Source organism: Pollutimonas thiosulfatoxidans (assembly GCF_004022565.1).
In the GTDB taxonomy this organism is placed as follows: domain Bacteria; phylum Pseudomonadota; class Gammaproteobacteria; order Burkholderiales; family Burkholderiaceae_B; genus Pusillimonas_D; species Pusillimonas_D thiosulfatoxidans.
This window is the reverse complement of the sequence record NZ_CP022987.1, coordinates 1198222-1254307: the sequence shown is the minus strand read 5'-3', so window position 1 is coordinate 1254307 and position 56086 is coordinate 1198222. Positions and strand designations below refer to the sequence as shown.

Annotated in this window: 56 protein-coding genes (2 of these 56 running past the window's edge); 40 read left to right on the top strand and 16 right to left on the bottom strand. The window is 59.2% G+C overall.

All coding sequences use genetic code 11. The annotated features are described in order from the left end of the window. The 9 genes from rseP to CKA81_RS06025 form a co-directional block, all read left to right on the top strand. A protein-coding gene (gene rseP / locus CKA81_RS06065; protein WP_128354493.1) for an RIP metalloprotease RseP crosses the window boundary here: on the top strand, window positions 1–600 show its 3' end. The gene continues 735 nt to the left of window position 1, outside the view; 600 of the gene's 1335 nt are visible here — the last part of the coding sequence; its start codon lies beyond the left edge, outside the window; its stop codon occupies window positions 598–600. Window positions 601–653: 53 nt separating this feature from the next. Beyond that, complete coding sequence (bamA, locus tag CKA81_RS06060; protein ID WP_128354492.1) at window positions 654–2996, top strand: outer membrane protein assembly factor BamA; 2343 nt, start codon at window positions 654–656, stop codon at window positions 2994–2996. A 61-nt stretch (window positions 2997–3057) separates the two neighbouring features. Next, the gene (locus CKA81_RS06055; protein ID WP_128354491.1) at window positions 3058–3615 is read left to right on the top strand and encodes an OmpH family outer membrane protein; all 558 of its coding nucleotides are present in this window, start codon (window positions 3058–3060) and stop codon (window positions 3613–3615) included. Window positions 3616–3621: 6 nt separating this feature from the next. Next, complete coding sequence (gene lpxD, locus CKA81_RS06050) at window positions 3622–4707, top strand: UDP-3-O-(3-hydroxymyristoyl)glucosamine N-acyltransferase (RefSeq protein WP_128354490.1); 1086 nt, start codon at window positions 3622–3624, stop codon at window positions 4705–4707. A 54-nt stretch (window positions 4708–4761) separates the two neighbouring features. Then, window positions 4762–5214: a 3-hydroxyacyl-ACP dehydratase FabZ gene (fabZ, locus tag CKA81_RS06045; RefSeq protein ID WP_128354489.1), complete on the top strand. Its 453-nt coding sequence runs from the start codon at window positions 4762–4764 to the stop codon at window positions 5212–5214. A 3-nt stretch (window positions 5215–5217) separates the two neighbouring features. Beyond that, window positions 5218–6012: an acyl-ACP--UDP-N-acetylglucosamine O-acyltransferase gene (gene lpxA / locus CKA81_RS06040; protein ID WP_128354488.1), complete on the top strand. Its 795-nt coding sequence runs from the start codon at window positions 5218–5220 to the stop codon at window positions 6010–6012. Continuing rightward, on the top strand, window positions 6009–7223 hold the full coding sequence (gene lpxB / locus CKA81_RS06035) for a lipid-A-disaccharide synthase (RefSeq protein ID WP_128354487.1): 1215 nt from the start codon (window positions 6009–6011) through the stop codon (window positions 7221–7223). The genes lpxA and lpxB overlap by 4 nt, the downstream gene beginning before the upstream one ends. Beyond that, window positions 7213–7818, top strand: a complete 606-nt coding sequence (gene rnhB, locus CKA81_RS06030) for a ribonuclease HII (RefSeq protein ID WP_128354486.1) — start codon at window positions 7213–7215, stop codon at window positions 7816–7818. The genes lpxB and rnhB overlap by 11 nt, the downstream gene beginning before the upstream one ends. Before the next feature lie 43 nt (window positions 7819–7861). After that, complete coding sequence (locus tag CKA81_RS06025) at window positions 7862–8668, top strand: TrmH family RNA methyltransferase (RefSeq protein WP_128354485.1); 807 nt, start codon at window positions 7862–7864, stop codon at window positions 8666–8668. 25 nt (window positions 8669–8693) lie between these two features. On the opposite strand, the gene ppsR is transcribed toward CKA81_RS06025, so the two are convergent. Continuing rightward, window positions 8694–9527, bottom strand: a complete 834-nt coding sequence (gene ppsR, locus CKA81_RS06020) for a posphoenolpyruvate synthetase regulatory kinase/phosphorylase PpsR (RefSeq protein WP_128354484.1) — start codon at window positions 9525–9527, stop codon at window positions 8694–8696. Window positions 9528–9714: 187 nt separating this feature from the next. Here ppsR and ppsA point away from each other — a divergent pair, with 187 nt between their 5' ends. Continuing rightward, the gene (ppsA, locus tag CKA81_RS06015; RefSeq protein WP_128354483.1) at window positions 9715–12081 is read left to right on the top strand and encodes a phosphoenolpyruvate synthase; all 2367 of its coding nucleotides are present in this window, start codon (window positions 9715–9717) and stop codon (window positions 12079–12081) included. 356 nt (window positions 12082–12437) lie between these two features. Here ppsA and CKA81_RS06010 read toward each other — a convergent pair whose 3' ends face one another. Then, a complete protein-coding gene (locus tag CKA81_RS06010) occupies window positions 12438–13148 on the bottom strand; it encodes a haloacid dehalogenase type II (RefSeq protein ID WP_128354482.1) in 711 nt (236 codons plus the stop codon). 287 nt (window positions 13149–13435) lie between these two features. Between CKA81_RS06010 and CKA81_RS17160 the strand changes: the two genes are divergently transcribed. The 6 genes from CKA81_RS17160 (at window position 13436) to CKA81_RS05985 (ending at window position 20038) form a co-directional block, all read left to right on the top strand. Then, entirely contained in the window at window positions 13436–14275 is an 840-nt protein-coding gene (locus CKA81_RS17160) for an ATP-dependent nuclease (protein ID WP_199287567.1), read from the top strand. Next, window positions 14182–15417, top strand: coding sequence for an ATP-dependent nuclease (locus tag CKA81_RS17155; protein ID WP_228255836.1), 1236 nt, complete (start codon window positions 14182–14184; stop codon window positions 15415–15417). Before CKA81_RS17160 ends, CKA81_RS17155 begins: the two co-directional genes overlap by 94 nt. 2 nt (window positions 15418–15419) lie before the next feature. Further along, window positions 15420–17324, top strand: coding sequence for a UvrD-helicase domain-containing protein (locus tag CKA81_RS06000; RefSeq protein ID WP_128354481.1), 1905 nt, complete (start codon window positions 15420–15422; stop codon window positions 17322–17324). A 116-nt stretch (window positions 17325–17440) separates the two neighbouring features. Next, the gene (locus tag CKA81_RS05995) at window positions 17441–18169 is read left to right on the top strand and encodes a hypothetical protein (protein ID WP_128354480.1); all 729 of its coding nucleotides are present in this window, start codon (window positions 17441–17443) and stop codon (window positions 18167–18169) included. A 250-nt stretch (window positions 18170–18419) separates the two neighbouring features. After that, window positions 18420–18626 (top strand): hypothetical protein, encoded by a 207-nt coding sequence (locus tag CKA81_RS05990; RefSeq protein ID WP_128354479.1) that lies wholly within the window; start codon window positions 18420–18422, stop codon window positions 18624–18626. A gap of 347 nt (window positions 18627–18973) precedes the next feature. Then, window positions 18974–20038: a YiiX/YebB-like N1pC/P60 family cysteine hydrolase gene (locus CKA81_RS05985; protein ID WP_128354478.1), complete on the top strand. Its 1065-nt coding sequence runs from the start codon at window positions 18974–18976 to the stop codon at window positions 20036–20038. Window positions 20039–20626: 588 nt separating this feature from the next. Here the strand turns inward: CKA81_RS05985 and CKA81_RS17045 are convergent. The 3 genes from CKA81_RS17045 to CKA81_RS05975 form a co-directional block, all read right to left on the bottom strand. Further along, complete coding sequence (locus CKA81_RS17045) at window positions 20627–20794, bottom strand: hypothetical protein (protein ID WP_164878353.1); 168 nt, start codon at window positions 20792–20794, stop codon at window positions 20627–20629. 193 nt (window positions 20795–20987) lie between these two features. Beyond that, window positions 20988–21290: an addiction module antidote protein gene (locus CKA81_RS05980; protein WP_128354477.1), complete on the bottom strand. Its 303-nt coding sequence runs from the start codon at window positions 21288–21290 to the stop codon at window positions 20988–20990. A 227-nt stretch (window positions 21291–21517) separates the two neighbouring features. Beyond that, window positions 21518–22129, bottom strand: a complete 612-nt coding sequence (locus CKA81_RS05975; protein ID WP_128354476.1) for a TetR/AcrR family transcriptional regulator — start codon at window positions 22127–22129, stop codon at window positions 21518–21520. Window positions 22130–22228: 99 nt separating this feature from the next. On the opposite strand from CKA81_RS05975, the gene CKA81_RS05970 reads away from it, so the two are divergent. From CKA81_RS05970 to CKA81_RS17280, 5 genes are all read left to right on the top strand, one after another. Further along, on the top strand, window positions 22229–23380 hold the full coding sequence (locus CKA81_RS05970; RefSeq protein ID WP_128354475.1) for an efflux RND transporter periplasmic adaptor subunit: 1152 nt from the start codon (window positions 22229–22231) through the stop codon (window positions 23378–23380). Between the two features lie 77 nt (window positions 23381–23457). Beyond that, a complete protein-coding gene (locus CKA81_RS05965; RefSeq protein ID WP_128354474.1) occupies window positions 23458–26610 on the top strand; it encodes an efflux RND transporter permease subunit in 3153 nt (1050 codons plus the stop codon). 1 nt (window position 26611) lies between these two features. Further along, window positions 26612–28057 carry an AdeC/AdeK/OprM family multidrug efflux complex outer membrane factor gene (gene adeC, locus CKA81_RS05960; protein WP_128354473.1) on the top strand — a complete coding sequence of 482 codons (1446 nt, stop codon included), beginning with the start codon at window positions 26612–26614 and terminating at the stop codon, window positions 28055–28057. A gap of 102 nt (window positions 28058–28159) precedes the next feature. Further along, the gene (locus tag CKA81_RS05955) at window positions 28160–29470 is read left to right on the top strand and encodes an NAD(P)/FAD-dependent oxidoreductase (RefSeq protein ID WP_128354472.1); all 1311 of its coding nucleotides are present in this window, start codon (window positions 28160–28162) and stop codon (window positions 29468–29470) included. Window positions 29471–29517: 47 nt separating this feature from the next. Next, window positions 29518–30201 carry a methylated-DNA--[protein]-cysteine S-methyltransferase gene (locus CKA81_RS17280; protein WP_228255807.1) on the top strand — a complete coding sequence of 228 codons (684 nt, stop codon included), beginning with the start codon at window positions 29518–29520 and terminating at the stop codon, window positions 30199–30201. A 6-nt stretch (window positions 30202–30207) separates the two neighbouring features. Here CKA81_RS17280 and smpB read toward each other — a convergent pair whose 3' ends face one another. Next, on the bottom strand, window positions 30208–30672 hold the full coding sequence (smpB, locus tag CKA81_RS05945) for an SsrA-binding protein SmpB (protein WP_128354471.1): 465 nt from the start codon (window positions 30670–30672) through the stop codon (window positions 30208–30210). 55 nt (window positions 30673–30727) lie between these two features. On the opposite strand from smpB, the gene CKA81_RS05940 reads away from it, so the two are divergent. The 5 genes from CKA81_RS05940 (at window position 30728) to mmsB (ending at window position 34853) form a co-directional block, all read left to right on the top strand. Further along, window positions 30728–31162, top strand: coding sequence for a type II toxin-antitoxin system RatA family toxin (locus CKA81_RS05940; RefSeq protein ID WP_128354470.1), 435 nt, complete (start codon window positions 30728–30730; stop codon window positions 31160–31162). Beyond that, entirely contained in the window at window positions 31152–31505 is a 354-nt protein-coding gene (locus CKA81_RS05935) for an RnfH family protein (RefSeq protein WP_128354469.1), read from the top strand. The genes CKA81_RS05940 and CKA81_RS05935 overlap by 11 nt, the downstream gene beginning before the upstream one ends. A gap of 128 nt (window positions 31506–31633) precedes the next feature. Then, a complete protein-coding gene (locus tag CKA81_RS05930; RefSeq protein ID WP_128354468.1) occupies window positions 31634–32788 on the top strand; it encodes an acyl-CoA dehydrogenase family protein in 1155 nt (384 codons plus the stop codon). After that, on the top strand, window positions 32785–33924 hold the full coding sequence (locus tag CKA81_RS05925; RefSeq protein ID WP_128354467.1) for an enoyl-CoA hydratase/isomerase family protein: 1140 nt from the start codon (window positions 32785–32787) through the stop codon (window positions 33922–33924). The genes CKA81_RS05930 and CKA81_RS05925 overlap by 4 nt, the downstream gene beginning before the upstream one ends. Window positions 33925–33959: 35 nt before the next feature. Continuing rightward, complete coding sequence (mmsB, locus tag CKA81_RS05920) at window positions 33960–34853, top strand: 3-hydroxyisobutyrate dehydrogenase (RefSeq protein WP_128354466.1); 894 nt, start codon at window positions 33960–33962, stop codon at window positions 34851–34853. Here mmsB and ygfZ read toward each other — a convergent pair. After that, on the bottom strand, window positions 34850–35824 hold the full coding sequence (gene ygfZ, locus CKA81_RS05915; RefSeq protein ID WP_128354465.1) for a CAF17-like 4Fe-4S cluster assembly/insertion protein YgfZ: 975 nt from the start codon (window positions 35822–35824) through the stop codon (window positions 34850–34852). The two genes, mmsB and ygfZ, sit on opposite strands and share 4 nt — an antisense overlap. A gap of 144 nt (window positions 35825–35968) precedes the next feature. Between ygfZ and mltG the strand changes: the two genes are divergently transcribed. From mltG to CKA81_RS05890, 5 genes are all read left to right on the top strand, one after another. Then, entirely contained in the window at window positions 35969–36979 is a 1011-nt protein-coding gene (gene mltG, locus CKA81_RS05910; RefSeq protein WP_128354464.1) for an endolytic transglycosylase MltG, read from the top strand. Then, window positions 36979–37635, top strand: a complete 657-nt coding sequence (gene tmk / locus CKA81_RS05905; protein WP_128354463.1) for a dTMP kinase — start codon at window positions 36979–36981, stop codon at window positions 37633–37635. Before mltG ends, tmk begins: the two co-directional genes overlap by 1 nt. After that, window positions 37632–38690 carry a DNA polymerase III subunit delta' gene (gene holB, locus CKA81_RS05900; protein ID WP_128354462.1) on the top strand — a complete coding sequence of 353 codons (1059 nt, stop codon included), beginning with the start codon at window positions 37632–37634 and terminating at the stop codon, window positions 38688–38690. The genes tmk and holB overlap by 4 nt, the downstream gene beginning before the upstream one ends. A 22-nt stretch (window positions 38691–38712) precedes the next feature. After that, entirely contained in the window at window positions 38713–39483 is a 771-nt protein-coding gene (locus CKA81_RS05895; RefSeq protein ID WP_128354461.1) for a TatD family hydrolase, read from the top strand. Window positions 39484–39576: 93 nt separating this feature from the next. Then, window positions 39577–40368: an ankyrin repeat domain-containing protein gene (locus tag CKA81_RS05890; protein ID WP_228255835.1), complete on the top strand. Its 792-nt coding sequence runs from the start codon at window positions 39577–39579 to the stop codon at window positions 40366–40368. Here the strand turns inward: CKA81_RS05890 and CKA81_RS05885 are convergent. Together CKA81_RS05885 and CKA81_RS05880 are read right to left on the bottom strand one after the other, a co-directional pair. Then, window positions 40365–41174, bottom strand: coding sequence for an RsiV family protein (locus CKA81_RS05885; RefSeq protein WP_128354459.1), 810 nt, complete (start codon window positions 41172–41174; stop codon window positions 40365–40367). The genes CKA81_RS05890 and CKA81_RS05885 overlap by 4 nt on opposite strands. Beyond that, entirely contained in the window at window positions 41171–41869 is a 699-nt protein-coding gene (locus CKA81_RS05880) for a glutathione S-transferase N-terminal domain-containing protein (protein WP_128354458.1), read from the bottom strand. Before CKA81_RS05880 ends, CKA81_RS05885 begins: the two co-directional genes overlap by 4 nt. 93 nt (window positions 41870–41962) lie before the next feature. On the opposite strand from CKA81_RS05880, the gene CKA81_RS05875 reads away from it, so the two are divergent. Next, window positions 41963–42754: a bestrophin-like domain gene (locus tag CKA81_RS05875; protein WP_164878352.1), complete on the top strand. Its 792-nt coding sequence runs from the start codon at window positions 41963–41965 to the stop codon at window positions 42752–42754. 13 nt (window positions 42755–42767) lie between these two features. Here CKA81_RS05875 and CKA81_RS05870 read toward each other — a convergent pair whose 3' ends face one another. From CKA81_RS05870 to CKA81_RS05855, 4 genes are read right to left on the bottom strand one after another with little or no spacing between them, the layout of a single operon-like run. Then, window positions 42768–43835 carry a sulfate/molybdate ABC transporter ATP-binding protein gene (locus CKA81_RS05870; RefSeq protein ID WP_128354456.1) on the bottom strand — a complete coding sequence of 356 codons (1068 nt, stop codon included), beginning with the start codon at window positions 43833–43835 and terminating at the stop codon, window positions 42768–42770. Between the two features lie 35 nt (window positions 43836–43870). Continuing rightward, complete coding sequence (cysW, locus tag CKA81_RS05865; RefSeq protein ID WP_228255834.1) at window positions 43871–44719, bottom strand: sulfate ABC transporter permease subunit CysW; 849 nt, start codon at window positions 44717–44719, stop codon at window positions 43871–43873. 22 nt (window positions 44720–44741) lie between these two features. After that, on the bottom strand, window positions 44742–45584 hold the full coding sequence (cysT, locus tag CKA81_RS05860) for a sulfate ABC transporter permease subunit CysT (RefSeq protein WP_128354454.1): 843 nt from the start codon (window positions 45582–45584) through the stop codon (window positions 44742–44744). Between the two features lie 3 nt (window positions 45585–45587). Continuing rightward, window positions 45588–46553, bottom strand: coding sequence for a sulfate ABC transporter substrate-binding protein (locus CKA81_RS05855; protein WP_237183418.1), 966 nt, complete (start codon window positions 46551–46553; stop codon window positions 45588–45590). 252 nt (window positions 46554–46805) lie between these two features. On the opposite strand from CKA81_RS05855, the gene CKA81_RS05850 reads away from it, so the two are divergent. Genes CKA81_RS05850 through CKA81_RS05840 form a run of 3 tightly spaced genes read left to right on the top strand, consistent with a single transcriptional unit; the run spans window position 46806 to window position 49316 of the window. Further along, the gene (locus CKA81_RS05850; protein WP_128354452.1) at window positions 46806–47243 is read left to right on the top strand and encodes an MbcA/ParS/Xre antitoxin family protein; all 438 of its coding nucleotides are present in this window, start codon (window positions 46806–46808) and stop codon (window positions 47241–47243) included. A 3-nt stretch (window positions 47244–47246) separates the two neighbouring features. Next, entirely contained in the window at window positions 47247–47975 is a 729-nt protein-coding gene (locus CKA81_RS05845; protein ID WP_128354451.1) for an RES family NAD+ phosphorylase, read from the top strand. Window positions 47976–47978: 3 nt separating this feature from the next. Then, window positions 47979–49316 (top strand): NAD(P)H-dependent oxidoreductase, encoded by a 1338-nt coding sequence (locus CKA81_RS05840; RefSeq protein WP_128354450.1) that lies wholly within the window; start codon window positions 47979–47981, stop codon window positions 49314–49316. On the opposite strand, the gene CKA81_RS05835 is transcribed toward CKA81_RS05840, so the two are convergent. Next, window positions 49313–50095 carry a PRC-barrel domain-containing protein gene (locus CKA81_RS05835; RefSeq protein WP_128354449.1) on the bottom strand — a complete coding sequence of 261 codons (783 nt, stop codon included), beginning with the start codon at window positions 50093–50095 and terminating at the stop codon, window positions 49313–49315. The two genes, CKA81_RS05840 and CKA81_RS05835, sit on opposite strands and share 4 nt — an antisense overlap. A gap of 161 nt (window positions 50096–50256) precedes the next feature. Here CKA81_RS05835 and CKA81_RS05830 point away from each other — a divergent pair, with 161 nt between their 5' ends. The 3 genes from CKA81_RS05830 to CKA81_RS05820 are packed head-to-tail and all read left to right on the top strand — an operon-like array spanning window position 50257 to window position 52843. Then, entirely contained in the window at window positions 50257–51684 is a 1428-nt protein-coding gene (locus CKA81_RS05830) for a cytochrome ubiquinol oxidase subunit I (protein WP_128354448.1), read from the top strand. A 5-nt stretch (window positions 51685–51689) separates the two neighbouring features. Beyond that, window positions 51690–52697, top strand: a complete 1008-nt coding sequence (gene cydB / locus CKA81_RS05825) for a cytochrome d ubiquinol oxidase subunit II (protein WP_128354447.1) — start codon at window positions 51690–51692, stop codon at window positions 52695–52697. Beyond that, window positions 52697–52843, top strand: a complete 147-nt coding sequence (locus CKA81_RS05820) for a DUF2474 domain-containing protein (protein WP_128354446.1) — start codon at window positions 52697–52699, stop codon at window positions 52841–52843. Before cydB ends, CKA81_RS05820 begins: the two co-directional genes overlap by 1 nt. A gap of 4 nt (window positions 52844–52847) precedes the next feature. Here the strand turns inward: CKA81_RS05820 and CKA81_RS05815 are convergent, their stop codons facing one another. Further along, on the bottom strand, window positions 52848–53126 hold the full coding sequence (locus CKA81_RS05815) for a hypothetical protein (RefSeq protein WP_128354445.1): 279 nt from the start codon (window positions 53124–53126) through the stop codon (window positions 52848–52850). Window positions 53127–53249: 123 nt separating this feature from the next. Further along, entirely contained in the window at window positions 53250–54245 is a 996-nt protein-coding gene (locus CKA81_RS05810) for an MBL fold metallo-hydrolase (RefSeq protein ID WP_128354444.1), read from the bottom strand. A gap of 138 nt (window positions 54246–54383) precedes the next feature. Between CKA81_RS05810 and CKA81_RS05805 the strand changes: the two genes are divergently transcribed. Together CKA81_RS05805 and glf are read left to right on the top strand one after the other, a co-directional pair. After that, complete coding sequence (locus tag CKA81_RS05805; protein ID WP_128354443.1) at window positions 54384–55385, top strand: SDR family oxidoreductase; 1002 nt, start codon at window positions 54384–54386, stop codon at window positions 55383–55385. Window positions 55386–55768: 383 nt separating this feature from the next. Further along, on the top strand, window positions 55769–56086 hold the start of the coding sequence (gene glf / locus CKA81_RS17465; RefSeq protein ID WP_128354442.1) for a UDP-galactopyranose mutase. 1926 nt of this gene lie beyond the right edge of the window; 318 of the gene's 2244 nt are visible here — the first part of the coding sequence; it begins with the start codon at window positions 55769–55771; its stop codon lies beyond the right edge, outside the window.

Sequence of the window (56086 nt, the reverse complement as noted above, 5' to 3'; positions counted from 1 at the left end):
CAATTGCAAGATCCGGACGCGGCCGAGGTTGTCCAGGCGGTGCAACAGCACGCCGAACAAACGCTGTCCTTGACCATATTGCGAGACGGTACACCGCTAACGCTGAACATCACGCCGCAAAGCCACACCATGGAAGACGGCTCGCAAGCAGGACGCATAGGCGTGATGCTGGGCGCGGACTTTCCCATGGTAACGGTGCGCTATGGGCCGCTGGACAGCATGGGCCGCGGCATCAGCCGCACCGTCGATACAGTCTGGCTATCCCTGAAGATGATGGGGCGCATGATCACAGGCGATGTTTCGCTGCGCAATGTCAGTGGGCCTGTGACCATTGCGGATTACGCCGGACAGACCGCGCGCATCGGCATGGCTGCCTACATAGGGTTTCTGGCACTAATCAGTGTTAGTATCGGCGTGTTAAATTTGTTGCCGATTCCTATGCTCGACGGTGGCCATCTCATGTACTACGCACTGGAAGCCGTTCGCGGCAAGCCGGTACCCGACAAATGGTTGGAAACCGGCCATCGCGTAGGCTTGGGCTTGCTAGCCGCGCTAATGAGCCTGGCCTTTTTCAATGATTTTTCGCGTCTTTTCAGTTAGAAGCGTTGTGCCTTACAATCTTCCACCATTAAATCGCCCAAGGATCCTCCAGGATGTCGTCTAGCCGGAAATTCCCTTTTGCCAAACGAGTGCTGCCCGTATTGGTTGCCTTGTTGCTGGCGCCCAGTTTCGCGAACGCTTTCACCCCCTTCGTGGTACGTGACATCCAGGTCAATGGCATAGAGCGTGTCGATGCCGGCACGATCTTTACGTATCTGCCCGTCAAGGTAGGCGAACAGTTCACCGATGCTCAGGCCGCCGAGGCGATTCAGCGCTTGTACGCCACGGGCTTCTTCAGCGACGTCAAGATCGACAGCGTCAACGACGTGCTGGTGGTTACCGTACAAGAGCGACCCACGATTGCGTCGGTCAGCTTCAACGGCATGCGCGAGTTCGACTCGAAAGAAATCATCAAATCGCTGGGGCAGGTCGGTTTCGGGCAAGGCCGGGTTTTCGACCGTTCCATGCTGGAACGCGCCGAGTTCGAACTGAAGCAGCAGTATCTGTCCAAAGGCAAGTACGGGGTCGAGATCAACCCCATCATCACGCCACTGCCGCGCAATCGGGTTGGTGTCAGCTTCGATATCTTCGAAGGCGACCTGGCCAAGATCAGCGACATTCGTATCGTCGGCAACGAAGATTTCTCCCAAGGCACCTTGCTGGATGAAATGGAGCTCACCACCTCCGGCATCATGACCTGGTACACCGGCACGGATAAATATTCGCGCGAGAAGCTCGAGGGCGATGTCGAGCGAATACGCTCCTTCTATCTCGATCGCGGCTATCTGGAATATTCGGCCGAGCCGCCGCAGGTTTCGATCTCGCCCGACCGTCAAGATATCTTCGTCACGCTTACCTTGCACGAAGGCGAGCCCTACAACGTGCGCAGCGTCAAGCTGGCCGGCGACCTGCTCGGTCTGGACGACAAAATCCAGCCCCTGGTCGAAGTCAAAGAAGGCGAAACCTTCTCGGCTTCCAAGACCAACGCCACGGTCAAGGCCATTACCGATTACCTGGGTACCTTGGGCTACGCGTTTGCCAACGTCAATCCCAATCCCGTGCTCGATCGCGACGCGCACGAAACCGACCTTACCTTTTATGTCGATCCGGGCCGCCGAGTCTATGTGCGCCGGATCCAGATCGGCGGCAACACCCGCACCCGCGACGAAGTCATCCGGCGCGAAATGCGCCAGCAGGAAGCCGCCTGGTACGACGCCGGCAACATCAAGTCGTCGCGCGACCGCGTCGATCGCCTGGGCTACTTCAACGACGTCAATGTGCACACCACGCCGGTTGCCGGCTCGCCCGACCAGGTCGACGTCAATGTCGACGTGAAGGAAAAACCCACCGGCCTGATCAACCTGGGCGTGGGCTACGGTTCCACCGACAAGCTCATCTTGTCGGCCGGCATCAGCCAGGACAACATTTTTGGTAGCGGCAACACGTTGTCGCTACAGGTCAACACCAGCAAGACCAACCGTGCGGCCATTATTTCGCACACCGACCCATACTGGACCAAGGACGGCATCAGCAAGACCACGTCCATCTACTATCGTCGCACCACGCCCTACGACAGTCGCGATTCGTTTGGTGATTACCGCGTAACGGCTTTTGGCGGCGGCTTGAACTTCGGCGTGCCGATTTCCGAGTTCGATCGTGTCTTCACCGGCGTCAGCTTCGAGCACAACAAGCTTAGCGAACTCAGTCCTCAGTACACGCCACAGGCCTACCAGGATTTCGTTACCGAGTATGGCGAAGCGACCAATTCGGTCATCTTCAACCTGGGTTGGTCCAAAGACACGCGCGACAGCGCCATCGCGCCTACCGAAGGCAGCTACACAAGGTTGTCGGGCGATCTGTCCACCATGGATCTGCGCTATTACATGCTAAGCGCGCAGCAGCAGTATTATTTGCCGCTGGGCCGCGCCTATACGGTCGCCTTCAATGGTATGGTCGACTGGGGCAAGACCTACGGTAGCAAGAGCTTCCCCGTCATCAAGAACGTGTACGGCGGTGGTATCGGTTCGGTGCGTGGCTACGAGGGCGCATCGCTCGGACCGCGCGATACGCTTACTAACGACTACCTGGGCGGATCACGCCGTATTGTTGGTAATATTCAGCTGTACCTGCCCTTCCCGGGCGCCTCGCGCGATCGTACGCTGCGCTGGTTCCTGTTCACCGACGCGGGCCAGATTGCCAACACCAGTGGGGGTGCTTGCACGGGTGGTATAAATAACCACTCTGTAGACCCTTGCGGCTGGAAGTTCTCGGCCGGTGTGGGCCTGTCGTGGCAATCGCCCATGGGACCGCTGCAATTGTCCTTTGGCCGTGCTCTTAATGCCAAGGAAGGCGACGACAAACAAGCCTTCCAATTCCAGATCGGCACCGGTTTCTGATGTATGCCGTTTAGTGGCACAATAACTGTTTTATCTGTGCAATTTGCAAGGTAGATTTTCCATGAAGTCTAAATTCGTTTTATCCCTTAATGCCTTGTCCCAGCGCCTTGTACGGGGCAATCGCGCCCTGGTGCTGGCTGCTGCGTTGGGCGCCACTGCCATGGTGGCAGCACCTGCGACCTATGCTCAAGGCACCAAAATAGGCTTCGTCAGCACGGAACGCATATTGCGCGATTCCAAGCCCGCCAAGGCGGCCCAAACCAAGATTGAGGCCGAGTTCAAGAAACGCGACGACGAGCTTCAAAACCTGGCCAATCGCCTGCGTAGCGAAGCGCAAAAGTTCGACAAAGACGCACCGGTGCTCTCCGAATCCGAGCGCATCAAGCGTCAACGCCAGTTGGCCGACCTGGATTCCGACCTGCAACGCAAGCGCCGCGAATTCCAGGAAGACTTCAATCGCCGTCGCAATGAAGAGTTCTCGGGCATCGTCGAGAAAGCCGACGCTGCCATCAAGACAATTGCCGAACAGCAAGGCTACGACTTGATCATTCAGGACGCCGTCACTGTCAGCCCCAAAGTCGACATTACCGATCAGGTCATGAAAGCGCTCGGCGGCTAAAGGAAAATGCCGGTATTGCTTGCGCCCGAACAGGCGCCTACCTTGCAAGAGCTACTAGACAGCGCCAACACCATCGGCCTGGACTGCAAACCGGCACACATCAAGCACGAACCCGAGCCGCGGATACAAGGCTTGGGTTCCTTGCTTTCGGCGGGGCCGTCCGAGATCAGTTTTCTGTCCAATCCCAAGTTGCAAGATCAGTTGCCGGCTTGCCAGGCGGCTGCGGTCATCATGACGCCGCAAGTATTCGAAAGCCTGCCGGCGGACAGCTATTCGTACCGGGTGGTGCTGTGTAGTCAGCCCTACCTGATGTATGCCTTGCTGGCGCAGTGGTTCGACCGCCATCGGATCGCGCAACTGGAAGGCGGTGTGCATTCCACTGCAGTCATCGCGCCCACGGCTCGCATCGCCGAGGGGGTCAGCATAGGTCCCCATTGCGTCGTCGAGGACGGGGTGACCATAGGTCGCGGTAGCCGCCTGGGCCCGGGCTGCGTGGTCGGCGCCAATTCGGTGTTGGGCGCGGATTGCCTGTTGCATGCCCGGGTGACGCTGTATCACCATGTCAGGGTGGGGGACCGCGCCATCCTGCACTCGGGCTGCGTGCTGGGCGCCGATGGTTTTGGCTTTGCGCCCGACCCCCACAGCCAACCTGGCGCCTGGGCCAAGATTGCCCAGTTGGGCGGCGTGCAGATCGGCAACGATGTCGAGATCGGCGCCAACACCACTGTGGATCGTGGGGCGCTCGAAGACACCGTGCTGGCCGATGGCGTCAAATTGGACAACCAGATCATGATCGCGCACAACGTGCGCATAGGCGAACACACCGCGATGGCCGCGTGCGTGGGCGTGGCCGGATCAACCGTAATAGGACGGCGATGCACCATAGGTGGCGCCGCCATGCTGTCCGGACACCTGACGCTGGCCGACGACGTGCACGTTTCAGGCGGCACGGCGATCACCTCCAGCATCGCCAAGCCGGGCCGCTACACTGGCGTGTACCCTTACGCCGAACACGTTCAATGGCAACGTAATGCAGCCGTGGTATCGCAGTTGGCGCAGTTGCGACGCCGACTGCGTGCGCTCGAAAAATAACGTTTAACAACACTAACCTTTGTGCCGCTGGGCACCTGTATGCAGGATATCAAGATGGAACTCGACATTAAACAAATCATGGACCGACTGCCGCATCGCCCGCCGATGCTGCTGGTCGATCGCGTGCTTGAGATGGTTCCGGGCAAAAGCATCGTGGCCATCAAGAATGTGTCGATGAACGAGCCCTTTTTTCAGGGGCACTTTCCCCATCACCCTGTCATGCCCGGCGTATTGATCATCGAAGCGCTGGCGCAAGCGGCTGCCTTGTTTTCGTTCGAGGACGATAGCGGCGTCAACCCCGCCGACAAGAAGATCGCCTACTACCTCGTGGGCGTAGACGGCGCGCGCTTTCGGCGGCCGGTCTTGCCGGGCGATCAGCTGCGCCTGGAAGTTACCGCCGATCGCATCAGCCGCTCTATTTGCAAGTACACCGCCCAGGCGTCAGTGGACGGACAGGTGGCGGCCGAAGCCAAGCTGATGTGCGCGATCCGTGTACTGGAAGACTAGAACATGGCTGGATTGATACACCCGACGGCAATCGTTGCGCCCGGCGCGCAGCTTGCCGACGATGTCTCCGTGGGACCCTACAGCATCATAGGCGAGCATGTCAGCATCGCTGCGGGTTCGGTCGTGGGACCGCATTGCGTCATAGATGGGCACACCACTATCGGCCGCAAGAATACGTTTTACCGTCACTGCTCCATAGGCGGCATCCCGCAAGACAAGAAATACAATGGTGAGCCCACCCGCCTGGAGATCGGCGATGGCAACATGGTGCGCGAGTTCGTCACGCTTAATACCGGCACCGCGCAAGACGTTGGCGTAACGCGGTTGGGCGACGACAACTGGATCATGGCCTATGTGCATGTGGCGCACGATTGCCAAATCGGCAGCCACACCGTGATCGCCAATGGCGTCCAGCTGGCCGGCCATATCCACATTGGCGATTGGGCAATTCTGGGTGGCCTTTCAGCGGTCCACCAGTTTGTACGTATCGGCGCCCACGCCATGATAGGCGGCACCAGTTCCATACGTCAGGACATCCCTCCCTACCTTATCGGGGCAGGCGACCCCTTCAGGCCGGTGGGCGTCAATTCGGAAGGATTGGGGCGGCGCGGCTATACGCCCGAGGCCATAGCGGCCCTGAAGGAAGCCTACAAGTTGCTGTATAGACGCAACCTGAAGGTGGAAGAGGCCTGCGAACAAATGCGCAATCTGCAGGACGAGCGTCCCGAAGCGCGCGAGGCAGTCCAGGTGATGATTGATTTCTTGACTGGCTCCAGCCGGGGCATTGCACGGCTATGACGCTGCACGTCGGCATGGTCGCGGGCGAACCTTCGGGCGACTTGCTGGCGGCGCGTGTACTGGGCGGCATTGCACGCCATGATCCGCAGCAGCGCAGCGAAGGCATAGGCGGGCCCGCCATGCAGGCGCAGGGCTTCGACATGTGGCATCCCATGAACGCCTTGTCGGTCTTTGGCTACGTCGATGCCTTCAAGCGACTGCCCAGCCTGTTGAACACCTATTTCGATGTCAAGAAACGCTGGCTGGCCAACAAGCCGGATGTGTTCGTGGGCATCGACGCCCCTGACTTCAATCTACGCCTTGAACATCAGCTTAAGCAGGCTGGCGTGCCAACGGTACATTTTGTGGGACCCTCGATCTGGGCCTGGCGCTATGAGCGCATCCACAAGATACGCGAATCCGTATCCCACATGCTGGTGCTGTTTCCGTTTGAAGAAGAACTCTATAAGAAAGAGGGCGTTCCGGTTACTTATGTGGGACACCCGCTGGCGGAGGTCATCCCGATGGCGCCCGACAGAGCGGCGGCGCGGCGCTACCTGGGCATAGCCCCGGATGCGCGCGTGCTGGCCCTGATGCCGGGCAGCCGGGCCTCCGAGATCAAGTGGCTCGCACCGCGCTTCCTGCAGGCTGTGCAAATCCTGCAGCGGCAAGACCCCGCCTTGCAGGTCGTGGTGCCCATGGTCAACACTGAGCGTCGGAAAGAATTCGAATCCTTGCTGGCGCAGTTTCCGGTGCTGAACTGCCGTATCATAGAAAAGCCATCGGCGATCGCTGCCGACGTGCCGACCAATCAGGCAGCCTACGATAGCCGCCCGGCCGCATGGAACGCGATGGAAGCGGCTGACGCCGTGCTGGTGGCCAGTGGCACCGCCACGCTGGAAGCCGCCCTGTTCAAGCGGCCCATGGTGATCTCTTACGTGCTCTCGCCCATGATGAAACGCATGATGGAATGGAAATCTGGCCAGGCCCGGCCCTATGTGCCCTGGGTCGGTCTTCCCAACGTGCTGGCACGCGACTTCGTCGTGCCCGAGCTGCTTCAGGACGAGGCCAGCCCGCAAGCGTTAGCACAAGCCACCTGGAAGGCCCTGACGGACCAGGCTTATGTCGAGCAGTTGCTGGCCCGCTTTACCGACATACATCAAAGCCTGCATCGCGATACCCCCGCGCTGGCAACCCGCGCCATCATCGAGCAGCTTGGCCATGCAGCCTGATCTGTTCAGCCTTGGCGACTTCTCGGGCCTGCGTGTGGCCGGCATCGACGAGGCAGGCCGTGGCCCGCTGGCCGGCCCGGTCTTTGCCGCTGCCGTCATCCTGGACCCGTCCCGACCCATCGAAGGGCTGGACGATTCCAAAAAACTCACAGCCTCGCGCCGCGAGGAATTGAGCATGCAGATCCGCGAACAGGCATTGGCATGGAGCATAGCCAGTGCCACGGTTCAAGAGATCGACGAACTGAACATCCTGCAGGCCACCATGCTGGCGATGCGTCGCGCCTGTGAAGGTTTGAGCATGCAGCCGGACAGGGCCTTGATCGATGGCAATTGCATGCCGCGAGGCTTGTCCTGCCTGACTGAAGCAGTCATAGGCGGCGACGCCCTGGTGGAAGCGATATCGGCTGCCTCTATCCTGGCCAAGACGGCCCGCGATGCCGATTGCCTGATCCTGCACGATGCCTATCCCGCCTATGCCTTCGATCAACATAAGGGTTATGGGACCAGCCTGCACCTGACCATGCTGGACACCCACGGTCCGTGCCCGGCGCACCGACGCAGCTTCGCGCCCGTGCGGCGCATGCTGGGCCTGTAGGGCTGTGCCTGAGCCCTTCGGCGTCGGGTATGCTGGTCCAGCCATGAAACATATCAGCTCTCGAGACAATCCCCTGTACAAGCGCCTGATGCGTATTGCCGCCGGCAAGCGCGACATGCAAGATGCCGACCCCTCCACGGTTGGTCCATCTGTCCTTTTGGAAGGCATCCATCTCTGCCAGGCCTGGCTGCAATATGGCGGTCAGCCACTGGTCGCGCTGTTCGATGCCGAGCGACTGGAACGCGATCCCGAGCTTGAGCAACTGGCAACTGAACTTTACGCTGCCGTGTGCCACAGTTGCGAGCCGCGTTTGGCCAAGGGCTTGTCGCAGGTGGAGCACGGGCAGGGCGTCTATTTTCTGGTCAGGGCGCCTGCGCCCGCAGTGCCGGACCGTATTGATCACCTGTGCATCTGGCTGGATCGCGTCCAGGATCCGGGCAATGTCGGGACTCTGCTGCGCACCGCAGCTGCGGCAGGTGTCCGTCACGCCTATTTGTCGACGGCATGTGCTCACGCCTGGTCAGCCAAGGTGTTGCGCAGCGCACAAGGCGCCCACTTTGTCATGACGGTCTACGAGCATGTGGATTTACTGGCTGTGGTCGAGCGGCTGGCGGTCCCGCTGGTCGCAACCAGCCTGGTGGATGCCGAATCGCTTTATGGCAAACCTTTGCCTGCAGCGTGCGCGTGGGTGGTGGGCAACGAAGGGCAGGGGGTGGCCGCCAGCTTGCTCGCCAAGGCGGACAGGCGCGTATTTATTCCGCAGGCAGCCAATGTTGAGTCCTTGAATGTGGCGGCCGCGGCGGCGGTCTGTCTGTTTGAACAGCGCCGTCAGCACGCGGGCACCAGCTAGCCGATATGCCGGCCAGCGTGCCGGCTTAGTAAATACGCCGGTCCAGACCGACCTCGTCCAGCACCTTGGTGGAGATTTCTTCGATCGATTTTGTTGTCGTCGATAGCCAGGGAATGTTCTCCATCCGCATCAGGCGCTCGGCTTCGGCGACCTCGTGGCGGCATTGTTTCAGCGATGAATACTGGCTGTTGGGGCGGCGCTCGTTACGCACCTCGGCAAGCCGCGCCGGCTGGATGGACAGCCCGAACAATTTATTCCGGTAGGGCGCCAGCGTGGCGGGCAGCGAACCGCGATCGAAGTCTTCGGGAATCAGCGGAAAATTGGCCGCCTTCACGGCGTACTGCATGGCAAGGTAAAGGCTGGTTGGTGTCTTGCCACAGCGCGACACGCCCACCAGGATCACGTCGGCCTGCTCCAGCCCATGGATGAATTGTCCGTCGTCGTGTGCCAGGCTGAAGTTGATGGCTTCTATCCGATTGGCGTACTGCTTGGACAAACCGCCCATGTGCGATCGGCCGACTGAATGGCTGGATTTCATGCCCAGTGCCGTCTCGATATGCTGCACAAAGGTGCCGAAAAGATCCAGGAAGGTGCAGTTCGCGTCGCGTATGGTCTGCGCCACCTGAGGGTCCACCAGGGTGCTGAACACCAGGGGCGGCTCGTTTTGCTCTTCAGCGCAGCGATTGATGCGCCGTGCAGCGTTGGCAGCCTTTTCGGGGCTGTCGATAAAGGGTATTCGGATGGCTTCGAATTTAACTTGCTCGAATTGGGACAACACCGAATTGCTGAAGGTTTCAGCGGTAATGCCCGTGCTGTCGGACACGACAAACACGGTACGTTCGATAAGAGTGGTGGGCATGAAGTAAAACTCAGTAATTCCGCAGGACCGTAGAAACGGTACAATCCGCGAAAGGTTAACAGTCACCTAGCCAGCAAGCAAGGCTGGTTTGCTTAGTACACCCGGTAGCGCGGCCATACAGTGGGCCGCCTGCCACCCCGGTGCGCTAAGCAAACAAGCTTTCTTTTATATAGTTAAAGGTGACTTTATGTCTTATGTAGTGTCTTTCGAGCAGCTCCGCATGACGGACATCGACTCGGTAGGGGGTAAGAACGCATCATTAGGTGAAATGATCAGTCAGTTGGCAGGCGCAGGCGTCCGGGTTCCGGGCGGGTTTGCGACCACAGCCGACGCGTTTCGCAATTTCCTGAAAGCCACCCATCTTGATCAGCGCATCGCTGACCGCCTCGAGCGCCTCGATTCTGAAGACGTACGCGAACTGGCAAACGCCGGTACCGAAATACGCCAGTGGATCATCGAGACGCCGTTTCCGGATGACTTCGAACAAGCCGTACGCGGCGCTTTTGCCGAGCTTGACGCCGACGGCAAGGGCTGCTTTGCCGTGCGCTCGTCGGCCACAGCCGAAGACTTGCCTGATGCCTCTTTTGCAGGACAACAGGAAACCTTCCTGAACGTCGTCGGCATCGACGATGTGCTGGAGAAAATCCGCCATGTGTTCGCCTCCTTGTATAACGACCGGGCGATCTCTTACCGCGTGCACCGCGGCTATGCCCATGCCGACGTGGCCTTGTCCGCAGGCGTGCAACGCATGGTGCGCTCGGACCGCGGCAGCGCAGGCGTCATGTTCACCCTGGATACGGAGTCGGGCTTTAACGACGTTGTGTTCATTACCTCGTCTTACGGCCTGGGCGAAACGGTGGTGCAAGGCGCGGTCAACCCCGACGAGTTCTATGTATTCAAGCCCACCCTGGCATCGGGCCATTACCCCATCATCAGCCGACGCATAGGCTCCAAGCTTATCAAGATGGAGTTCGACGCCCAGAAGGCATCCGGCCATGCTGTGTGCACGGTCGATGTACCGGTGTCCGAGCGCAATCGCTATTCCTTGACGGATGAAGAGGTCATCGAGTTGGCGCGCTACGCCGTCATTATCGAAGAGCACTACAAGCGCCCCATGGACATTGAATGGGGCCGTGACGGGCTGGACGGCAAGATTTATATTTTGCAGGCACGCCCCGAAACCGTTAAATCGCAACAAGGCCATCAAGACGTCCAGGAGCGCTATCGCCTGAAAGCCACCGGTGAAATCCTGGTCACCGGCCGCGCTATCGGCCAGAAGATAGGCTCGGGCAAAGTGCGCATCGTTGCTGATGTTTCGCAGATGGACCAGGTGCGGGCAGGCGACATCCTGGTCACCGACATGACGGACCCCAACTGGGAGCCCGTCATGAAACTGGCATCCGCCATCGTTACCAACCGCGGCGGTCGCACCTGCCACGCTGCCATCATTGCGCGCGAACTGGGCATCCCGGCCGTTGTGGGCTGCGCCAATGCCACAGACGTGCTGGCCGATGGCCGCGAAGTGACAGTATCGTGCGCCGAAGGCGACGAGGGCCGCATTTACGACGGCTTGCTGGAAACCGAGATCGAGGAGGTGCGCTGGGGCGAAATGCCTGACATCGGCCTCAAGGTGATGATGAACGTCGGCAACCCGCAATTGGCCTTCGACTTCTCGCAGATCCCGAATGATGGTGTGGGCCTGGCACGCCTGGAGTTCATCATCAACAACAACATTAATGTGCACCCGAAGGCGGTTCTGGATTATCCGAATGTGGATACAGAACTGAAGCAGGCGGTAGAGTCTGCGGCCCGGGGCTATGCCAGCCCACGTGCCTTCTTTGTAGAGAAGCTGGCCGAAGGCATAGGCACCTTGGCTGCAGCTTTCTATCCCAAGCCGGTCATTGTGCGTCTGTCTGACTTTAAGTCCAACGAATACCGCAAGCTGGTGGGTGGGTCGCGCTACGAGCCCGAGGAAGAGAACCCGATGCTGGGCTTCCGGGGCGCGTCGCGCTATCTTTCGGCGGACTTCGAAGAGTGCTTCCGCATGGAATGCGAAGCACTGAAGAAGGTGCGCGACGACATGGGTTTGACGAATGTCGAGATCATGGTGCCATTTGTGCGGACCTTGCCGCAGGCGGCGAAGGTTGTGGATCTGTTGGCACGCAATGGCTTGGCGCGCGGCGAGAATGGCCTGCGCCTGATCATGATGTGCGAAGTGCCGTCCAATGCCATTCTGGCTGAAGAGTTCTTGCAGTATTTCGACGGGTTCTCGATTGGGTCCAACGATATGACGCAGCTGACTCTTGGGCTGGATCGGGATTCTGGCATGGAGTTGCTGGCGGCCGACTTTGATGAGCGCGACGAGGCTGTGAAGTTCATGCTTAGCCGTGCAATCAAGGCTTGCCTGGATGCCGGGAAGTATGTGGGCATTTGCGGTCAAGGCCCCAGCGATCATCCGGACCTGGCGGAATGGCTGCGGGATCAGGGGATATTGTCGATGTCGCTGAATCCGGATACGGTTGTGGATACTTGGCAGCGGCTGGCGGTTAAGTAGGTTTGGTCAGCACGTTTGCTTAGGGCGCGCGTCGCCGTGGGGTAGCCCCGCTTTGGGCTAGCCGGTCACGGCCGCGGCTGCGCCTCGGCAGACCTTGCGTCAGCGCCGTCGCGGGGCGCCTGCGGAACTCGCAACGTCCGGGCGTGCCCGGACACCCGCGTTGCTCGGGCAGCCGCAGGCTTGCCTCCCCGCGCCAGCGCTGACGCAAGGCGTGACCTAAAACGCCCAATGCGGGGCTACCCCACGGCGACGCGGGTTCGTAGTCATTGAACCGTGTGCTGGCCGGCGTATGTAGTGCTGGCCGTAACTTGGGCGAAAGTAGGGCACGAAGCGGCCATGAGTTGAGAGAGCTGTCGTCAGGTAAGTAGGGTGTCAGCAAGTGCAGTGATGCTGCTGGCGTGCAGGGTGTTGGCGGGATGAGGGCTCACGTCCTTGGGCATGTCGGCACCGAATTCGGTGGGTCGCTCTATATACGCGGTGAGCAAACCGCATTGTCGTGCCGCATCCAGATCATCTTGATGTGCCGCGACCAGCATGACTTGATCGGGTCTGACATCAAAAATACGTGCCACACCAAGGTAGGTTGCGGGATCAGGCTTGTACGCGTGGAATACCTCGGCCGATAAGACACAATCCCAGTTCAAGCCGGCTGCTTTTGCCATGTTGACCAGCAAATTGATGTTGCCGTTCGACAAGGTTGTGGTGATGTAGCGCGCTTTCAGACGCGCAATCCCTTGCGCCGAATCGGGCCAAGCCTGTAGCCGGTGCCAAGCCTGATTCAAGTGACGCTTCTGCGATTCGTCCAGTTCGGACATCCCAAACTCCATAAGAATGTCGTCGAGAATCATTCGGTGCAGATCGTCGATCAGTGTCCATGGCAATTCGCCAGCCCTGACTCGCTGCATGGCTGGCTGATAGCCCGCCCGCCATGCTCTTGCGAATGTGCGCCCGTCGATTTCTGGGTTTAGCTGTTCTATTTCTTGGGCGATCGAGCTACACCAGTCGACCACGGTGCCGAACACATCGAAAGCTAGTACACGGACATCTTCTAGGCGTTCGGCGGTCATTGTGGTGTCTCTGTTCAATGCGGTTTATCGATATTACCGAGGGGTAGTCAGCAACACGCCGATGGCCCTCAGCGCAGCTGCTCCGTAGTAGATTACCGTTTATACAGACTTTCTTGATAGCGAGCACGCCAACGGGCCGCTTTCAGACTTAGCTCGTAGACTGCAATCGGCCAAAAGCGGTCAGTGATCAAGTCGCCAGCAGATAGATTTTGATAGGAGCTGTTACGATACGAAAAGATTTTCTATATTAGAAACTGCCGTATTACTGCGCGTGGGAGATGGGTTAAGTGCGTATCGAATCTATAACGCTGTCGGGCTTCCGTTGTTTTGGTCCTAATCCAATTACCGTTCCTATTTCGCCGAACATAACGGCTGTTGTCGGCCCTAATGCAGCGGGCAAAACCGCACTTCTGCAGGCACTGTCAAAAATGTTCGGCGTCTCGCGGGCGCAGCGCACTGTACAGCGTTCGGATTTTCACTTAGGCGTAAAGGACGACCCCGACGACCGCGAAGCCAAGGATCTATTTATCGACGTGTTGATCGGATTGCCCGAACTGGCCGATGGCACCGCAACGCCGGAGACGATCGCGCCGTCATTTCGGCACATGCAGATTGAACGTGCGGACGAATCGCCGGTCTGTCGCCTGCGCCTTGAAGCGCGATGGGAAGACGACGGGACCGTTGAGGGCGAGGTTTCGCAAGAGCTTTTCTGGATTGATACGCTCGAAGATGATCCAAGCGAAGATAAACGTCACCCGGTCTCGGCAGTGGATCGCGGCCTGATTCAACTCTATTACACACCCGCCAGCCGTGATGCGACGGCCCAGATTCGGGCAACGACCGGTGCACTCGCCGCGCGCCTGCTGCGCGCAATCGAATGGTCCTCCTCAGCACAAGAGGCGGTTCAAGAAGCCTCCGAAAGTCTGGCGACAGCTTTCGAGGGGAGTCAGCGATTGCTGCGATCGGCGAAGCCTTACAGGCGCGCTGGTCAGGCCTTCACGATGATGTCGTCGATACGAAACCCAGGCTTAGCCTGGTCAGTCGCCGATTCGAAGAGGTCGTCAACAAGATTGCCGTCATTTTTGAGCAAGGGCCGGACGGTCACGAACGTGAGCTCGACGCTCTGAGCGACGGGCAGCAATCGCTTTTCTATTTTGCGCTGGCTGCGGCCATTTTCGACCTGGAGCGCGAGGTAGTGGCCGGCACGGTCGGAGGCTTCCGCGACGACGCACTGCGTATCCCCGCGCTCACGCTATTCGCTCTGGAAGAACCGGAGAACCATCTCTCGCCTTACTTCCTCGCCCGTATTATCAGCCAGGTCCGGTCGCTGACTGATGACGGTAGTGCCCAGGCCATCATCACCAGTCATTCGCCGGCAGTGCTGAGCCGCGTCGATCCGCGTGAGGTCCGGTACTGTCGCTGTGATCCGAAGACGCGCGTCTCGACGGTCAAGAACCTCAAACTGCCGGCAGGCATTGACGAAGCGGCCAAATTTGTCCGTGGCGCGATGCTCGCCTATCCCGAACTCTACTTCGCCCGCTTCGTCCTACTCGTAGAAGGCGATTCGGAGCGAATTGTCCTGCCCCGCCTAGCCGAGGCGCTTGATCTTTTGATCGACCCCGCTTTCGTTGCCATCGTTCCCTTGGGCGGACGACATGTGCAGCACTTCTGGCGGTTGCTTAAGCAGCTAGGAATTCCGCACGCCACCCTGCTGGATCTCGATCTAGGCCGTGACGGTGGCGGCTTCGGCCGGGTGAAAACGGCGATTGAAAACCTCATCGAATTTGGCGCCTCGAAAGCCGAGCTTTTGAAGATCATAGGAGGTGTAATGTCAGACGAAGATTTGGCCAAAATGCACACATGGGAAGGTGCGGAGGATCATAAAACCCTCATGGGGTGGGTCAATAGCCTCAAACCGCATGGTGTTTATTTTTCTGCACCGCTCGATCTTGATCTAGCCATGCTGGAGGCCTTCCCCGATGCGTTCCAGGCAATTATTCCCAAAGGTGGCGGGCCAAGGATGGCTGTCGATAAAGCGGCCGAAGTAGTGCTCGGGGCTGCGGGACCAGGGCTCAAGTCCTACACCGGCCCATTCGAGACCTGTCCCGAGCTTCTTCCTGCCTATCGCTATCACTTTCTCACCAACAGCAAACCGGCAACGCACCTTACCGCCCTGACACATATTGAGAAAAGAGACTTAAAGGCAGGCATGCCCGCTGTGTTGAAGGAAGTACTCAACCATATTGCCAAGTCCTTGCGGAGGGACTAGACATGGCGGTACTGTCGCGACGGATCCGCTCAGAGGATTGGAAGCCAGTGGGCGTGAAAGCGCTCGAAGTCAATGCGTTACAAGTCGTCCGCTCGGCAGACAATCGCTCGATCATTGCTGGCCCCGGCGCGGGCAAGACAGAGCTGCTCGCGCAACGCGCTGCCTATCTGCTTCAAACAGGCGCTGCACCTGCGCCAAGGCGTATCCTCGCGATCAGCTTCAAGCGCGATGCGGCGACAAACCTCGCTGCGCGCGTTCGCCAGCGCTGCCATCGCAATCATGCCGCACGCTTCGACTCGATGACATTCGACGCCTTTGCAAAAGGGTTGATCGACCGCTTCGGTCAAGCATTGCCCGAGCGCTGGCGGCCGCGACCCGACTACGAAATCATGATTCCCGGTGAGCGCGATTACCGTGAGTTCCTGTCTCGACAGATCGGGGTGCCTCCAGCACCCGTTGGTACCTACGCTGACATTCAGGCCATACCGGTAAAAACGTTCGAGCGTCGTCATTTGGTGGGCACACCACTCCCATTGGATGGCTGGTCGCAGCCGACACCTGCCCAGTGGGCTGCGGAGCGCTACTGGCAAATGTTCCTTCACGAGGGTAGAAAGAGTTTCTTGTCGTTCCCCATGATCGGGCGACTTGCCGAACTACTGTTGCGGGTTAATCCGATGGCACGGGACGCGCTTCGATTGACGTATTCACATCTGTTCATGGACGAGTTCCAAGATACGACCCAGATTCAATATGACCTGGTTCGTACCATCTTCCTTGGCACCAACACTGTGATTACCGCCGTCGGCGACAACAAACAGCAGATCATGCGTTGGGCGATGGCGATGGACGATCCTTTCACCGCCTTTGATGGAGACTTTGGTGCGACGCGAACACCACTCTACAACAACTATCGCTCGTCGCCTGAGTTGGTCCGTATCCAGCACATCTTGGCGCAGGCTTTGGACGCCCAGGCCGTAGCGCCGGTGTCGAAGACGGTCGGCACTATTGCAGGTGCCAGTTGCGCCATTTGGGATTTCTCGACTCCGGAGACCGAAGCGGCGCGTCTGGCCGACGTTGTCGTGGCCGAGATGAAGGCTCACGCACTCGGCCCACGGGATTTCGTCTTGCTAGTGCGGCAAAAGGCCAGCGAATACGCCACTGTTCTTGATCCAGCGTTTGTAGCCGCGGGGATTCCTCTGCGCAACGAAGCTGGAATGGTCGGATCAATCATGCTCCAGGATTTGCTCGTGGAGGCGGTGTCTGAACTAATCGTGGCCGTTCTACGTCTAGCCATGACTACTCGGGCCGGACGACATTGGACGGCGTGCCAGGAGGCGCTCATCGCTCTTTGGGGAATCGCTCCTGATGATGAGGTCGCGCAGGCCAGGCTTGCCAATGAGTTGGACGCATACGTAACCCAACTTAACACCACTTATCCCAATTCACCAAAATCAAAGGCCGTATCCCGCTCTGTCGTAGACGATATTCTGGAGTTCATCGGTCGTGAGAAAGTGATCGCCGCTCATCCCGCTTACGGACAGGGCGGTTGGCTCGACAAGGTACTGGATTCGGCAGCAGAACATCTGCTAGCCTCATCGCACAATGATATCGAGTGGTCGTCAGCCCTTGACACCTATGAAGGCGTTCACGCCATCCCTCTAATGACGATCCATAAAAGCAAAGGCCTCGAATACCATAGTGTCATATTCGTTGGGTTGGACGATGGTGCATGGTGGAGCTTCGCCAACGATCAGATCGAGGCTACTGCTGGGTTCTTTGTGGCGTTCACGCGCGCAAAGCAACGCGTTGTTTTCACATACTGCGCACAGCGCGGAACGCGCACCAAAATTGCGACTCTTTATCAGCTTCTGACAAATGCTGGGGTCAAAAACATCAAGGTTGCCTAACGTCTCAATTTCGTTGCGACGGTCATTCGAAGAAAAGGCAAGTCCGCAGGCCTAGTTGCCAAAAGTGTCGGCGCTTTAACTCCACTGAATTAAGGTCATGGGTAGAGAATAATTAAATGATAGATATTGGAACTACAGATTTCTACTTTGCCGCGCCCCAGCCCTCAAAGCCTGATTTAGAGAAATATTCATTGCTTCTTTTTGACCGCTGGGAAGCTGGTGTAGAGAAAAATTTAATTCTCCCTGATTATTCCTTATTTCTTGAAGTTGAGGAAGGTTCAATACAGGGAGTGGGAAAGGTTGCCGCCTCTCTCACCGCGTTATATGTTGGAATTGCAACCTACGGGTCATTTATATCTGGCGTAAAAACCATCAAAGAGCAAGTGGTTACTGTAAGCGATTACCTTGTGGAAAAAGCAGAACAACAACTTGGGAGTGATGCTGGGCCACCAAAGGTGAGAAAATACGGCGGAACGCTCGGCTCATTACAACGTCTATTTGTTAAAGTTCAACGCGGAGAAATCAGTCCAGAGCAAGCCACAAAAGAGGCGGAGTTGTTACTTGGTGAAAATGCAGAAGAATCTCCGGAGTTTATGAATGATTTAGCCAAATCATTCAAAACAACCCCCCGTTTTCATCAACAGATTGGATTTCCTTTTGAGGAATATGACGTATTCCCAAATGTAGCCCAGATTGAAAACAATCAAAAGTATGATCGCCCAAGAACGTCAAGAACGCCAAGAGCCCCAGGCACACCAAGCCCGCCACCTGCTAGCCATCTTCGTGTTGAAGTTTGGCGAGAGTCAAAAAAACATAGCAAGAATTTTCGTACTATCACTATTTAAACGCCTTCCCCAGGAACCCAATACGGGTAAACACGCTGCGGATGTGGCCGTGCTGCTATGCGGCCAGCAGCTAAAGGTGCATCGGATCGATGCGTGATGAAAATCTTATTACTAAGCTCATAGCGCTACAAGAGCTATTCTGGCATTACGGGCCCCACCCGTAGACGGTTCCGATTCAGCCGCAACGGCCTTACAGCATCTCTACCCACGCGATAACGGCGAGCGGTTGGACTTCAGCCAGGACAGTTAGATGTCCGCGTTATTTACCGACTTGCAAGGCGTTCGGTCTCAAGCCGATAAATACACGAAGCTGGAAGAGCCGTTCAAGCAGGAAAACCAGCAGGCCATGGATGAGGCCAGCCAAGCCAAGTTTGAAACGGAGTCGGTCAGCTGGAAACGCAGTAAAGACAGCACGTCGGTGGATACTAGGCGGTTGCTAAGCGCTTCCGTAAACTAATGTCTTCGTTTGGCCGAGCACAGCCATTCATGACTGGCTGCTTCGGGTCGGTTTGTGACCGTGATGATAGACTTCAGACGGCCAAAAGCGGCCAGTTAATATATAAGTTTTCTTACGGGAATCACGCTCCTGACTCGCTTATTCAGCCGAGACGCAACTATCAAATAACGCTCCAAATCTTGTGCTGCGCTACCTAATACTCAATCCAGCAGTCGTGACCTATATCAAGAGGCATTAACATGCCAAACTTAGGTGCATACCGCCCAGCCGTGTTAGCCGATGTGAATAACGCCTTCGCGTTATTTATGGACGAGACCTTAAGTCCGGCTTAAGTGCATAATGAACATATGCAAAAAACATCTCCCTCTCAGGCGTCCCAGAATCCTAAGTTTGGATTGGACCTGTCCATTCTAAAAGTCGGTGATGTACTTCTGTCTGCAAACCATACACGTACAAGTACGGTTATTGCACGAGCTACAAAAGGACATTTTTCCCATGCAATGCTCTATGTGGGTCATTCGTTTATCCACGCGATGCCCGACGGCGTGTACTCTAAAAATCCCCAGCGCTATATTCGGGATGAGGCCGATCATCTGGCCGCGTATCGCATAGTTCCCGGACAAGCGAATCCGACCATGATTGACATCGCTTGTGATTATGCACGAGGACAGGTCGGAGCCTTGTACTCAGTACCTGCCGCAGCCCTCTCCAAAGCCATATCCAAATCCAACAAAAACATTCAGATTCAAAGTGGAAAGCAGTTCTGCTCCCGGCTCGTTGCTCAAGCCTATGAAAATGCCGGTATTAAACTTGTGGCAAACGCAGATTTCTGTTCTCCAAACGATCTCGCGCGATCGATACAGTTGGATCGAGTTGAAAATGCAGTGCGCGAGCTAAATCTCAGTGAAGTCGAGTTTGCTGAATCTCATGATTTCAATCAATTTTTGCAGAAAATAACTTTTCAATGGCTCGGCAAAGCTCGTAGTCTGGCCCTCCGGCGCCATTTGGGTGAGATATCAACTCAAAGCGATATCCTACCCATGCTTGTAAAGCATCCGGGATATGACAAAGCGGTGACGAAATACGTTAAGGCAAGTGGTTACCCAGACTACTACGATTGGGATCGATCCAAAAATCCGTACCGCTATGATGTAGGGGTTTTCCTCCGGCACTTCAATCACAGAGAGTCATTCATAGAAGCGTTAGAGTGGGAGCTGCCATCCGTAATGGCAGACCTGAAACGTCATACAAAGAACTATCAAGCTGCGGTAGCCAATTTGCAGGCTTATGGTGATCTCGAATATGTACAAATCGAATTCTTACTAGCAAAAAATTTGCTAAACGAAGTCTTACAACGCAAGAAAACGCTGATCAATGCTTCGCAGGCTATAAATTATCCAATCTCGATCTAGCGTACTTTGTATTGCTCGAAAGTGACTCGCCCCATCAGGACTTAGCTTGGAGCAATGATGCTTAGAACTGGCATATCGAACAGTGAATCAGCTATTCTATCTTTAGTCTGAATGTCCGCTCAGGGTCGACAGCGGCCGTCCGCTGATGCTGCTTCCGGCCTATTGTGTTGAAAAACTCGGCATGAGCGGATCCCATAGAGGTCGGCGAAGCGTATTCAACCCACACCTGCTCGAATTGTGGCCAGCGGCCACAACTCGAGACCCAGAGGTATCGCAGGTCTTGGAATAAGGGAGTGCCAAATGCGACGCATGCGGCTCTGTTCACGGTAGAGACGTGAATGCGGCGCTTAACATTCTGGCGGCCGGGCGTAGACGCCTCGCAGGGTAAAACGCTAAGCTGTTGTGGCTTAGGAATCCCCGTCCTTACCGCGCAAGCGGCAGCCATAGGCTATGGTCGGGGAGGACGACGTGGTTCCCCCGGAATGCGGGGGATGCTGGACGCCGCCGGTTTTACAAGCGCGAAGATCCATGGTCGGCGTCGTCACTCTGCGGGCAGAAAGATGTTGGTGGCGAACTGCCCCCGGAAAATCAACCCGAGTGAGCGCGCTTGCCGGGATTTTTCTTGTGGTGGGTATGCGCGCCACGCTCCAGGCTCACACGTTGGCCGCCGCCTTGTGTGGTAAAGGTCACGCCTTTGGGAGCGGGGGGACGGGGAGTGCGTTTGCGGTCGGCTTCAGTAACGATTTTGTTGCCCATGGAACTCTCTCTAGTTTAGTAAAGCTTGCTATTGTTCCACATTCGCTCGGATTATTCTTGGCAGCACGAAACAGGCAGAGGATATAGCGACGCGCCGAGCATCCACGAAGCCGAGCGGAATGTGGCTCGGTCCATCTGAGTACCGGCAATCATGGGTCGAAAGCCGCTGCTCCAGTCGCTTTCTTTGCGGAGCTCAAGCGTGAGTAGCGGCTTCGGGGTGCAGCTTGATACCGAGCGCGTGCATGACCTTCAGGATGGTGCCGAAGCTGGGATTTCCCTCGCCGGACAGTGCCTTGTAAAGGCTTTCGCGTCCCAGGCCCGTATCCTTTGCAAGTTGCGTCATGCCTTTGGCTCGGGCAATGTCGCCGAGCGCCGCCGCGATGAAGGCGGCATCGTCACCGGCCTCGTCCATGCAGGCTTGCAGGTACATCACCATGTCTTCCTCCGTCTTGAGGTATTCGACGGTATCCCATTTACGCAGTTTTTTGGTTCCCATGTCGGTCTCTCTTTACAGTTGTCGCATTAGATTCAGTGCAGTCTTGATGTCCTGACTTTGCGTGGACTTATCGCCACCAGCAATTCGCTTCTGAGCCATCCGATCGCGTAGCTCAACGAACCAATCATCGAACGTAGCGGTGGTGTGGATCGTTTTCATTAGCTCAATTGTATAAAATGGGATACATTAAATCAAGAGAAAGTTGCTGACCACGGTAACCGCTGCGCTTATTCGTTAGACTCCACCACCCCATAAACCTTCAGAAACGTATCCACGATGCACTGCGCCTTGGCCTTTGCATCCTCATCACTTAACGGATCGCCCGCACCCAGCAGGTTGCGGATCAGGTCAGCTTCACACAGGCAGCGCAGGTGGGACGCCATCATATCCGGGTCGGCCTGGCGCAGTTTGCCTTGCTCTACTTCGTTGCGCAGCACATCGCCGATGGCTAACCAGCATTCCAGGGTGCCAAATTCGTAGAAGCGGCGGCCGATGTCGGTGGTGCCGCCTACGGAGATGGCGACGCGTAGGGTCTCGACGGTTTCCGGGGCGTTGACCAGCTTCAGTAACGAGGTGACAAAGCGGTGCAGCTGGGCGGGGAAGTCGCCTTTTCTTTGTAGCAGCTCGATAACGTCCTGAGCGTGCTCTCGGGCCGAATGCAGTATGGCTTCCAGCAACAGGTCTTCCTTGGAAGGGAAGTAGCTATATAGGGTGCCCTTGGAACCGCCTACACGCGCCGATATTTGCGACATGGAGGCTGCCTCGAAGCCGACTTCGCGAAACACCTCTAGCGCGACGGCCAGGATCATGTCGCGGCGCTCTTCACTTTTTGTCCTCAATGCAGCCTCCTTAAGCGTACCAACCTGTACAGTTTTGCTTGACAGGCGGTTTTTGTCAAGCGTAAACTGTACCGTACAGTACGGTTATAAAGAGGCTACATGAGACCCGATTCCTTGCGCCGTTTCCGGCGAGTTCTTCCCCTGTTTGCCAGCATTCTGGTCATTGCGGGGTGTGGCGAGCCGGTCGCCCAGGGCGGCGCGCCTGCTGTTCCCGAAGTCAGTGTCGTCACTGTTGTGGCGCAGCCCTTGGCGCTGACGACAGAGCTTGCTGGTCGTACCAGTGCCTATCTGGTGTCGGAAGTACGCCCGCAGGTGGGTGGCATTTTGAAGAAAAGGCTGTTTGAGGAAGGTAGCGACGTCAAGGCCGGCCAGACGCTATACGAGATTGATCCTGCGGCTTACGCGGCAGCGCATAGCAGTGCGAAGGCGGCCTTGGCCAAGGCGCAGGCCAACCTGAAAATGGCAGGGCTGACCGCTGCGCGCTACAAGGAATTGGCCAGCATCAACGCCGTCAGCCGGCAGGAGAGCGATCAGGCCGCAGCGGAGCTGCAGCAGGCCCGGGCGGATGTCGCCTCGGCGCAAGCCGCCCTGGATATGGCGCAGATCAACCTTGGCTATACCGAAGTGGTTGCGCCCATTTCAGGGCGGGTGGGGCGGTCCAGCGTGACGCCGGGTGCTTTGCTGTCTGCCGACCAGGCCAAGCCGTTGGCCACCATCCAGCAATTGGACCCCATCTATGTCGATGTAACGCAGTCCAGCGTAGACCTGCTGCGTCTGCGCGAGGCCTTGGCCGCCGGTACGCTGGAAGCGTCCGCCGACGCCAGCGCCAATGTGAAGTTGACGCTGGAGGACGGCAGCCTGTATGAGCATACCGGCGAGCTGCAATTTTCGGATGTCAGTGTGGATCCCGGTACGGGGATGGTTGCCCTGCGCGCCGTGTTCCCCAACCCCGATCACCGCTTGTTGCCCGGGATGTTTGTGCGGGCAACCCTGGAAGAGGGCGTAAGAAGCAATGCCATCCTGCTTCCCCAGCGCGGCATCACGCGCAGCGCGACAGGCGAAGCCACTGCCCTGGTGCTGAACGCCGACGATCAGGTCGAGGCCCGGATACTGGAAACCTCGCGCACCGTGGGCGACCAGTGGCTGGTCGACAGTGGCATCCAGCCGGGGGAAAGGCTGATCGTGGAAGGCGTACAGAAGGTCAAGCCGGGCGCATCCGCCAGCGCGGTTCCTTTCGTGGCGGCTTCCTAAGCACCCTGGCAGTTCCTGCCGTGGCGGCTGCTGTTGCAGCCGCCTGACACCCTGTATTCGTCTTCGGAAACAATATCATGTCGCGTTTCTTTATTGACCGCCCGATCTTTGCCTGGGTGATCGCCCTGGTCATCATGCTTGCGGGTGGCATCTCTGTGCTGAGCCTGCCTGTGGCGCAGTATCCCGATATCGCCCCGCCGCAAATCACCATCCGCGCCACTTATCCGGGTGCGTCGGCCCAAACGCTGCAGGACACCGTCACCCAGGTCATCGAGCAGCAGATGAAGGGCATAGACGGCATGAGCTATATGTCGTCCACCAGCGACTCGACCGGCAACATGAACATCACCATCAGTTTCGATGCGGGTACGGATCCGGACATTGCGCAGGTGCAGGTGCAGAACAAGCTGGCGGGCGCCACCCCCATGCTGCCGCAGGAGGTCCAGCGGCAAGGGGTGCAGGTGACCAAGTCCACGATGAACTTCCTGTTGGTGCTCAGCTTTATCTCGGAAGACGGCAGCATGACGGCGACCGACCTGGGCGATTACGCGGTGGCGAATCTGCGCGACCCGATGAGCCGGGTTGAAGGCGTTGGCGAAGTGGAAGTGTTCGGCAGCCAGTACGCCATGCGTGTTTGGCTGGACCCCGACAAGCTGCGCAGCTTCAACTTGGTGCCGGCCGATGTGTCAGCGGCAATTCAGGCGCAGAACGCGCAAGTGTCGGCGGGCCAGCTGGGTGCCTTGCCGGCAGTCCCGGGCCAACAGCTTAATGCCACCATTACTTCGCAGACGCTGCTGCAGACGCCGCAGGAGTTCCGCGACATCTTGCTGCGCAGTACGGCCGATGGCGCCACCGTGCGCCTGGGCGATGTAGCGCGCGTAGAAATGGGTAGCGAGGGCTATAACATACTTGCGCGGTATAACGGCAAGCCTGCCGCTGGCATGGGGTTCAAGCTGGCCACCGGCGCCAACGCGCTTGATACGGCTGACGCCATCAAGGTCAAGATAAGCGAGCTGGAAGCGTCGTTTCCGCAAGGCATGAAGTCGGTGCTGGCGTTTGACACCACGCCGTTTGTAGACGTGTCCATAAAGGGAGTGGTAACGACGCTGGTCGAGGCCATTATCCTGGTGTTTCTGGTGATGTATCTGTTTCTGCAGAACTTTCGGGCAACGCTGATACCGACTGTGGCCGTGCCCGTCGTCTTGCTGGGAACTTTCGGCATACTGGCCGCCTTCGGTTTCTCCATCAATACCCTGACACTCTTTGGGGTGGTGCTGTCCATAGGCCTGCTGGTCGATGATGCCATTGTTGTGGTCGAGAACGTCGAGCGTCTCATGACCGAAGAGGGCTTGTCGCCGGTAGAAGCCACCCGCAAGTCCATGGATCAAATCACCGGGGCTTTGGTGGGTATCGGCCTGGTCATCTCGGCGGTGCTGGTCCCGATGGCGTTCTTCGGCGGTTCGACGGGGGTGATCTATCGGCAATTCTCGATCACTATCGTGTCGGCCATGGGTTTATCCGTGCTGGTTGCGTTGATCCTCACGCCTGCCATGTGCGCGACCATGCTCAAGCCGATACCGAAGGGCGGGCATGCGCCTCGCGGCCGATTCTTTAGCTGGTTCAACCGGACTTTCGATCGCGGCACGAACAAGTATCAGTCCATGGTGGGCAGGATCCTGGCGCGCAGCACGCGCTACATGTTGATCTACGCCGCGCTTATTGCCGTGACGGTACTGCTTTTTGCCAGAATGCCGACGTCCTTCCTGCCCGATGAAGATCAGGGTGTGTTGTTCACGCAGGTCGTGCTGCCAGCCGGCGCGACTCAGGAGCGCACCGTGGCCGTCCTGGACAAACTGGAGCACCACTTCATCACAGAGGAGCAGGACAACGTGGAATCCGTGTTCACGGTTGCCGGGTTCAGCTTCGCCGGCGCGGGTCAGAATGCGGGCCTGGGCTTTATCAAGCTGAAGCCTTGGGACGAAAGGCCGGGCGCAGAAAATGGCGTGGCGGCGATTGCCGACCGTGCAATGGGCACCTTGTCGCAGTTCAAGGACGCCATGGCTTTTGCCTTTGCGCCGCCTGCCATCATGGAACTGGGTAATGCCACCGGTTTCGATTTTTATCTGCAGGACCTTAGTGGCCAAGGTCATGCAAAGCTGGTGGAAGCGCGCAATCAGTTGTTGGGCCTGGCCGCGCAGGATCCCAGGCTGGTGGCGGTACGCCCCAATGGCCAGGACGACACGCCGCAGTACCGCATACAGATCGATCAAGCCAAGGCGGGCGCCCTGGGCCTTAGCATGGCACAAATAAACAGCACCTTGTCCTCCGCCTGGGGCGGTAGCTACGTGAATGATTTCATTGATGGTGGGCGGGTCAAGAAGGTTTATATGCAGGCCGAGGCCGATGCCCGCATGGTGCCCGAGGATCTGGCCAAATGGTATGCGCGCAATGCGCAAGGAGAGATGGTGCCGTTCTCCGCCTTCTCCAGCGCCTACTGGACTTATGGGTCGCCCCGTCTGGAACGCTATAACGGCATCCCCGCTGTGCAGATCCAGGGCCAGCCAGCCCCGGGCGTAAGCTCCGGAGACGCCATGCTGGCGATCGAAGAGATCGTTGCTCAGTTGCCCGCAGGTTTCGGCATAGAGTGGACTGGCCTTTCCTATCAGGAGCGGATGTCCGGCTCGCAGGCGCCGGCGCTGTATGCCATCTCTTTGCTGGTGGTATTTCTTTGCCTGGCTGCCTTGTATGAAAGCTGGTCGATCCCGCTTGCAGTGATGCTAGTCGTGCCGCTGGGGGTATTCGGTGCGCTGCTGGCCGCAGGGGCAAGAGGCATGTCCAACGATGTGTACTTTCAGGTCGGCCTGTTGGTTACGATCGGGCTGGCCTCCAAGAACGCCATCCTGATCGTGGAGTTCGCGAAGGAGCTTATGGGCCAAGGCAGAAGCGCTGTCGACGCCGTGCTGGAAGCCGCCAAGCTGCGCTTGCGCCCGATATTGATGACCTCCATTGCCTTTGGGCTGGGTGTCTTGCCTTTGGCAATTTCGACGGGCGCCGGCTCGGGCAGCCAGAACGCCATCGGTACGGGCGTGCTGGGCGGGACTTTTGCAGCGACTGCCCTGGGCATCTTCCTTATTCCGCTGTTCTTTATCGTGATATTCCGTTTGTCGCACAGGAAGCGCAGGCCGATTCCGCCTGATGCGCCGGCAAACGCAGCCGTCAAGGAGGTCTGACATGCAACGCCTATCATTGACTGCAATTGCCGCCGCGATGCTGCTGGCAGGGTGTGTCAGCATGGCCCCCGACTACCAGCAGCCCGCCATGCCGGTAGCGGCAGCGTGGCCTGACAATCCAGGGCAGGGCCGCTCGACGGACCCAGCCGGCCAATCGCAGCCTCTTGCCGCCGACATCCACTGGCAGGATTTCGTTGTGGACCCGGCGCTGCGCGAACTGCTTGCCATGACGCTGGAAAACAATCGCGACCTGCGTGTGGCCGCCTTGAATATCGAGCGCTCGCGCGCGATGTATCGCATACGCAGCGCAGACGCCTTGCCCTCTGTAGGGGTGGCCGGTTCGGCCAGCAGCCAGCGTCTGCCGGCCGATCTGGCGCCCAATGGCCAGGCCGGCATTAGCCGCCAATATAGCGCCGGCGTGGGCTTGTCCGCCTACGAGCTGGACCTGTTCGGTCGCGTACGCAGCCTGAAGGATGAAGCGCTGCAACGTTATCTGGCTACGCAGGAATCACGTAAGACGGTGCAGATCTCGTTGGTGGCCGAGGTGGCACATGCCTACCTGTTGCTTGGCGCCGACCACGAACGCCTGGCACTGGCTCGCAACACACTGGAAAATCGCGAAAAATCCTATGCCCTGATACGCCGTAGTCACGAATTGGGTGTGGCTTCGCAGCTTGATCTGCGCCAGGCACAGACGCTGGTGGAATCGGCGCGCGTGGATGTCGCTCGCTACACCAGCCAGGCCGCTCAGGACGGCAATGCCTTGACCTTGCTTGTGGGCGCGCCCGTTCCCGATCGCTTGCTGCCGCACAAGCAGAACGATGACGGCGTGACCCTGGCGGATGTACAGCCGGGCTTGCCCTCCGAGGTCTTGCGCAATCGGCCAGACGTGCTCGAGGCCGAGCGCCTGCTGCTGGCCGCCAACGCCAATATCGGAGCCGCCCGTGCTGCCTTCTTTCCGAGCCTTACGCTGACCGCCTCTGCCGGGACCAGCACTGCAGCCTTAAGCAATCTGTTCGACGGCGGTACCGGTTTCTGGAGTTTCCTGCCGCAGCTGAACCTGCCTATCTTCGATGGTGGGCGTAACCGCGCCAACTTGCGGGTGTCTGAAATTGATCGCGACATCGCTGTTGCTCAGTATGAGAAAGCCATACAGAGCGCGTTTCGCGACGTCGCCGACGCCCTGGCACAGCGCAGTACTTTGGACGAGCAGTTGCAAGCGCAGACCGCGCTGGTGGGAGCAGCAAGCGATTACGAGGCACTGTCGCAGGCGCGCTTCCGTCGAGGCGTGGACAGCTATCTGGGCGTGCTGGATGCACAACGCTCGCAGTATGCCGCCCAGCACGATTTGATCACCCTGCGATTGCAAAAGAACAGCAACCATGTGAGCCTATACAAAGCCTTGGGCGGCGGGTGGCGCAGCAGCGGCGCAAACCCGGCTTCGTAGCATATTGTTGCGTGAATCGGCACTCGTTATGGTATTCATGGGTTCGTGACGGCTTTGCAGTTTGGGTGCTGCAAGCCGAACACTGCCTGAACAGGAGCAAGCATGAAGTCCATAGACCACCAAGTTGTGATCGTAGGCGGCGGAGCAGGGGGCCTGGAACTGGCTGCCCGGCTGGGACGTAAATTTGGCCCGCGGCATGTGGTGCTGATAGACAGGTCGGATGCGCATATCTGGAAACCATCGCTGCATGAAGTGGCTGCCGGCACCCTGGATATCCATCGCGAAGGGCTGTCGTACTTCATGCTGGCCAAGGATTGCGGCTTTACCTTCGTGCTGGGCGAGGTCGAAGCCGTGGACAGCAAGGCCAGGCAGGTGCAGATCAAGCCTGTGTATGCCGACACGGGCGAAGAGATCTTCAGCAGCCGAACACTGCCGTATCACACCCTGGTCATGTCGGTAGGCAGCAAATCCAATTTTTTTGGCACGCCGGGCGCGGCCGAACATGCGATCGCACTGGATTCGACCGCAGAAGCAGAGCGGTTCCGTTTGAAGCTATTGCATCTTCTGGTCGCAGCCAATCGTCGCAAAGCCGATGATCCGTCCCTGCAACTGAACATCGGCATCGTGGGTGGTGGTGCCACTGGGGTAGAGTTGGCCGCCGAACTGCTGGAGGCACTGGACGACGCGGTGTTCTACGGCTTGAATCAACTGGACCCCAAGCGTGACATCCGCATTGTGCTGCTGGAAGGCGCAGACCGCATACTGTCGGCATTGCCGCCCAAGATGTCGGCTGCCGCTCAGCGCTTGCTGGAAGATCGGGGTGTTACCGTCCGAACGTCGGTGCGTGTGGCGGCCGTGGGCGAGCACGAACTGACCGATGCCGAAGGCCGAAGCTACCCGGTGGACCTTTGTGTATGGGCTGCCGGTATCAAGGCGCCGGCGTGGCTGCGCGATCTGGGCCTGGAAACCAACCGCGTCAACCAGCTTGTGGTGGATCGCTACTTGCGCACCACCGATCCAGACATCTATGCTATCGGCGATTGCGCACAGGCGCCATGGCAAGGGCAGGAAGGGGCGCTGCCGGCCCGAGCGCAAGTGGCCCATCAACAGGTCGGCTATCTGATCGATGTACTGGACGCGCGTATTCGTGGCGCCGAGGACCGGCCCGCCAAGGGATTCAGGTTTCGTGATTATGGTTCGCTGGTCTCGGTGGGCCATAGCCGCGGAGTAGGCAGCCTGATGGGCGTGCTTTCGGGCAAAAGCTGGTTTGTCGAAGGCCTGCTGGCCCGGTGGATGTACATGAGCTTGCACCTGATGCACCACTTCGCCGTGCTGGGCCCCGTGCGCACCGCCACGCTGGCCATAGGCCGCCTGCTGACCAAACGCGGCGCACCGCGCGTCAAGCTGCACTAAAATCGATTGATGTCCCGAATTCGCGGGGCTGGCACCAGGCTACCATCATGACGTTTCATGCCCAGATGGCGTCGTCGCTGGGGCAGATTCTGCTCTGTGCCGACGCGACACATTTGAACGGACTCTACTTTGTGGGTCAGAAGGATAGTCCGCCGTTGGCTGGCCTGCCCAAGCCGACATCGCGCGACAGTGATCCTACCGAGGGCATGATGGGCGGCATCCCCCTGAAAGGCGTACGCGTGCGCCGGCGCGAAGCCGCAGGGGGCGAGCTTTTCGCTCCCGAAGACTTGCATCAACCCGCTGTGGCTAGTCACGATGCGAATCGCGCACTTAGCCTGGGACCCTTGGTTTTTATGCAAGACGATACCCCTGCATCGGCACGCCGGGTGCTCCAATTGGCGCACGACGAGCTGGCCGAGTATTTCCAGGGCGAGCGACGTCAATTTACCGTTCCATTAGCCTTGGAAGGCACTGCATTTCAGAAGAAGGTCTGGCAAGCGCTGCTGGCCATTCCTTACGGTCAAATCGTCTCGTACGCGGATGTCGCTGCAGCAGCCGGCCTGGGTGCCGGGCATGGCCGTCCTGTGGGTACGGCGGTAGGGCGCAACCCGATTACCATCATGGTGCCTTGCCACCGCGTGCTTTCCAGCAGCGGCCGTCTTAACGGCTATACCGGCGGCCTGGAGCGCAAGTACGCCCTGTTGCAACGGGAAGGCTTGCTGTTGGGTTAGGTGGCGTCAGTCCTTGGCCTTGTTGCGGGTGTCGTGCTTCATGACACGTTCTTTTTCCCGTTCCCAGTCCTTGTCGCGGGCCGTATCACGCTTGTCGTGCAGCTTCTTGCCGCGTCCCAGGCCGAAGTCCAGCTTGATGCGGCCTTTCTTGTAATGCAGGTTTAACGGCACCATGGTGTAGCCGCGCTGCTCGACCTTGCCGATCAGCTTGCTGATCTCTTCGGCCTTCAGCAGCAGCTTGCGGGTACGGGTGGCATTGGGATGGATGTGTGTAGAGGCCGTCGGCAGCGGGCTGATATGCATGTTGATGATCCAGATTTCGCCGTCGCGCACGATAACGTAGCTTTCCTTCAACTGCACATGCCCGGCGCGTATGGCTTTGACCTCCCAACCCTCCAGCACGAGGCCCGCTTCGTAGCGGTCTTCGATGAAGTAATCGTGGGTGGCTTTCCGATTCTCGACAATGCTCATGAATCAATAGTCTTGTAGACTGTAAAATCAATACATTCTATCCGAACCACTTTCGATGCATAAAGTTCAGCGCTCAGTTCTCGTCCCCCACACCCGCGCCCAGATGTTCGACCTCGTCGCCGATGTTGGCAGCTATCCCGAGTTCATGCCTTGGTGTGGCGGCACGAAGGTACACCGGCATGACGAGCATGGCATGGAAGCCACCATTACCATCAGCATTGCCGGCATCAAGCAAAATTTCACGACGCGCAACGAGCACGATTATCCGTCGCTGATTACCTTCCATCTGGTGGATGGGCCGTTCTCCACGCTGACCGGCACCTGGCAATTCCAGGAGCTGTCCGAGGAAGCCTGCAAGGTCGTCTATACCATGGAGTATGCCTTTTCCAGCCGTACGCTGGAGGCGGTCGTGGGCCCTATCTTCAATCGCATCGCCACCAGTTTCATCGACTCGTTTACCCAGCGCGCGCTGGCCGTCTATGGTGACTGAAACCCTGTCCGTGCAGGTGGTGTTTGCACTGCCCTCAGACGTATGGCGGGCGGATCTGCAGTTGCATCCCGGTGCCACGGTCTATCAGGCCTTGCTGGCCAGCGGTTATGCGCAACAGTTTCCCGACCGCCCCATACCGGCGCTGCGTGTCGGGATCTACGGCCAGGAGTGCTCGCAGGACCGCGAGCTCGCGCAGGGTGACAGGGTGGAAATTTACCGTCCTTTGGACTTTGACCCCATGGAATCGCGTCGTCGGCGCGCGGCGCACAGGCAGGCCTTCATGACCAAACCGCGCAACGCGCCCAGGCAGCGCAAGAAACCACGGAGTGACGCGCCGGCTTGATCAGGATTGTCGCGTGTGCGACAAAAGAATAGTTCGTAACGCGCTATGGTGTGCCATCGTGCACAGACAACCACCCGCGCAGCGATCACGCCGCAGCGATCAAGGTTGCCATCGAAGGAGACAAGAGCATGGATTTTCGCCTTAGCGAAGAGCAACAAGCATTTGCCCAGGCCGCGCGGGACTTCGCCATCGGCGAACTCGAGCCCAACGCAGCCCGTTGGGATGCCGAAGCCATATTCCCGCGCGAGGCCTTTGCCCGTGCCGGCCAAATGGGCTTCTGCGCCATCTACGCGCCCGAGGACATAGGCGGCCTGGGGCTGCCTCGCCTGGATGCGACGCTGGTCTTTGAAGAGATGGCGGTGTACGACCCGTCCACCACAGCATTCCTGACCATACACAATATGGCAACCTGGATGATAGGTTGCTGGGGTAGTGCAGCGGTACGCCAGCAGTGGGGCCCTGCGCTGGTCAGCGGTGAGAAGCTGGCCTCCTATTGCCTGACCGAGCCCGGCTCCGGCTCGGATGCTGCCTCGTTAAGCACGCGTGCAGAGAAGCGCGGCAGCGCCTATGTATTGAATGGTGCCAAGGCTTTCATTTCCGGCGCGGGCGACACTGATGTCCTGGTCGTCATGGCGCGCACTGGCGCGGCCGGTGCCAAAGGCATTTCCGCCTTTGTCGTGCCGGCCGATGCGCCCGGCATCACCTATGGCCGCAAGGAAGAAAAAATGGGCTGGAACAGCCAGTCCACCCGCCCCATCACCTTCGATAATGTCGAAATTCCCGCAGAGAACCTCCTGGGCGAGGAAGGGCAAGGCTTCACCTTTGCCATGAAGGGCCTGGATGGCGGACGCATCAATATCGCCACCTGCTCGGTGGGCGCGGCCCAGGGCGCCTACGATGCCGCGCGGCGCTACATGACCGAGCGCAAGCAGTTCGGCCAGACACTGGCTGGCTTTCAGGCCTTGCAGTTCAAGCTGGTCGACATGCTGACCCATATTATTGCCTCGCGCCAAATGGTACGGCTTGCCGCGTCCAAGCTGGACGAGGGCGACCCGCAGGCGGCCTCGTACTGCGCCATGGCCAAGCGTCTGGCCACGGATCTATGTTTTCAGGCCTGCCTGGATGGCCAGCAGATTCATGGCGGCTATGGCTACCTGAAAGATTACCCGCTGGAACGACTGGTGCGCGATACGCGGGTGCACCAAATACTGGAAGGCACCAACGAAATCATGCGCGTGATCGTCGCGCGGCAATTGCTGGAAAAAGGAGCGGACATCCGATGACTGTTGCACCTGTGTTGTTTAGCGAGTTGGCATCGGCCGGCGGCAAGAAGGTGGGCGTTGCCACGCTGAATAAGCCGGGAGCCTTGAATGGGCTGTCGCTGGAAATGTGCCGTTTGCTGGCCGACCGGCTGGAGCAGTGGGAACAGGACGACCAGATCGCTGTGGTCGTGCTGCACGGTGCTGGCGAAAGGTCGTTCTGTGCCGGTGGCGACTTGCAGGACATGTATCAGGGCATGGTCGACAACACCAGCCGCGATCCTTGGGGCAATCTGCACGCCCGCGAGTTCTTCGATGTGGAATATCGGCTGGACTACCAGATTCATACCTACGCCAAGCCGATATTGTGCTGGGGCAGCGGTGTCATCATGGGAGGCGGCGTGGGCCTCATGATGGGCGCCAGCCATCGGGTCGTTACCGATACCACGCGTTTTGCCATGCCCGAGATCTCCATCGGCCTGTTTCCCGATGTCGGCGGTACCTGGATGCTGGCGCGACTGCCCGGGGGCATAGGCTTGTTCCTGGCGCTGACCGGCGCACAGTTGGGCGCTGGCGACTGCCTGCATCTGGGCCTGGCCGACTACGCCCTCAAGGCTGAGCAATGGGACGCGCTGATGAAAGGCGTATTAGCTGTCTCATGGCAAGGCCGGCGCAACGAAGACCATATCGCGCTACGCGCATTGCTGCTTGAAATGCAGGGGCCGGAAGCGATTCCAGAGGGGCCCTTGCAGCAGCAGCTAGCCTTTATCCGCCTTAGCTGCGATGGGCGCGACTTCGATGCGATCTGCGCCAATATAGCGGCCATGGCCCAGCATCCGGATCCATGGTTGCAGCGCGCCGCGCGTAACTTTAACGCTGGCTCGCCCGGCTCGGCCCGGCTTAGCTACACGCTGCTGCAGCGCGTCCGACTGCTATCGCTCGCCGATGTATTCCGCGAGGAATACATTGTTTCTTTGCAATGTGGCGCACAAGGCGACCTGCAGGAAGGCATCAGGGCCCTTATTATCGACAAAGACAAGCAGCCCCGGTGGAACCCGGCCCGACTGGAAGACGCCACCGAGGCGTGGGTGCAACGCTTCTTTGAGCAACCCTGGCCCGTCGGCACCGAACATCCGCTGGCCGACCTGGGCCGGCACTGAGCATCGTATTCATCAAACAATAAACGGAGACTAGCATGAGCCGCATTGCATTTATCGGTCTGGGAAACATGGGCAGCCCCATGGCGCAAAACCTGCTCAAGGCAGGGCACGAACTACGGGTCTTCGACCTGGTGCCGGCCGCCGTCCAGACATTGACCCAGGCCGGCGCCCAGGCGGCGGCTTCCGCCCTTGAAGCCGTTAAAGATGTTGATGTCGTGATCTCCATGCTGCCGGCAAGCAAACATGTGGAGGGCCTATACCTGGGCGACAGCGGTCTGCTGCAACATATCGCGTCCGGAACGCTGGTGCTGGAATGCAGCACGATCGCGCCGGAGTCCGCGCGCAAGGTGGCACAGGCTGCGCGTGACAAAGGCGTGCGCATGATCGATGCCCCAGTGTCTGGCGGCACTGGCGGCGCGGTGGCCGGCACGCTGACTTTTATCGTCGGCGGCGAGCCGGCCGACCTGGAAGCGGCGCGTGGCTATCTGGAAAAGATGGGCAAGAATATTTTCCATGCCGGCGGCGCCGGAGCCGGCCAGGTTGCCAAGATCTGCAACAACATGCTGTTGGGCATACTGATGGCGGGCACTTCCGAGGCGCTGGCGCTGGGCGCGGCCAACGGGCTGGACCCCAAGGTGTTGTCCGACATCATTGCCAAGAGTTCGGGCCGCAACTGGGCGACCGAGCTCTACAACCCATGGCCTGGTGTCATGGATCATGCGCCAGCTTCCAAGCAGTACGCAGGCGGCTTTGGTGTTGACCTGATGCTGAAGGATCTGGGTTTGGCGGCCGAGTCGGCGTTGCACGCGCGCGCTTCGGTGCCGCTGGGCGAATTGGCGCGCAATCTGTATTCGCTACACAGCGCCCAAGGGCATGGTGGCCTGGACTTCTCCAGCATACTGAAGTTGTACCAGGCCAAACAGGTTTAGCGCTCTACGACGATTTCGTAAGGCAGGGGCTGAACCGAGATGGCCGGCCCCTGGGGGCCTTCCGCCCGGAAATCAGCCTGGCCCAGGTCGGCCAGTTGTACTTCCATCAGCACGTGCACGGCGCCGTTCGACGCTTGCGCTGCGTTGATGATGCGGCCACAAGGGTTATCGGGTTGCCTGGCATCGTAAGTGTCGGTTCCAACCAGTTGGTCGGTGGCCAGATCACCGGGCTGGGCAACCGTGCCATACGCGGTACGACGTTTGACGACGCCTCGATAATGGCTGCGCGCCACTACTTCCTGACCCGGGTAACACCCTTTGGTGAAGCTCAAGCCGTCGATCAGGTCGAGGTTGAGGGTCTGAGGAATGAAGAGGTCTTGCGTGGCATTGCGTATCCAGGGAAGCCCGGCAGAAATATCCTGTACACGCCAGTCGTCTGCATTGCAAGAGGCAAAGGGTGACAGCAGGTCGGGTTCTTCCACCACCACCCACCAGCGCGCGGCAGCGCCTGGCGAGGTGGGCGCGGCTATCCAGGTGGCTGAAGGCGTGTTGGCTGTTGCCCATGGCGCCGGGCTGGCAGGAAGGGCGGCTGCCTCGTCGGCCAGCGTACCTTCCGGCGCGGCGTTCCCGGCCCCGACCATGGCGCCGCCTACTGCAGCGGCAGAGCGCTGCAGGCTTACCTTGGCGCGTAGCACAAACATCGACAAGCGCTTGATGAGCGCGTCGGCGACATCGTCCGGCACCAGGGCACGTATGCGCGGTTCCCCACCGCTGTTGTCGTGCCAGAACACCAGGGTGGCCAATAGCCGCCCCTTGGCGGTGCAATAGCCGGACAGTCTTGCCTGGCCTGAAGCCAGGCCGGTTACATCGTGGGTAAGCTGGCCGTGCAGGAAGGCGGCCGCATCCGCGCCGGTAATATCGATTACGGCAAGATCAGTCAAAGGCATGTACGGGTAGGCGGCAGAACTCATAAGACAACTCACAAAGAAAGACAGGGACTACGGCAGCGTTTATGATAACGGGCTTCGCGGTAACCTGTTGTGATGACCGGACGCGGGCCGCCCGCTGCGTATCAGGGCCCGGTGGCCTGGGGTTGCTGGGCTACACTTTGCAAGATGAAGAAAATCAGATCAATCTTCCTATATTTGCTGCTTGCCATGGCGCTGATCGCCACTGCTGTCAGTGGTGCCGCATGGTATTGGACTTCCAACCCCGTGACGCTGGACGCCGACCGGATCGACTATGTGGTGGAGCCCGGTAGCGGCCCTCGGGGAATTGCCCGTGCCATGGCCAAGGCGGGCATCCATATCAACGAAGATGGTTTCGTGCTGCTGGCGCGCCTCACCGGGCGGGATAAGCAGTTGCAAGCCGGCGCGTACGAAGCCCAGCAGGGCGATACGCCGCGCATTCTGCTTGATCGCATGGCCAATGGCGACATGACGCAGACCCGCCTGACCCTGGTCGAAGGCTGGAGCTACCAGCGCATACGCATGGCGCTGCGCGAGGCCCCGAATGTGCGCCAGACGCTGGGCGAAACCAGCGACGCCCAGTTGCTGGAGCGGCTCGGCGCCGAGTGGTCCAGCCCAGAAGGGCTGTTTTACCCCGACACTTACGTTTTTGTGCCCGGCACCAGCGACTTCGACATCTTGCGTCGCGCCTACCATGCACAAATGACCATATTGAATGAAATGTGGGCCCAGAGGGCGCCCGAGGTGCCCTTGAAGACACCTTACGAGGCGCTTATCCTGGCATCGATTGTCGAGAAGGAAACCGGCCATAGTGCCGACCGCGGCAAGGTTGCCGGCGTATTCGTCAATCGCCTGCGCATCGGCATGCCTTTGCAGACGGATCCCACCGTCATCTACGGCATGGGAGACGCCTACCAGGGCCGCATTCGACGCAAGGACCTGACCCGCGATACTCCGTGGAACACGTATACGCGCGGTGGGCTGCCGCCGACGCCCATTGCCAGCGCCGGGCGCGCGGCGCTGCTGGCGGTATTGCATCCCGATCAGCACAAACATCTGTATTTCGTATCGCGGGGCGATGGCACCAGCGAATTTTCCAATAACCTCGCAGCCCACAATCGCGCGGTAGCCAAATATATACTGGGACGGGGCAGTTAATGGACGTGCAGCGCGGCTGTTTCATCACGCTGGAAGGCCTGGACGGCGCCGGTAAAAGCACCCATATTGAATGGCTGGTCGATCAGCTTGGCCAGCGAGGCCTGTCCGTGATCGCCACGCGCGAGCCGGGCGGCACAGCGCTGGGCGAAGCTTTGCGTGAGCTGCTGCTGCATCGTCCCATGCACCTGAAGTCCGAAACCTTGCTGATGTTCGCGGCGCGTTGCGAGCATGTGGAAACCGTCATCAAGCCGGCGCTGGCGGCGGGCAAGTGGGTGGTCTGCGACCGCTTTACGGATGCCACCTACGCTTACCAGGGTGGAGGGCGGCAATTGGGCGCCACAGCCGTTGCCGCTTTGGAGCATTGGGTGCATGCGGACCTGCAGCCCGACCGCAGTTGGCTGTTTGATGTGCCGCTGGAGGTGGCGCGTGAACGCCTGGCGCGCACTCGCGATCTGGACCGTTTCGAGCAGGAAGGGGCGGCCTTCTTCGAGCGCACCCGACAGGCTTATCACGATAGGGTCGCGCAGCATCCAGAACGCATTCTTATTGTTGACTCCACCTTGCCCATAGCGCGGATTCGCGAAGGCTTGTGCGAAGATATTGACGCCTTGCTGCGCCGCCACCGAGACGGACCTGCTGCGGTGGCCGCGTCATGAGCGATCTCGTTTCTTTTCTGCCCTGGCAAGTCGAGCCGGCTCGGGCGTGGCTGGGCCAGCGTGAGCGTTTTGCGCACGCCTGGCTGCTACACGGCTTGCCCGGCATCGGAAAACGGCAATTCGCCATGGCCGCAGCAGCCAGCCTGCTGTGTGAATCGCCCATAGACCAGTTGGCCTGTGGTCATTGTGCCGCCTGTCTGTGGCTGGATGCCGGCAGCCATCCCGACCTGCGCCGCATACGTCCGGAAGCGCTGGCTTTGGAAGAAGGGGCAACGGCAAGCTCGGACGACGATGCCGAAGCCGGTGGCGGGACGGCTAAAAAAGCGCCATCCCGTGATATACGCGTAGAGCAATTGCGCAGCCTGGGCGGCTGGTTCAACACCGCCACCCATCGCGGGGGGTGGCGTGTGGCGGTTATTTACCCCGCCGCAGCCATGAATGCCATCTCGGCCAATGCCTTGCTGAAAGTACTGGAAGAGCCCCCCGAGCATACGGTTTTTTTACTGGTTGCCGATGCGCCCGACCGCCTCTTGCCCACGCTGGTCTCACGTTGCCGGCGTTTGCCGCTATCCGTGCCAGACAGCCAGACCAGCTTGTCCTGGCTGGCCGGCGAAGGCGTTCAGCGAGCCGATGCATGGCTCGCAGCCGCCGGCGGTGCCCCGGTGCTGGCGCGTGCACTGGCACAGGCGGGCGGCGAACCGTGCCCCGCGTGGCTGGGTGATTTTCTAAGGTCCTTGTCGGCAGGCGCAAGCTTCGACGTCGGGCCGACTGCCGACTTGCTCGAGAAGCAAGCCCCGCAGGACTGGATAGATGGCTTGCAACGCCTGCTGGTCGACTTGTCTCTGGCAGCGGCCGGCGCGCCCCTGCGTTATTTTCCCGAACTTGCAGGGCCGCTCGGTAAAGTGGCGCACCAGTCTTCCCCCGTCAGTTTGTCCGATACGGCCAAGTGGCTGTCACAGCAACGTGCCATTGCGGGCCACCCCTTGAATGCAAAACTGCTGGTGCATAGCGTGCTGCAGCGAGTCGCGCTCGCGTGCGCGCAAGCGCCACACTGAATACCGACCGGAGTCCTAGTCCATGTATGTAGATTCTCATTGCCATCTTGATTTTCCCGAGCTGGCGCAGCAATTGCCCGATGTACTGGCGCGCATGGCCGAAAACCGTGTCAGTCACGCCCTGGTCGTCAGCGTGAACCTGCCCGATTGGCCGCGCTTGCACGATCTGGTGCAAGGCCAGGACCAGCTATATGCCTCCGTGGGCGTGCATCCCGACTACGAAGACACCGTTGAGCCCACCGTAGAGCAATTGGTGGAACTGTCCCGCTCTCCCAAGGTTGTCGCGATAGGCGAGACGGGCCTGGACTATTTCCGCCTGGCCGAGCCACTGGAATGGCAGCGTGAGCGTTTCCGCATTCATATTCGGGCCAGCCGCAAGAGCAGCCTGCCGCTGATCATCCACACTCGCGCCGCCAGCGCAGACACCTTGCGCATCATGAAAGAAGAGGGCGCGGACGAGATTGGCGGGGTCATGCACTGCTTTACCGAGTCCTGGGAGGTCGCCCGGGCGGCGATGGATCTGAATTTCTTTATCTCGCTCTCGGGTATTGTGACTTTCAAGAAGGCACAAGACTTGCAGGAACTGGCGCGCAGACTGCCCTTGGATCGGTTGCTGATCGAGACAGATTCTCCGTATCTGGCGCCCGTGCCTCACCGCGGTAAACTGAACGATCCGTCGAAGGTCATGCACGTTGCGGAGAAAATTGCCGAGTTGCGCGGTGTCAGTGCGGAAGAAATCGGTATGCAGTCAACGGATAACTTCTTCAAGCTATTCAATAAGATACCTCGCTAAATTAAAGCAGATTATTTAATGTTAAATATTAAAAGTAAAGCTTTAACTCATCTTTCTCACTTCGAATTTCTGAAATGGAGATTCTTGGTGGTGATGGTCTTTGGCCTGATGTGGGGTATGGCGGCGCTCGCGGCAAACCCCAGCGACTGGTGGGTGCATATCGCCAATGACCGGGCTGAAAGTGTACGTAGCATGCTGGCGCGAGGTGCAGACCCCAATGCACTCAGTGACAAAGGGCAGCCGGCCATTATGCAGGCGGTTCGCGATAACGCCTGGACCGTCTACGATGTGCTGGCGGCGCATCCTAAGACTAAGATCGAAATCGTTAACGCCAATGGCGAAACACCCTTGATGTATTTGGCGGTGGTGGGCCAGACGCAGCGGGCGCAGGCCCTGATCAAAAGAGGCGCGCAGGTGAACCGGCTGGGCTGGACGCCACTGCAATATGCGGCCTCCAAGGGCCATCTGGATACCGTAAAGATGCTGATCGCCAACAAGGCGATGGTCAATGCACCGGGGCCGGATGGAACCACCGCGCTGATGATGGCAGCTTACGATGGCAACGAGGCGGTCGTGCGTTATTTGCTTGCTCATGGCGCGGACGCCACGATGGTCAATCTGCAGCAACTCGATGCGGCAGACTGGGCGCGAGAGAAAGGCAATACCGCCTTGGCCAAGCAGTTGGACGTGCTGACCAGCAAGGTCTTGGCAAGGCGGGCGGCGCAGCGGCAGTCCGGAGATGATGCCGCCCAGGCCATCATCAACCTGGACGATGTGGACGCGGTTGCTGCGCCCGCCAAAAAATCCGACCCGCAGTCCGGGCAAGAGCACGGCACCTCGCGGTATTTTGACCTGGATCGCTTTAACGAACCATCCGAACCTTAAGGTTGCGGCAGGTAGGCCGGCCGCAATACGCCCCGCAGCGCGGTGTAAGGAATAACAAGCTCTGGCTGGCCGGCCGCGTAGGGCGCAATCAGGTAAGAGTCGTACTTGACGACCAGGCCGTTGTCCGTAAAACCGAAGTTCGTGCTGGGCTGGAAGGGCCAGATACGATTGTAGGTATCCGGATCGCGCTGGGCGTCCGGATTGGCGGCTAGCCACTGGCTGTGCACTTGTTTCAGGGCGGCCACATAAGCGTCGGTCTGCCCCGGTTCGAGCACATCGGCCAGCCCTAAAACTTTGCCCTGGTCGTTGTCCCAGTTGAGGAACTGGGTTGCCGATATGCCATGGGCGGCGCCAGTGAGATACTGCCAGGTATCGAGCTCGATCACAGTGATATGGCGGTTGCGGTAGCGCGTCTTGGCCGCCATAACGGTTTCATCACGCGGCGCCGCCGTCTGCCAGAAATACGCTTCGTATTCGGCGATGGTCGTGTAGGGCGCTGGGCCGCTGTTGCCGACGCCAGTCATGACCGCCAAGGCATGGTCGATCAGTTCGGTCAGCCGTGGCACCCCGGGAAAGACCAGCGAATCGACCTTCAGTTGCGGGCAATCGCCTTGGCAGCCGGGTTTGCTGCGTTCCCATTTGACAGGCTGGGTAAACAGCCCGTCCTTGCTGGTTTGTTCGGCCGTCTGGGTCGGTATCAAGGAGATATCTGACGACGGGCCGCTTGCGCAGGCGGCAAGCGCTGCACACACGCTAAGCATCGCGGCTATGCGCAGGGGCAAAAAGGCGGGGCGGTGAGTAATCATTTTATGGTCCGGGCATCCTGGCCGAATAATATACGGCGCGACTCTTCGTCGGATACCGATGGGCGGGTATTGATGCGTGCCGCTTGCTCGTAGGCCCGGATCGTAGCGGGGCGCGCCGCGATGGCCTCAAACCAACGTTGCAAGGCGGGAAATTCGGCCAGGTTCTGGCCTTGGCGCTCGTGAGGCACGACCCACGGATAGCAAGCCATATCGGCAATGGAGTAGTCGCCGCCTATGAATTCCCTGTCAGCAAGCTGCTTGTTCAACACCCCGTACAGGCGTGCTGTTTCGCGCACATAGCGATCAATGGCATACGGGACGCGCTCGGGCGCATAGGCATTGAAGTGATGATTTTGCCCCGCCATTGGCCCCAGGCCGCCCATTTGCCAGAACAGCCATTGCAACACCTCGTTGCGTTCCCGCAAGGTGTGGGGAATGTAGCGGCCGGTTTTGTCGGCCAAATAAAGCAAGATGGCACCCGATTCAAACACCGAGATCGGGTCGCCACCGTCCGCAGGGGCGTGGTCGACGATGGCCGGAATGCGGTTGTTGGGCGAGATGCGCAGGAAGTCGGGCTGGAATTGATCGCCTTTGCCGATATCGATGGGATGGATCGTATAAGGCAAGCCGGCCTCTTCAAGAAACATGGTTATCTTGTGGCCGTTGGGGGTGGTCCAGTAATACAGATCGATCATGCAGTTCCTCACTTCAGTGCTTGTTTGTACTTTACCATCCAGGCAGCTTCCGTTAGTGTGAGCGCTTGCGCGCTCGCGTTCACGGAGAAAGCAATGACGCTTTACGAGCACCTGTTTTACTTGAGCAACCTGCAGTTGTTTTTCTTGTGCCTGATCGGCACCGGCATCCTGAGCGGGGTGTCGGCACTGACCATGGCTCTTACCAGGAAGTGCTTTCCCAACCCGCGCGGCACCGCCATCGTCAATACGATGCTCTCTGGCATATTGCTTCCTACCGGCATGGTGATAGCCTTTGTTGCGGCAGACGTCTGGCACAACGACGAGCGCGGCCGGATCGCAGTCGAACAGGAAGCCACCGCCATCTCCGATGCCATCCGCGTCACCAAGCATCTGCAGCCACCCGATGCCGAACCCATCAAGCAATTGCTCAAGGACTATGTCAGGTATACCGTGGAGGAGGAATGGGCCTTGATGAGCAAGGGGCAGTTCAGCAACAACACAGAGCAGACGCTCGAAAACCTGATGGTGGCGGCCGTACGCCTGGAGGCCCACGCAGACTCATTCGGAGAATCCATCGCCGGTCAGGAGCTGCGCAAATACATGACGCGTGTCGAGCTGGCCCGTGATGACAGGCTCCGGGTGGCCGAGACGCGTATACGCCTGCCTAAATGGCTGGCTGTTTTTGTGCTGCTGTTCGTCTCGGCCTGCGTCATTTCGGAGCTGCACCTGAACTTCCGGCGTCCCCTGGTCATTTCACTGACGCTATTCTCTTTGGGTTTTGGCGTAACGCTGTATCTGATGTCAGCTTATGATCGTCCGTTTACGGGGCGAACCATAATTGAGCCCATTGCCTTGAAGCATGTGATTATCCGGGCCAATTACTAAGCTCTTGCCTCACTCAAGCCTGTCCGGCCGGGAAAATATGAACCCGTGTGGGGCGCGCCACCAGGGTTTCCCGGGCCTTCAATTGCAGTTCACCAAAACGCTCGGTCGCCATCACGACCTCTATTGTCTCTTGCGTATCACGCCGTCTGAGCACCAACTGGGCCACCGGACCGATGGCGTGGCTGCGCTCGAGCTCCACGACGATGCCGTCGGTGCCGGGTGTATAGCGCTCCAGCTGGATGTCTTGAGGTCGAACATAGGCGATATCGTCCGAGCCGCCATTGCCCAGGTGCCCGGGCACGCCCACCCGGCAAGAACCCGTTTGCAGCACACCGTCCTGCACTCGTCCGCGGAACAAATTGACGTTGCCCAGGAAGCCGTAAACAAAGGGCGTTGCGGGCCGCGCATAGACTTCGGCGGGAGCACCGGTCTGGTGTACGCTGCCGCGATTCATGATGACAACCTCGTCGGCCACCTCCAGCGCCTCATCCTGATCATGCGTGACGAATAGGCTGGTAACCCGTATTTCCTCGTGCAGCCGCCGCAGCCATTGCCGCAGTTCCTTTCGTACCGTGGCATCCAGGGCACCGAAAGGCTCATCCAGCAGCAACACCCGCGGCTCGATCGCCAGCGCACGGGCCAGAGCGATGCGTTGGCGCTGTCCGCCGGACAGTGCCGTCGGCCTGCGGTCGGCCAGCCAGTCCAGTTGCACCAGTTCAAGCAGGCGTATCACTCGCTTGCGGATGGCCTCGTTGGACAGACGTTCCTTGCGGGGCCGGACGCGCAAGCCGAAGGCGATGTTTTCGAACACGCTCATGTGCCGGAACAAGGCATAGTGCTGGAACACAAAGCCGACCTGGCGATCACGTACATGATGGGCCAGCGCATTCTCGCCACCCAAATACACGTCGCCGCTGTCCGGGTGTTCCAGACCGGCGATGATGCGCAGCAAGGTGGTCTTGCCGCAACCCGATGGGCCCAGTAGGGCGGTCAGCTTGCCGTCCGGAAAAGTCAGTGACACATTGTCCAGGGCGGTATGGTTGCCGAACTGCTTGCTAATACTACGAACTTCTATGCTCATGCCTGGGCTCCCTGGCAGTTGATGGCGATGTCGCCTCAGTGGTGGCGTTCTATCCATGACTTCAGCGCCAAGGTCACCAGGGCCAGCATCGCAAGCAGCGAGGCGACGGCAAAAGCGGCGGAGAAGTTATATTCGTTGTAGAGGATCTCCACGTGCAGCGGCATCGTATTGGTCAGGCCCCTGATATGGCCGGACACGACCGATACGGCACCGAACTCGCCCATGGCGCGGGCATTGCAAAGAATGACTCCGTACAGCAAGCCCCACTTGATATTGGGCAGCGTGATCCGGTAGAAGGTCTGCCAGCCGGAGGCGCCCAACACCAAGGCCGCTTCCTCTTCCTCGTTGCCTTGCGATTGCATCAGCGGTATGAGTTCGCGGGCCACAAAGGGAAACGTGACGAATACGGTGGCCAGCACGATGCCGGGTACGGCAAAAAGTATCTTGATGTCGTGCTCATACAGCCAGTTGCCGAACCAGCCGTGCGCGCCAAAGATCAGCACGTAGATCAGGCCGGATATAACAGGCGAGACGGAGAAGGGCAGGTCGATCAAGGTGATCAGTATGTTCTTGCCGCGAAAGTCGAACTTGGTCAGGCACCAGGCCGCACTGACACCGAAGACCAGATTGAGCGGCACGGCGATGGCTGCGGCGATAAGCGTAAGTCGGATGGCGGCGAGGGCGTCCGGCTCTATGATGGCCGCGACGTAGGGTTCCCAACCTTTCTTGAATGCCTCCGCAAAAACAGCCAGCAGGGGGATAAACAGAAAGAGCGCCAGGAAAGCGAAGGCGGTCAGCATCAGCAGGTGTCGGACCCATGGCGGCTCCAGCGTGGCAGCCGGTACGCGCGGGGTGGCGCCGGCTAGCGTGGCAGCGTGGTCCATTGCAGGATTCAGCAAACTCATGTCATGTCCGGGCTGGATCGTTGCGGTGTCGCGACCAGGCCTGCAATAGATTGATCGTCAGCAGCAGGGCGAAGGACACCGTCAGCATGACGACGGCAATCGCCGTTGCGCCGGCGTAATCGAACTGCTCCAGCTTGGTCACGATAAGCAAGGGCGCGATCTCTGACACCATGGGCATATTCCCGGCGATGAAGATCACCGAACCGTACTCGCCGGCAGCACGGGCAAACGCCATGGCAAAGCCGGTCAGCAAGGCGGGCAGCAGGGTGGGAAAAAGAATGCGGGCGAAGATCTGCAGCCGTGTGGCGCCCAGCGTTGCTGCGGCTTCCTCGAGTTCGTGTTCCAGCTCTTCAAGCACGGGCTGCAGCGTGCGAACGACGAAGGGCAAGCCCACGAAGGTCAGTGCCACCACCACGCCCAAGGGAGCGAAGGCCACCTTGATGCCCAAGGGCTCGAGGTACTGCCCCAGCCAGCCATTGCCCGAATAGAGCGCCGTCAGCGTGATGCCCGCCACGGCGGTGGGCAAGGCAAAGGGCAGGTCTACCAAGGCATCGACCACGCTGGACCCCTTGTATCGGTAACGCACCAGCACCCAGGCGACGATACTGCCGAAGACCACATTGATGGCAGCGGCCAGTAGCGAGGCGCCAAAGCTCAGGCGGTACGAGGCCATGACGCGCGGCGAGGTGACGACTTCCCAGAATCCCGCCCATGTCAGCGTGAAGGTTCTGAGAAACACGGCCGACAGCGGAATCAATACGATCAGCGCAAGATAGAACAGCGTAAAGCCCAATGTCAGCCGCAGGCCGGGCATCACCCGGGGATGCTTGATGGTGATGCTCATGGATCAGCGACCGGCTGGTTGGTAGATCTGATCAAAAATACCGCCATCGCCGAAGTGCTGCTTCTGCGCCTTGGTCCACCCGCCCGCAACCTCTTCCACGGTAAAGAGCTCGATGTCCCGGAACTGTGCCGCGTGGCGAGCGGCGACGTCCGGGGAGATCGGGCGATAGTAATTGCGGGCGGCGATGTCCTGGCCGGTCTCCGAATACAGGAAGTCCAGATACGCCTGGGCCACTTCTCGCGTACCCTTTTTATTCACGGTCTTGTCCACCAGGGCGACCGGGGGCTGGGCCAGGATGCTGACGGCAGGCGCGACGATTTCCACTTTATCGGGTCCCAGCTCGTTGATCGCCAGCATGGCTTCGTTCTCCCAGGCCAGCAGCACATCGCCGATGCCGCGTTCCACAAAAGTGGTCGTCGAGCCGCGCGCGCCAGAATCCAGCACCGGAACCTGCTGGAACAACTGGGTGACGAACTGCTTGGCCCGCGCTTCGTTACCGTTAGGTTGGGTCAGCGCATAGCCCCATGCCGCCAGATAGTTCCAGCGTGCGCCACCCGACGTCTTGGGGTTGGGCGTGATCACCGAAATGCCGGGTCGGACCAGATCGTCCCAGTTGTGTATGTTCTTGGGATTGCCCTTGCGCACGAGAAAGACAATCGTCGACGTGTAGGGCGTGCTGCCGTGGGCAAGGCGGCCTTGCCAGCCCGGATCAATGGCACCCCGTTCGGCGATGGCATCGATGTCAGAGGCCAAAGCCAGCGTCACCACATCCGCGCCCAGGCCGTCGATGACCGAGCGCGCCTGCTTGCCGGAGCCGCCATGAGACTGGCGTATGGTGACCGTGTCGCCTGTTTTGGCCTTCCAGTGCCCGGTGAAGGCCTCGTTGAACTCCCGGTATAGCTCGCGGGTCGGATCGTAGGAAACGTTCAGCAAGCTGATTTCTGCCGCGGACGCCGAGCTGAGCAGCATGGCAGAGGCGACGATGGCTTTCGCCAGCAAGGAGGGTAGCGGCATCTTGAACCTTTATGTTTTTTGATATGTACAAGTCGCTAGCCTACGGTCGTCGCGAAGCAATCGGAACGATTAGTTTGGTCAATGTTTATAAGCGCGGCGCATTATGCGCGGAGGCTATAAGGCAAAACAAGGCCATATGGCCGGTAATGCATGCACTGGACTGGTTCCAGAAAAGGAGTGTAAAATAGCCGGAAAAGGAGTGTCATCATGACTCTTGCCTACGCCTACCCATTAAGCCGCTACGAGCCCGCCGTTGTGGTCGACCTGAACGAAAAGTCCACGCGCGAACAACTGTCCGGTTCCGCCATCAAGGGCTTCTTCAAGCTTGCCGATGCCTGGAAGCTACGAGACGAGCAAGCCTGTGCACTGCTGGGTGGCCTATCCAGCAGCGCCCTGTACGAATGGAAAAAGAAACCCGCGCGCGTGCTCGAGGTCGATCGCATCACCCGTATTTCGTACTTGTTGGGCATCTACAAGGCACTGCATATTCTTTACGGGCGCAAGCTGGCCGATCAGTGGGTCAGCATGCCCAATCGACACCGCCTATTCGGCGGCCGTACTCCCTTGGACTATATGCAAGAGGGCGGTCTGCTTGCCATGCAAACGGTACGCCAGTTGCTCGACGCCCGGCGCGGCGGGGTATAGCCCGTGCGCATTCCGCCGCTGACCGCGCTGCGCCAGACCGATACCTGCCGTTTGCTGCCCTCGCGTTTCGTCGACGAAGAAGATTCTGTCCTGGCACCGCTGTCCGACAGCCCCGAGCAGCTTGCCGACTTGTTCCTGCTGGATAACGCAACCAACCGTCGCCTGGCGGCCGAGCGCGGCTTGCTTCCCGGCATAGGCATCGATGAACTGGTTTTCGGGGTACCGAACTTCCGCATCATCAATGCGGCCTATGCCTACCCGCGCCCGGAGGGTAGCCGGTTCAACAATGGCCAGCGCGGCGCCTGGTATTGCGGCTTCGAGCTTGATACCGCAATTGCCGAGGTGGCTTTTCACAAAACGGTCGAGTACGCCGAGATCGACTACTTCGAGGACGAGGTCGACTATCAGTTGATGCTGGCTGATTTCAGCGGACCGTTTCACGACCTTCGCGGACTGCAGGGCTATAAGTCTTGCCTGGACCCGCGCAGCTACGTGGCCTCGCAAAGCCTTGCCGAAGTATTGCTTGATAGCGGTTCGCTGGGGGTGGTATACCCAAGTGTCCGCCTTGAGGGCGGTACCAACCTGGCTTGCTTTCGACCCGCCCTGGTCAATAACGTGCGCCGGGGCGAGGCATATCGATTCACCTGGTCGGGTCAGCCCGAGCCCCAGGTGGCACAGATCAAACCCAGGAAAAGCCGTGGTGCCAGCCGCCGGGGCAATCAAACAGGATGAACAATGAGTCTACACAAGCAGCTTGAGCAACGCGCGGCCGACGGCAAACCCATACGCATAGCCCTGATAGGTGCGGGCAAGTTCGGGTCCATGTATTTGGCCCAAATACCACGCACCCCCGGCATGCACCTTGTGGCCATTGCCGACCTCAGTCCCGATGCCGCGCGTGCCAACCTGGCCCGCGTCGGCTGGGATGCACGCCAGTTGCAGGCCGATTCGGCCCAAGAGGCACTAAGCAGCGGCGGCACCTGGATTACCGACAATTGGCAGGCCTTGGTCAAGCTGCCCGAAATCGACATCATCGTCGAGTGCACCGGCAACCCCATCGCTGCGGTTGAGCATTGCCTGGCGGCTTTCGAGCAGGGCAAGCATGTGGTCAACGTGACTGTCGAAGCCGATGCTTTTTGCGGACCCTTGCTGGGCCGCAAGGCCGCCCAGGCCGGCGTCATTTACTCATTGGCTTTCGGAGACCAGCCGGCGCTGATTTGCGACCTGGTCGATTGGGCGCGCACTTGCGGATTTCCTGTTGTTGCCGCTGGCCGGGGTCACAAATGGCTGCCGCATTTTTCCGAATCTACCCCCGAAACTGTCTGGGGCTATTACGGATTGTCGCCCGAACAGGCCGAGCGCGGAGGCCTGAACCCCAAGATGTTCAACAGTTTCCTGGATGGCTCCAAGCCATCAATAGAAAGTGCGGCGGTCTCGAACGCCACAGGCCTGGGTGTGCCCTCCAACGGACTGCTGTATCCGCCGGCCAGCATTGCAGACATACCCTTCGTCACGCGACCGGTATCCGAAGGCGGGGTGCTCGAGCGCAAGGGTATGGTTGAAGTCATCTCCTCGCTCGAGGCCGATGGCCGGCCCATTCCGTACGACATCCGCATGGGTGTATGGGTTACGGTCGAAGCCGAGACCGATTACATCAAGAATTGCTTTGAGGAATACAACGCCCATACCGACCCCAGCGGCAGATACTTCACGCTGTACAAGCGCTGGCATCTCATTGGGCTTGAAGTCGGTATGTCGGTGGCGTCGGTCGCGCTGCGTGGCGAACCGACCGGGGTGGCAGTCAACTGGAACGCCGATGTCGTGGCGACAGCCAAGCGCGACCTGAAGGCCGGCGAAATGCTGGATGGTGAAGGCGGCTACACCGTGTGGGGCAAACTGCTGCCGGCGAGCACATCTGCGGCGATGGGCGGCGTGCCGCTAGGGCTTGCGCACGGCGTGAAGCTGGTTCGGCCGGTGGCCAAAGGCCAGTGCGTGGTGTGGGATGACGTGGCCATCGACACCAGCACACCGGCCTATCGGCTACGCCGGGAAATGGAGACGGGGCAGGGCTAGTCCCAATACGTGTTGCGGCCGTAGTATTGATGCAGGCGAGTTTCGTAATCGCGATCCAGCGGCTGGTCCTCGTCGTACTCCGGCCCATTCTTTATCTGCTCGCGGGTCAGCGTTGTCCACACCGTGGAGTCGCTCCATTCGATGCGCTCTATCCAGTGAGTCGCAAGTAATACCTTCTTGCCGCCCGGCCACCAATTGCGGGTATCAACCAACAGATAGCGCACCGCCCAAGCCTCGTCATCGATGATGAAGTCTTCCACATGGCCTATCTCATCATCGGTTCCGGCAATGTGATAGCCGGTAACGTCCTTGCTGCTGCGCAAGTGCACGTCTTCCGGGTTGTCCGCGGCGCGGGCTGCCAGTTCTTCCGGGCTTTCTCCTGGTGGGGGCGGCACGGCGCCCGCCTCGGGTAAAGGGTAGACAGGATAGCCGCCAACGCCCCAGAGATAAGGGCCGCTCCAGTAATTGCCATAGCCGTAATAGTCGGACAGCTGGGTCTCCAGTTGACGTGAAATCGGCTGGTGCGTATCGATGTCGGGGCTGTTCTTGACCTGCTCGCGCGTTAGCGACACATGCACGGTTTCTTGCGCCTCATCCACGCCTTTGATGGAGTACGGGGACAGCAATACGCTACGCTGGGACAGCCATCCTCCAGTCTCGACCACCAAGTAGCGCACGCCCCACTGGCGATCGTCGAAATACAGTTCCTTGACGCTACCCAGTTCGTCATCCGTTGCCTGGATGGCGTAGCCTTTCAGACTGCTTGCTTTGCGTAACATAGGCTTTCTCCTGTTAGATTGAATAAGCAATACAGCAAGCGTCATGCCCGCAGAAATGGATTTACGCAACCCGCTTTCTTACGCTACATTGTTGGCCTCTTGCTTTCGCGGCACAGCACTTGCCCTGGAAGCCGCAGTCAACGCGGATGGAAGGAGCGCGCATGGAGTTGGACGCCCTGATGTTGGCCAGAGTCCAGTTCGGGTTCACCATTGCATTCCACATTATTTTTCCCTCCATCACCATTGGCCTGGCCAGTTACCTGATGGTGCTGGAAGCCTATTGGCTTAAGACGGGCAAACGACACTATTACGATCTTTATCATTACTGGATAAAAATCTTTGCGGTCAACTTTGCGATGGGCGTGGTCTCGGGCCTGGTGATGGCGTACCAGTTTGGAACCAACTGGAGCTACTTCTCGGACTTTGCCGGCGGCATCACCGGGCCGCTACTGGCCTATGAAGTACTTACTGCCTTCTTCCTGGAAGCCGGCTTTCTGGGTGTGATGCTGTTCGGCTGGTCCCGCGTGGGACCGGGCCTGCATTTCTTTTCCACGATCATGGTCGCGCTGGGAACCTTGCTGTCGGCGACATGGATCCTGGCGTCCAACAGCTGGATGCAGACGCCTGCCGGCTACGAGATAGTGAACAACCAGGCGGTGCCCGTAGACTGGATAGCCGTCATCTTCAATCCTTCGTTTCCCTATCGCCTGGTGCACATGGGCCTGGCGGCCTTCCTGGTTACCGCCCTGATTGTCGGGGCGTCCGCTGCCTGGCATCTGCTGCACAAGAACGACACGCCGGCCATTCGCAAAATGCTGTCCATGGCCATGTGGATGCTGTTGGTGACCGCGCCCATCCAGGCAGTGGTAGGCGACTTTCATGGTTTGAATACCCTTAAGCACCAGCCTGCCAAGCTGGCAGCCATCGAAGGGCACTGGGAGAACAAGCCGGGCGAAGGTGTGCCCCTTACTCTTTTCGGCTGGCCCGACATGCAGGAAGAGAAAAACCACTTTGCGCTTGAAGTGCCACGGTTGGGCAGCTTGATCCTGACCCATAGCTGGGACGGGCAGTTTGCTGGATTGAAATCCTTCGCACCCGAAGATCGGCCGAACGCCACGGTGGTTTTCTGGACCTTCCGCATCATGGTGGGTCTGGGCTTCCTGATGATAGGCCTGGCCCTGTGGGCAGCCTGGGCCAGATGGCGAGGACGCCTGTTCGAGTCCCGTCCGCTGCTGCGTTGCATACTGTACATGGGGCCATCGGGATTGGTCGCGATGTTGGCCGGATGGATGACGACCGAAATAGGGCGGCAGCCCTGGATCGTCTACAACGTGATGCGCACTGCCGATGGCGTCAGCGATCACGGTGCCTATGAACTGGGGCTGACGCTGGCGCTGTTCGTCATTATCTATTTCATCGTGTTCGGAGCCGGTACGGTCTATATTTTGCGGCTGATACGCAAGGGCCCGGCTACGCAAGATCCCGTGCCGGGCGGCCCGGGCGAGACCCGTACGCCGGCACGCCCGTTCTCGGCGGCTCCGCAGCAGCGCGACGGCCATGAAGAACCACTGAATCGCGATAAAAGGTGAACGCTATGGGCGTCGATCTGGCATTGATCTGGGCGATCATCATTCTGTTTGGCATCTTGATGTACGTCATCATGGATGGCTTCGACCTGGGCATAGGCTTGCTCTTTAGCCTGGTCACCGACAAAGAGGACAGAGACATCATGATGAATACGGTCGCGCCAGTCTGGGACGGCAACGAGACCTGGCTGGTATTGGGCGGCGCCGGCTTGCTGGCCGCCTTTCCACTGGCTTATTCCGTGGTACTTAGCGCCTTCATGCTGCCTTTGATTTTCATGCTGCTGGGGCTTATCTTCAGAGGCGTGGCTTTCGAATTCCGCTTCAAGGCACAGGACCACCGGCGGCACTGGTGGGACAAGGCCTTTATCGGTGGTTCGGTCATCGCCACATTTTTCCAAGGCGTTACGCTGGGGGCTTACATGCACGGCCTGCCAGTAGTCAATCGCAGCTACGCGGGTGGGGCGCTGGACTGGATCACCCCATTCTCGATTTTCACCGGTTTGGGGCTGCTTGTTGCATACGCCTTATTGGGTTGCACGTGGCTGATCTTTAAAACCGAAGGGGCGCTGCATGACCGCATGCGGCAATTGGCCCGGCCGCTGGTCTTCGCTTTGCTTGGCGTCATTGTGCTGCTAAGCATCTGGACGCCATTGACGCACAGCGCCATCGCCGAGCGCTGGTTCAGCGTACCCAATATTTTCTTCTTTGCCCCGGTGCCCATATTGGTAGTGGTGGCGGCCTGGTGCCTGCTGCGGTCCTTGAACCGGGATCCTCATGCGGGGCCGTTTCTGTTGACGCTGGCGCTGTTGTTTCTGGGCTATAGCGGGCTGGGCATCAGCGTGTGGCCCAATATCATCCCGCCTGACATCACTATTTGGGATGCATCCGGTCCCGCAGAGAGTCAGGGGTTCACGCTGGTGGGGGCGCTGCTGATCATTCCCCTGATCCTGATGTATACCGCCTGGTCTTATTACGTGTTCCGCGGAAAAGTCGTAAGCAGCGAGGGCTATCACTGATGGAGCAACATACGCCTTCCGCGCGTGCACTATGGTGGCGCCGTATTGCATGGTTGGTGGCGATATGGGCAGCCAGCATCGCTGCCCTGGCGCTATTCGCCTACTTGTTGCGCCTGATCATGAATGCGGTCGGCATGACCGCCTGACTTGTTATTTGCCGGCTGCCAGTGCCTGGCGCAACAGGTTGCCTACGACTTCATTGATGCCTGTGTCTTCGTCCTGCGCGCGCTGACGGATTGCGGCAATCAGGTCTTCGTTCAGCTTCAGCGGAAAAGAAACCAGACCTTCGGCCTTGTCCAGCCGGCGTTGCTCTCGGCGGTCTGGTAATCCGGCACCGGATGCCGCGCCAAAGCGATTGGGCGTACCGCCTTTCCTCAGATTTTCCATCAGCTTGAGGGCTTTGTTTTTCTCGAGATCTGTTTTCTTCATGAGCGTCCAGGGTTGGTTCCAGGGCGCCACACGATATCGCCAAGCCGCGATTATACGGGCTAGGCGAGGCCTACGTGCCGGACGCCGCCGCCACGCGGCCACCCGGCCAAATCGCGCCCTGTTTTATCGCACTTTGCGAACAGTGGGCGAGAACTCCACAGGCACCCAGGCGTAGCCGGTGTCATCGTGGCGCACATGCCCCAGGCCCGGAAAGGGAAGATGCGCGCCCGCTATCCAAAGCGCCTCTTTGCTCACCAGCGCCAGGACGTCGCGCCGGGTAGCGATAGCCTGCTGCGGGTCGACATCGAACTCGATAGCGACCTCCGGTCGGGCGAACTGTACCGAATGGCTGTGGATGACGTCCCCCCACACCAGCAGCTTTCCTTTGGGCGTGGAAAACAGATAGCCGCCATGCCCGGGTGTGTGTCCTGGCAGAGGGTGGGAGTCTACGCCTGGCAGCAAGGGATCGCCCGGATTGAACTTTTTAAGCTTGCCGGCTGCGACATAAGGCGCGACGGCTTGCTGCGCGGCCTTGAAGAAAGGTTGCAAGGCCTCTGGCGCCTTCGCTGCGATGTCGGCATTCAGCCAGAACGCGGCTTCCTCTTTGGCAACGTACACGGTCGCATTGGGAAACACCGCCGTACCGTCGGCATTGGTGATGCCGCAAGCGTGGTCGCCGTGCAGGTGGGTAAGCAACACGGTGTCGACCTGTGCGGTTTCATAACCGGACGCCTGCAGATTGGCGGGTATGTTTCCCAGGGTTGGGCCAAAGCAGGCCGCCGCACCGGCATCGACCAGTATGAGGTTGTCGCCGGTATTAACCAGGAAGCCATTGACGGCCGTTTGCACGCCGCCCGCGTGCGTCGGCACGAACATCCGGGCGATGAGCGTCTGAATGTCTTTTTCGGTGGCGCCTTTCAGCAGGCCGGGGTCCAGGTCCACAAACCCGTCGTACAGCGCGGTGGCTTCGAACTCGCCCAGCACCATGCGGTAATACCCCGGCACCTGCGTGCCCGGCTGAGGCGGCACTTGAGCCACGGCCACGCCGCTGCAGCATGCCAGCGCGGCCAACAGAAGCAGATGTTTATATCGTCTGAAACCGCGAAAAGAGGGGGCCATGAGGTTCTCCTGTAAGAGGCTGGTGCTGGACCGCAAGTGTAGCGGATGGCAGGCCGCAGTGGCCCCCAAGGCGGGATCGCTCCTTGCTGGGACTTAGCCAGCATAGCGGCGCGGCCGCACACATTCAAGGGAGCGATTATGGCAACAGACAGAAACGGCGACAACAACGTCGAACGCAGCGCCGACAAGCAGCGGCAGATACAGGCCGAACAAGATCAGAAGGATGCGGCCAAGAAGGGCGGTTCGTCAGACTCGGGCTCGCAAGGCGCGGCGCAAACCGGCGCGCGCGAGCATCCCGAGCCACCTCTGCCCAAGCAGCACCAGGAAAAGCCGGGTCACGAGCACGAACTGGAGCCGGCGCCGCAGTTCATGGCGCCCGCTTATCGCGGTAGCGGAAAGCTGGACGGTATGGCGGCCATCGTCACCGGAGCGGATTCCGGCATAGGAAGGGCGGTGGCGGTGTTGTTTGCTCGCGAGGGGGCCGATGTGGCCGTCGCCTACCTCAGCGAAGACACAGACGCGCAAGAGACCAAGCGTTGCGTTGAAGCAGAAGGACGCAAATGCTTGCTGATATCAGGCGACGTCAAGGACGCAGAGTTTTGCCGGCGGGTCGTGCAGGAAACGGTACAGGCCTTCGGCAAGCTGGACGTGCTCGTGAATAACGCCGCCTTCCAGGAGCACGCCGACAGCCTCGAAGATATTACCGATGAAAGGTTTGACGAAACCATGCGTACCAACATCTATGGATACTTCCATATGGCACGGGCGGCATTGCCGCATCTGAAAGAAGGCAGCTCCATCATCAACACTGGCTCCGTGACCGGACTGCGCGGGCATGCCACCTTGCTGGACTATTCGACTACCAAGGGTGCCATACATGCTTTCACGATGGCACTGGCTTCCAACCTGGCCAGCAAGGGTGTCCGCGTCAACGCCGTGGCGCCGGGACCTGTTTGGACGCCGCTTAACCCTGCGGATCAGCCTGCCGAGAAAATCGAGTCATTTGGCGCGAAGACCGCATTGGGCCGTCCGGCTCAGCCGGAAGAAATTTCGCCCGCCTATGTGTTCCTCGCTTCGCCGGCTTGCGCCAGCTACATCACCGGCATTGTCCTGCCGATCACCGGCAGTCCGGGTAGTTGAGCGGTCGGTAGCCGTAGACGGCCGGGAGGGATCCATGAAGAAGCGAGCCTTAACCTTACTTTTCATGATCACGCTTGCCGTTGCGATGACGGCGCTGGACCCGCCGCCATCCGACGCCGCCGAAGCTTTCACCGTCGATGTTCTCAGCAAATAATGTGGCTGCGCGAGGGCACCTGTGGTAACGCGAAATCGTCCCGCCTCCGAGCATAAGCGCAGGAATACAGCTTGCTGAAACAGGCCCGTCACCCAACCGATGACCATTAACGATAGGGTTAATCATGACCGCGGCAACCTCCCAACGCGCACGGAGCGACAGGCTCCCCACACTGCTGTGCTTCTCGCATCTACGCTGGAACTTTGTATACCAGCGTCCTCAGCATCTGATGACCCGCTTTTCACGGGACCATAAGGTGCTTTATTTCGAGGAGCCCATCTACGACACTCACGACGAGCCTTATCTGGAAGCGCGTGAAGCGCAGGATGGGGTGTGCGTACTGGTTCCACACCTGCCGGCCGGCCAACAGCGTGAAGATGCCGAGCGTGCGCAACGCGACCTGCTTGATCGCTATCTCGGCGATATTCCGGCCGAAGAAATGAAGCTTTGGTATTACACGCCCATGAGCCTGGCTTTCTCGGCGCATCTGCGTTCGGCGTTTGTTGTATACGACTGCATGGACGAGTTGTCGGCATTTCGCGGTGCC

Coding starts and splice junctions, on each gene's coding strand:
- bamA (WP_128354492.1), top strand. CDS start 654: ATGTCGTCTAGCCGGAAATTCCCTTTTGCCAAACGAGTGCTGCCCGTA.
- CKA81_RS06055 (WP_128354491.1), top strand. CDS start 3,058: ATGAAGTCTAAATTCGTTTTATCCCTTAATGCCTTGTCCCAGCGCCTT.
- lpxD (WP_128354490.1), top strand. CDS start 3,622: ATGCCGGTATTGCTTGCGCCCGAACAGGCGCCTACCTTGCAAGAGCTA.
- fabZ (WP_128354489.1), top strand. CDS start 4,762: ATGGAACTCGACATTAAACAAATCATGGACCGACTGCCGCATCGCCCG.
- lpxA (WP_128354488.1), top strand. CDS start 5,218: ATGGCTGGATTGATACACCCGACGGCAATCGTTGCGCCCGGCGCGCAG.
- lpxB (WP_128354487.1), top strand. CDS start 6,009: ATGACGCTGCACGTCGGCATGGTCGCGGGCGAACCTTCGGGCGACTTG.
- rnhB (WP_128354486.1), top strand. CDS start 7,213: ATGCAGCCTGATCTGTTCAGCCTTGGCGACTTCTCGGGCCTGCGTGTG.
- CKA81_RS06025 (WP_128354485.1), top strand. CDS start 7,862: ATGAAACATATCAGCTCTCGAGACAATCCCCTGTACAAGCGCCTGATG.
- ppsR (WP_128354484.1), bottom strand. CDS start 9,527: ATGCCCACCACTCTTATCGAACGTACCGTGTTTGTCGTGTCCGACAGC.
- ppsA (WP_128354483.1), top strand. CDS start 9,715: ATGTCTTATGTAGTGTCTTTCGAGCAGCTCCGCATGACGGACATCGAC.
- CKA81_RS06010 (WP_128354482.1), bottom strand. CDS start 13,148: ATGACCGCCGAACGCCTAGAAGATGTCCGTGTACTAGCTTTCGATGTG.
- CKA81_RS06000 (WP_128354481.1), top strand. CDS start 15,420: ATGGCGGTACTGTCGCGACGGATCCGCTCAGAGGATTGGAAGCCAGTG.
- CKA81_RS05995 (WP_128354480.1), top strand. CDS start 17,441: ATGATAGATATTGGAACTACAGATTTCTACTTTGCCGCGCCCCAGCCC.
- CKA81_RS05990 (WP_128354479.1), top strand. CDS start 18,420: ATGTCCGCGTTATTTACCGACTTGCAAGGCGTTCGGTCTCAAGCCGAT.
- CKA81_RS05985 (WP_128354478.1), top strand. CDS start 18,974: ATGCAAAAAACATCTCCCTCTCAGGCGTCCCAGAATCCTAAGTTTGGA.
- CKA81_RS17045 (WP_164878353.1), bottom strand. CDS start 20,794: ATGGGCAACAAAATCGTTACTGAAGCCGACCGCAAACGCACTCCCCGT.
- CKA81_RS05980 (WP_128354477.1), bottom strand. CDS start 21,290: ATGGGAACCAAAAAACTGCGTAAATGGGATACCGTCGAATACCTCAAG.
- CKA81_RS05970 (WP_128354475.1), top strand. CDS start 22,229: ATGAGACCCGATTCCTTGCGCCGTTTCCGGCGAGTTCTTCCCCTGTTT.
- CKA81_RS05965 (WP_128354474.1), top strand. CDS start 23,458: ATGTCGCGTTTCTTTATTGACCGCCCGATCTTTGCCTGGGTGATCGCC.
- adeC (WP_128354473.1), top strand. CDS start 26,612: ATGCAACGCCTATCATTGACTGCAATTGCCGCCGCGATGCTGCTGGCA.
- CKA81_RS05955 (WP_128354472.1), top strand. CDS start 28,160: ATGAAGTCCATAGACCACCAAGTTGTGATCGTAGGCGGCGGAGCAGGG.
- CKA81_RS17280 (WP_228255807.1), top strand. CDS start 29,518: ATGACGTTTCATGCCCAGATGGCGTCGTCGCTGGGGCAGATTCTGCTC.
- smpB (WP_128354471.1), bottom strand. CDS start 30,672: ATGAGCATTGTCGAGAATCGGAAAGCCACCCACGATTACTTCATCGAA.
- CKA81_RS05940 (WP_128354470.1), top strand. CDS start 30,728: ATGCATAAAGTTCAGCGCTCAGTTCTCGTCCCCCACACCCGCGCCCAG.
- CKA81_RS05935 (WP_128354469.1), top strand. CDS start 31,152: ATGGTGACTGAAACCCTGTCCGTGCAGGTGGTGTTTGCACTGCCCTCA.
- CKA81_RS05930 (WP_128354468.1), top strand. CDS start 31,634: ATGGATTTTCGCCTTAGCGAAGAGCAACAAGCATTTGCCCAGGCCGCG.
- CKA81_RS05925 (WP_128354467.1), top strand. CDS start 32,785: ATGACTGTTGCACCTGTGTTGTTTAGCGAGTTGGCATCGGCCGGCGGC.
- mmsB (WP_128354466.1), top strand. CDS start 33,960: ATGAGCCGCATTGCATTTATCGGTCTGGGAAACATGGGCAGCCCCATG.
- ygfZ (WP_128354465.1), bottom strand. CDS start 35,824: ATGAGTTCTGCCGCCTACCCGTACATGCCTTTGACTGATCTTGCCGTA.
- mltG (WP_128354464.1), top strand. CDS start 35,969: ATGAAGAAAATCAGATCAATCTTCCTATATTTGCTGCTTGCCATGGCG.
- tmk (WP_128354463.1), top strand. CDS start 36,979: ATGGACGTGCAGCGCGGCTGTTTCATCACGCTGGAAGGCCTGGACGGC.
- holB (WP_128354462.1), top strand. CDS start 37,632: ATGAGCGATCTCGTTTCTTTTCTGCCCTGGCAAGTCGAGCCGGCTCGG.
- CKA81_RS05895 (WP_128354461.1), top strand. CDS start 38,713: ATGTATGTAGATTCTCATTGCCATCTTGATTTTCCCGAGCTGGCGCAG.
- CKA81_RS05890 (WP_228255835.1), top strand. CDS start 39,577: ATGGTCTTTGGCCTGATGTGGGGTATGGCGGCGCTCGCGGCAAACCCC.
- CKA81_RS05885 (WP_128354459.1), bottom strand. CDS start 41,174: ATGATTACTCACCGCCCCGCCTTTTTGCCCCTGCGCATAGCCGCGATG.
- CKA81_RS05880 (WP_128354458.1), bottom strand. CDS start 41,869: ATGATCGATCTGTATTACTGGACCACCCCCAACGGCCACAAGATAACC.
- CKA81_RS05875 (WP_164878352.1), top strand. CDS start 41,963: ATGACGCTTTACGAGCACCTGTTTTACTTGAGCAACCTGCAGTTGTTT.
- CKA81_RS05870 (WP_128354456.1), bottom strand. CDS start 43,835: ATGAGCATAGAAGTTCGTAGTATTAGCAAGCAGTTCGGCAACCATACC.
- cysW (WP_228255834.1), bottom strand. CDS start 44,719: ATGGACCACGCTGCCACGCTAGCCGGCGCCACCCCGCGCGTACCGGCT.
- cysT (WP_128354454.1), bottom strand. CDS start 45,584: ATGAGCATCACCATCAAGCATCCCCGGGTGATGCCCGGCCTGCGGCTG.
- CKA81_RS05855 (WP_237183418.1), bottom strand. CDS start 46,553: ATGCTGCTCAGCTCGGCGTCCGCGGCAGAAATCAGCTTGCTGAACGTT.
- CKA81_RS05850 (WP_128354452.1), top strand. CDS start 46,806: ATGACTCTTGCCTACGCCTACCCATTAAGCCGCTACGAGCCCGCCGTT.
- CKA81_RS05840 (WP_128354450.1), top strand. CDS start 47,979: ATGAGTCTACACAAGCAGCTTGAGCAACGCGCGGCCGACGGCAAACCC.
- CKA81_RS05835 (WP_128354449.1), bottom strand. CDS start 50,095: ATGTTACGCAAAGCAAGCAGTCTGAAAGGCTACGCCATCCAGGCAACG.
- CKA81_RS05830 (WP_128354448.1), top strand. CDS start 50,257: ATGGAGTTGGACGCCCTGATGTTGGCCAGAGTCCAGTTCGGGTTCACC.
- cydB (WP_128354447.1), top strand. CDS start 51,690: ATGGGCGTCGATCTGGCATTGATCTGGGCGATCATCATTCTGTTTGGC.
- CKA81_RS05820 (WP_128354446.1), top strand. CDS start 52,697: ATGGAGCAACATACGCCTTCCGCGCGTGCACTATGGTGGCGCCGTATT.
- CKA81_RS05815 (WP_128354445.1), bottom strand. CDS start 53,126: ATGAAGAAAACAGATCTCGAGAAAAACAAAGCCCTCAAGCTGATGGAA.
- CKA81_RS05810 (WP_128354444.1), bottom strand. CDS start 54,245: ATGGCCCCCTCTTTTCGCGGTTTCAGACGATATAAACATCTGCTTCTG.
- CKA81_RS05805 (WP_128354443.1), top strand. CDS start 54,384: ATGGCAACAGACAGAAACGGCGACAACAACGTCGAACGCAGCGCCGAC.